The 57,671-nt window shown below is 32.9% G+C and carries 50 protein-coding genes and 7 pseudogenes (1 of these 57 running past the window's edge); 20 read left to right on the top strand and 37 right to left on the bottom strand.

What is annotated here, in order from left to right; all coding sequences use genetic code 11:
- The 3 genes and pseudogenes from MKX66_RS30365 to MKX66_RS30355 all read left to right on the top strand — a co-directional run.
- A protein-coding gene (locus MKX66_RS30365) for a UTP--glucose-1-phosphate uridylyltransferase (protein WP_016093988.1) crosses the window boundary here: on the top strand, window positions 1–789 show its 3' portion. 33 nt of this gene lie to the left of the window's left edge; only the last 789 of its 822 coding nucleotides appear in the window; the start codon falls outside the window, past its left edge; its stop codon occupies window positions 787–789.
- Between the two features lie 27 nt (window positions 790–816).
- Window positions 817–1,094 (top strand): annotated as a pseudogene (locus tag MKX66_RS30360) (DDE-type integrase/transposase/recombinase); the annotation flags it as partial.
- A 1,399-nt stretch (window positions 1,095–2,493) separates the two neighbouring features.
- Window positions 2,494–3,708: a replication initiation protein gene (locus MKX66_RS30355; protein ID WP_002144437.1), complete on the top strand. Its 1,215-nt coding sequence runs from the start codon at window positions 2,494–2,496 to the stop codon at window positions 3,706–3,708.
- 11 nt (window positions 3,709–3,719) lie between these two features.
- Here MKX66_RS30355 and MKX66_RS30350 read toward each other — a convergent pair.
- Window positions 3,720–4,001, bottom strand: a pseudogene (locus MKX66_RS30350) (IS4 family transposase); the annotation flags it as partial.
- A gap of 433 nt (window positions 4,002–4,434) precedes the next feature.
- On the opposite strand from MKX66_RS30350, the gene MKX66_RS30345 reads away from it, so the two are divergent.
- On the top strand, window positions 4,435–5,001 hold the full coding sequence (locus tag MKX66_RS30345) for a hypothetical protein (protein ID WP_341088219.1): 567 nt from the start codon (window positions 4,435–4,437) through the stop codon (window positions 4,999–5,001).
- A gap of 76 nt (window positions 5,002–5,077) precedes the next feature.
- On the opposite strand, the gene MKX66_RS30340 is transcribed toward MKX66_RS30345, so the two are convergent.
- The 3 genes and pseudogenes from MKX66_RS30340 to MKX66_RS30330 all read right to left on the bottom strand — a co-directional run.
- A complete protein-coding gene (locus MKX66_RS30340) occupies window positions 5,078–6,169 on the bottom strand; it encodes a tetratricopeptide repeat-containing glycosyltransferase family 2 protein (RefSeq protein WP_088038760.1) in 1,092 nt (363 codons plus the stop codon).
- Window positions 6,170–6,221: 52 nt separating this feature from the next.
- The gene (locus MKX66_RS30335; RefSeq protein ID WP_002144434.1) at window positions 6,222–6,395 is read right to left on the bottom strand and encodes a hypothetical protein; all 174 of its coding nucleotides are present in this window, start codon (window positions 6,393–6,395) and stop codon (window positions 6,222–6,224) included.
- Between the two features lie 390 nt (window positions 6,396–6,785).
- A pseudogene (locus tag MKX66_RS30330) lies at window positions 6,786–6,875 on the bottom strand (hypothetical protein); the annotation flags it as partial.
- A gap of 408 nt (window positions 6,876–7,283) precedes the next feature.
- On the opposite strand from MKX66_RS30330, the gene MKX66_RS30325 reads away from it, so the two are divergent.
- Together MKX66_RS30325 and MKX66_RS30320 are read left to right on the top strand one after the other, a co-directional pair.
- Complete coding sequence (locus tag MKX66_RS30325; protein ID WP_341088291.1) at window positions 7,284–7,439, top strand: hypothetical protein; 156 nt, start codon at window positions 7,284–7,286, stop codon at window positions 7,437–7,439.
- Window positions 7,412–7,552, top strand: coding sequence for a DUF3956 family protein (locus MKX66_RS30320; protein WP_085960943.1), 141 nt, complete (start codon window positions 7,412–7,414; stop codon window positions 7,550–7,552). The genes MKX66_RS30325 and MKX66_RS30320 overlap by 28 nt, the downstream gene beginning before the upstream one ends.
- Window positions 7,553–7,687: 135 nt before the next feature.
- On the opposite strand, the gene MKX66_RS30315 is transcribed toward MKX66_RS30320, so the two are convergent.
- Window positions 7,688–7,882, bottom strand: a complete 195-nt coding sequence (locus MKX66_RS30315) for a hypothetical protein (protein WP_016103990.1) — start codon at window positions 7,880–7,882, stop codon at window positions 7,688–7,690.
- Window positions 7,883–8,602: 720 nt separating this feature from the next.
- Here MKX66_RS30315 and MKX66_RS30310 point away from each other — a divergent pair.
- The 3 genes and pseudogenes from MKX66_RS30310 to MKX66_RS30300 form a co-directional block, all read left to right on the top strand.
- Window positions 8,603–8,767 (top strand): annotated as a pseudogene (locus MKX66_RS30310) (MarR family transcriptional regulator); the annotation flags it as partial.
- 58 nt (window positions 8,768–8,825) lie between these two features.
- Window positions 8,826–9,191, top strand: a complete 366-nt coding sequence (locus MKX66_RS30305; RefSeq protein ID WP_341088215.1) for a hypothetical protein — start codon at window positions 8,826–8,828, stop codon at window positions 9,189–9,191.
- Window positions 9,192–9,425: 234 nt separating this feature from the next.
- On the top strand, window positions 9,426–9,605 hold the full coding sequence (locus tag MKX66_RS30300; protein WP_235713513.1) for a hypothetical protein: 180 nt from the start codon (window positions 9,426–9,428) through the stop codon (window positions 9,603–9,605).
- A gap of 806 nt (window positions 9,606–10,411) precedes the next feature.
- On the opposite strand, the gene MKX66_RS30295 is transcribed toward MKX66_RS30300, so the two are convergent.
- Window positions 10,412–11,107 carry a CsxC family protein gene (locus MKX66_RS30295; RefSeq protein ID WP_016103993.1) on the bottom strand — a complete coding sequence of 232 codons (696 nt, stop codon included), beginning with the start codon at window positions 11,105–11,107 and terminating at the stop codon, window positions 10,412–10,414.
- Between the two features lie 324 nt (window positions 11,108–11,431).
- Between MKX66_RS30295 and MKX66_RS30290 the strand changes: the two are divergent.
- The 4 genes and pseudogenes from MKX66_RS30290 to MKX66_RS30275 all read left to right on the top strand — a co-directional run.
- Window positions 11,432–12,388 (top strand): annotated as a pseudogene (locus tag MKX66_RS30290) (DinB/UmuC family translesion DNA polymerase); the annotation flags it as partial.
- A gap of 13 nt (window positions 12,389–12,401) precedes the next feature.
- Window positions 12,402–12,485, top strand: a pseudogene (locus MKX66_RS30285) (YolD-like family protein); the annotation flags it as partial.
- 485 nt (window positions 12,486–12,970) lie between these two features.
- A complete protein-coding gene (locus MKX66_RS30280; RefSeq protein ID WP_002144228.1) occupies window positions 12,971–13,936 on the top strand; it encodes a hypothetical protein in 966 nt (321 codons plus the stop codon).
- 459 nt (window positions 13,937–14,395) lie between these two features.
- Entirely contained in the window at window positions 14,396–14,653 is a 258-nt protein-coding gene (locus MKX66_RS30275) for a YolD-like family protein (protein WP_341088280.1), read from the top strand.
- Between the two features lie 112 nt (window positions 14,654–14,765).
- Here the strand turns inward: MKX66_RS30275 and MKX66_RS30270 are convergent, their stop codons facing one another.
- On the bottom strand, window positions 14,766–15,224 hold the full coding sequence (locus tag MKX66_RS30270; protein WP_341088210.1) for a hypothetical protein: 459 nt from the start codon (window positions 15,222–15,224) through the stop codon (window positions 14,766–14,768).
- 223 nt (window positions 15,225–15,447) lie between these two features.
- Window positions 15,448–15,864, bottom strand: coding sequence for a DUF1259 domain-containing protein (locus tag MKX66_RS30265; protein ID WP_088038713.1), 417 nt, complete (start codon window positions 15,862–15,864; stop codon window positions 15,448–15,450).
- An 889-nt stretch (window positions 15,865–16,753) separates the two neighbouring features.
- Here MKX66_RS30265 and MKX66_RS30260 point away from each other — a divergent pair.
- The gene (locus MKX66_RS30260; protein ID WP_341088208.1) at window positions 16,754–19,027 is read left to right on the top strand and encodes an AAA family ATPase; all 2,274 of its coding nucleotides are present in this window, start codon (window positions 16,754–16,756) and stop codon (window positions 19,025–19,027) included.
- 306 nt (window positions 19,028–19,333) lie between these two features.
- Here MKX66_RS30260 and MKX66_RS30255 read toward each other — a convergent pair whose 3' ends face one another.
- Together MKX66_RS30255 and MKX66_RS30250 are read right to left on the bottom strand one after the other, a co-directional pair.
- The gene (locus tag MKX66_RS30255; RefSeq protein WP_341088207.1) at window positions 19,334–20,563 is read right to left on the bottom strand and encodes a hypothetical protein; all 1,230 of its coding nucleotides are present in this window, start codon (window positions 20,561–20,563) and stop codon (window positions 19,334–19,336) included.
- A gap of 203 nt (window positions 20,564–20,766) precedes the next feature.
- On the bottom strand, window positions 20,767–21,552 hold the full coding sequence (locus MKX66_RS30250; protein ID WP_328069212.1) for a restriction endonuclease: 786 nt from the start codon (window positions 21,550–21,552) through the stop codon (window positions 20,767–20,769).
- 269 nt (window positions 21,553–21,821) lie between these two features.
- Between MKX66_RS30250 and MKX66_RS30245 the strand changes: the two genes are divergently transcribed.
- Together MKX66_RS30245 and MKX66_RS30240 are read left to right on the top strand one after the other, a co-directional pair.
- Window positions 21,822–22,439: a recombinase family protein gene (locus MKX66_RS30245; RefSeq protein ID WP_341088205.1), complete on the top strand. Its 618-nt coding sequence runs from the start codon at window positions 21,822–21,824 to the stop codon at window positions 22,437–22,439.
- On the top strand, window positions 22,411–23,409 hold the full coding sequence (locus MKX66_RS30240) for a tyrosine-type recombinase/integrase (protein ID WP_341088202.1): 999 nt from the start codon (window positions 22,411–22,413) through the stop codon (window positions 23,407–23,409). The genes MKX66_RS30245 and MKX66_RS30240 overlap by 29 nt, the downstream gene beginning before the upstream one ends.
- Before the next feature lie 223 nt (window positions 23,410–23,632).
- On the opposite strand, the gene MKX66_RS30235 is transcribed toward MKX66_RS30240, so the two are convergent.
- The 5 genes from MKX66_RS30235 to MKX66_RS30215 all read right to left on the bottom strand — a co-directional run bounded on the left by MKX66_RS30235 (window position 23,633) and on the right by MKX66_RS30215 (window position 27,611).
- A complete protein-coding gene (locus MKX66_RS30235) occupies window positions 23,633–24,295 on the bottom strand; it encodes an ATP-binding cassette domain-containing protein (protein WP_341088201.1) in 663 nt (220 codons plus the stop codon).
- An 11-nt stretch (window positions 24,296–24,306) separates the two neighbouring features.
- Entirely contained in the window at window positions 24,307–25,032 is a 726-nt protein-coding gene (locus MKX66_RS30230) for a hypothetical protein (RefSeq protein ID WP_341088200.1), read from the bottom strand.
- 19 nt (window positions 25,033–25,051) lie between these two features.
- Window positions 25,052–25,591, bottom strand: coding sequence for a hypothetical protein (locus MKX66_RS30225; RefSeq protein ID WP_097822048.1), 540 nt, complete (start codon window positions 25,589–25,591; stop codon window positions 25,052–25,054).
- Window positions 25,592–26,293: 702 nt separating this feature from the next.
- Window positions 26,294–27,091 carry a hypothetical protein gene (locus tag MKX66_RS30220; protein WP_341088199.1) on the bottom strand — a complete coding sequence of 266 codons (798 nt, stop codon included), beginning with the start codon at window positions 27,089–27,091 and terminating at the stop codon, window positions 26,294–26,296.
- A 79-nt stretch (window positions 27,092–27,170) separates the two neighbouring features.
- Entirely contained in the window at window positions 27,171–27,611 is a 441-nt protein-coding gene (locus tag MKX66_RS30215; protein ID WP_341088197.1) for a hypothetical protein, read from the bottom strand.
- A gap of 2,056 nt (window positions 27,612–29,667) precedes the next feature.
- Here MKX66_RS30215 and cas9 point away from each other — a divergent pair.
- Window positions 29,668–32,874, top strand: coding sequence for a type II CRISPR RNA-guided endonuclease Cas9 (gene cas9 / locus MKX66_RS30210; protein WP_341088195.1), 3,207 nt, complete (start codon window positions 29,668–29,670; stop codon window positions 32,872–32,874).
- A gap of 426 nt (window positions 32,875–33,300) precedes the next feature.
- On the opposite strand, the gene MKX66_RS30205 is transcribed toward cas9, so the two are convergent.
- The 19 genes and pseudogenes from MKX66_RS30205 to MKX66_RS30115 form a co-directional block, all read right to left on the bottom strand.
- Window positions 33,301–33,672, bottom strand: coding sequence for a hypothetical protein (locus MKX66_RS30205; RefSeq protein ID WP_341088193.1), 372 nt, complete (start codon window positions 33,670–33,672; stop codon window positions 33,301–33,303).
- Between the two features lie 575 nt (window positions 33,673–34,247).
- A complete protein-coding gene (locus tag MKX66_RS30200) occupies window positions 34,248–34,694 on the bottom strand; it encodes a CPBP family intramembrane glutamic endopeptidase (protein ID WP_341088191.1) in 447 nt (148 codons plus the stop codon).
- Between the two features lie 29 nt (window positions 34,695–34,723).
- Window positions 34,724–36,865 carry a type IA DNA topoisomerase gene (locus MKX66_RS30195; protein WP_341088190.1) on the bottom strand — a complete coding sequence of 714 codons (2,142 nt, stop codon included), beginning with the start codon at window positions 36,863–36,865 and terminating at the stop codon, window positions 34,724–34,726.
- Between the two features lie 357 nt (window positions 36,866–37,222).
- Complete coding sequence (locus MKX66_RS30190; RefSeq protein ID WP_341088188.1) at window positions 37,223–37,813, bottom strand: type III toxin-antitoxin system ToxN/AbiQ family toxin; 591 nt, start codon at window positions 37,811–37,813, stop codon at window positions 37,223–37,225.
- Window positions 37,814–38,042: 229 nt separating this feature from the next.
- Window positions 38,043–39,068: a DUF3991 and TOPRIM domain-containing protein gene (locus MKX66_RS30185; protein ID WP_341088187.1), complete on the bottom strand. Its 1,026-nt coding sequence runs from the start codon at window positions 39,066–39,068 to the stop codon at window positions 38,043–38,045.
- 81 nt (window positions 39,069–39,149) lie between these two features.
- Window positions 39,150–39,701, bottom strand: coding sequence for a metal-dependent hydrolase (locus MKX66_RS30180; protein ID WP_341088186.1), 552 nt, complete (start codon window positions 39,699–39,701; stop codon window positions 39,150–39,152).
- A gap of 21 nt (window positions 39,702–39,722) precedes the next feature.
- Entirely contained in the window at window positions 39,723–40,709 is a 987-nt protein-coding gene (locus MKX66_RS30175; protein WP_341088184.1) for a hypothetical protein, read from the bottom strand.
- Between the two features lie 62 nt (window positions 40,710–40,771).
- The gene (locus tag MKX66_RS30170) at window positions 40,772–41,944 is read right to left on the bottom strand and encodes an ArdC family protein (RefSeq protein WP_341088182.1); all 1,173 of its coding nucleotides are present in this window, start codon (window positions 41,942–41,944) and stop codon (window positions 40,772–40,774) included.
- Complete coding sequence (locus MKX66_RS30165; RefSeq protein WP_098839618.1) at window positions 41,941–42,150, bottom strand: DUF5511 family protein; 210 nt, start codon at window positions 42,148–42,150, stop codon at window positions 41,941–41,943. The genes MKX66_RS30170 and MKX66_RS30165 overlap by 4 nt, the downstream gene beginning before the upstream one ends.
- A 22-nt stretch (window positions 42,151–42,172) precedes the next feature.
- The gene (locus MKX66_RS30160; protein WP_098839617.1) at window positions 42,173–42,607 is read right to left on the bottom strand and encodes a DUF5514 family protein; all 435 of its coding nucleotides are present in this window, start codon (window positions 42,605–42,607) and stop codon (window positions 42,173–42,175) included.
- A 19-nt stretch (window positions 42,608–42,626) separates the two neighbouring features.
- Window positions 42,627–44,183, bottom strand: coding sequence for a MobP2 family relaxase (gene mobP2 / locus MKX66_RS30155; RefSeq protein WP_341088180.1), 1,557 nt, complete (start codon window positions 44,181–44,183; stop codon window positions 42,627–42,629).
- Between the two features lie 18 nt (window positions 44,184–44,201).
- Complete coding sequence (locus tag MKX66_RS30150; RefSeq protein ID WP_098839615.1) at window positions 44,202–44,798, bottom strand: hypothetical protein; 597 nt, start codon at window positions 44,796–44,798, stop codon at window positions 44,202–44,204.
- 11 nt (window positions 44,799–44,809) lie between these two features.
- Window positions 44,810–45,097 carry a hypothetical protein gene (locus tag MKX66_RS30145; protein WP_000402459.1) on the bottom strand — a complete coding sequence of 96 codons (288 nt, stop codon included), beginning with the start codon at window positions 45,095–45,097 and terminating at the stop codon, window positions 44,810–44,812.
- A 306-nt stretch (window positions 45,098–45,403) separates the two neighbouring features.
- Entirely contained in the window at window positions 45,404–46,261 is an 858-nt protein-coding gene (locus tag MKX66_RS30140; protein ID WP_016099591.1) for a hypothetical protein, read from the bottom strand.
- Window positions 46,258–46,533, bottom strand: coding sequence for a DUF5513 family protein (locus MKX66_RS30135; RefSeq protein ID WP_016099592.1), 276 nt, complete (start codon window positions 46,531–46,533; stop codon window positions 46,258–46,260). Before MKX66_RS30135 ends, MKX66_RS30140 begins: the two co-directional genes overlap by 4 nt.
- Window positions 46,534–46,656: 123 nt before the next feature.
- Window positions 46,657–46,809 (bottom strand): annotated as a pseudogene (locus tag MKX66_RS30130) (RNA-guided endonuclease TnpB family protein); the annotation flags it as partial.
- 359 nt (window positions 46,810–47,168) lie between these two features.
- Window positions 47,169–49,022, bottom strand: a complete 1,854-nt coding sequence (locus MKX66_RS30125) for an ABC transporter permease (protein ID WP_340780500.1) — start codon at window positions 49,020–49,022, stop codon at window positions 47,169–47,171.
- Window positions 49,023–49,038: 16 nt separating this feature from the next.
- The gene (locus MKX66_RS30120) at window positions 49,039–49,800 is read right to left on the bottom strand and encodes an ABC transporter ATP-binding protein (RefSeq protein ID WP_340780501.1); all 762 of its coding nucleotides are present in this window, start codon (window positions 49,798–49,800) and stop codon (window positions 49,039–49,041) included.
- Between the two features lie 221 nt (window positions 49,801–50,021).
- Window positions 50,022–50,369, bottom strand: a complete 348-nt coding sequence (locus MKX66_RS30115) for a hypothetical protein (RefSeq protein WP_445662203.1) — start codon at window positions 50,367–50,369, stop codon at window positions 50,022–50,024.
- 289 nt (window positions 50,370–50,658) lie between these two features.
- On the opposite strand from MKX66_RS30115, the gene MKX66_RS30110 reads away from it, so the two are divergent.
- The 3 genes from MKX66_RS30110 (at window position 50,659) to MKX66_RS30100 (ending at window position 54,484) form a co-directional block, all read left to right on the top strand.
- The gene (locus tag MKX66_RS30110) at window positions 50,659–50,976 is read left to right on the top strand and encodes a DUF4870 domain-containing protein (protein ID WP_340780502.1); all 318 of its coding nucleotides are present in this window, start codon (window positions 50,659–50,661) and stop codon (window positions 50,974–50,976) included.
- 489 nt (window positions 50,977–51,465) lie between these two features.
- Entirely contained in the window at window positions 51,466–52,896 is a 1,431-nt protein-coding gene (locus MKX66_RS30105) for an IS4 family transposase (RefSeq protein WP_341085439.1), read from the top strand.
- Window positions 52,897–53,428: 532 nt separating this feature from the next.
- On the top strand, window positions 53,429–54,484 hold the full coding sequence (locus tag MKX66_RS30100; protein ID WP_341088176.1) for a hypothetical protein: 1,056 nt from the start codon (window positions 53,429–53,431) through the stop codon (window positions 54,482–54,484).
- Between the two features lie 143 nt (window positions 54,485–54,627).
- On the opposite strand, the gene MKX66_RS30095 is transcribed toward MKX66_RS30100, so the two are convergent.
- The 3 genes from MKX66_RS30095 to MKX66_RS30085 all read right to left on the bottom strand — a co-directional run.
- Window positions 54,628–55,041 carry a hypothetical protein gene (locus MKX66_RS30095; RefSeq protein ID WP_341088175.1) on the bottom strand — a complete coding sequence of 138 codons (414 nt, stop codon included), beginning with the start codon at window positions 55,039–55,041 and terminating at the stop codon, window positions 54,628–54,630.
- A gap of 126 nt (window positions 55,042–55,167) precedes the next feature.
- Complete coding sequence (locus MKX66_RS30090) at window positions 55,168–55,926, bottom strand: hypothetical protein (RefSeq protein ID WP_341088173.1); 759 nt, start codon at window positions 55,924–55,926, stop codon at window positions 55,168–55,170.
- Between the two features lie 203 nt (window positions 55,927–56,129).
- Window positions 56,130–57,671: primase C-terminal domain-containing protein (locus tag MKX66_RS30085; protein WP_341088171.1), on the bottom strand; the 1,542-nt coding region annotated here is incomplete at its 5' end.

The following is a 57,671-nucleotide window of genomic DNA, read 5'->3' as shown; positions in this document are numbered from 1 at the left end:
TACGGCACAAGGAGCCTTCCAATTACAAAGGTAATTCCAAAAGAAATGTTTCCAATAGGTAATAAACCTGCGATTCATTATATTGTGGAAGAGGCTGTAAAGTCAGGTATTGAGCAAATATTAATTGTACTTTCTAGCAGAAAGGATTTAATAGTTGATTACTTTGATTATTCATTAGAATTGGAGGCTTTTTTAGAAAAAGAAAAAAAAGCCCATCTGTTAAAAGGGCTTGCTATTCCTAATGTTCAAATCCATTATATAAGGCAGCCATATGCGAGAGGACTTGGTGAGGCGATAAAATTAGGTGAAACATTTATTGGTAATGAACCTTTTGCTGTACTCTTGCCAGATGATATTGTAGTCTCGGATAAAGAAACTGCTTTAAATCAGTTAATTAGTATTTATAAAGAGACGAAAAATAGTGTAATAGGCATTCATACGGTACCAGATGAGTGCATAGAAAAGTATGGTATTATTGAAGGGAATATTGTAAAGGGTAATTACATGAATATTACGAATATTATAGAAAAGCCAAAAGTAAATCCTCCATCTAATCTTGCAGTTATTGGTAGATATGTTTTCACACCTGATATCTTTCCTTTATTAAAAAATATTCAACCTGGTGTTGGGGGGGAATACCAATTAACAGATGCGATTCATTCTTTAATTATGACTAAAAAAGTATATGGAAAAATGATTGATGGGAAACGATTTGATATTGGGCAAGAAGATGAATATATGCAGCTTCTTAACCTCATATATGGACAAAACAAAACAGATAAGAATTAATTTGTAGAAAAGGATTCAGCCAATATACACTTGAGGTCAACAAACGATTCCTGAAGATTTGATGAAACATATGTAAAAGTTAAGGGTAATTAAATATATTTATATCGTACCTTTGAGTCAGAAGAGAATACAATCGGCTTTTATTTAAACAAGACAAGAAATCATATGGCTGCAAAGTGCTTTTTCAAAAAGCCTTGCGGTCGTTTCATGTTTCAAAGCCTCATGTTATCGTAGTAGAACAGAATTCAACCTAACCAATTGCAAAAAAAAAGATACCCATAGGCATCTCAATCAGACAAGTAAAATAACTAAATAACATTACGGAGCAGGATCATTGTTTCATTAAGAAACGGGATCTTGCCGGCACTACCATCAACCTAATATACATTCACACCCATAATCAGCAGAAAATATCATTTATTATATATATCTTTTTACAACAAAAGTGGATTTCGAGCGCTCAGTCATTCGAGAGCCCCATTCGTTAATCCGTTAGAATTAGAGCTCGCGACTTTCTTCATATGAGTCTCAATTCAGGTTATTCTCGCTATTATTCTTTAGCTGTTGAGTTCTTTCCCGAAGAAATTCATGATACTGAGTCTTTATCTTCATAAAACAGCATCTTCACACAACGAACACCGTCAACGATACACCCCATCCCGATTAAGCTACCTCTCTTCTTTACAAAATGAAGCTTTTATGTATTTTTTCACTTTCTATTGAAACAAACTTATATTATATTCGAAGACATTCCTTTCTTACGAAACTCATAAGGCCCTTTTTTAGGGCTTTTTTTATTGTATGACTTCTTAACCAGGTATATACCTTAATTTATACTTAAGTATCCCCAAAGAGTTTTGCAATTAATTGACGTTTACATGTCCATTTAAACTAAATATAACAAATTTGGTTTTATGACGTGGGAATTTTATTTGAAAAATGATAATAAGTATATGCATTCAACACTGTATGTTTTGTTTGTTTTATATATTAATTGTTTTATATGTTTTACATGTTTATATGTTTTAAGAGCATGAAATGTCTTGATATATAAGGGATTATGACTCTTAATTATAACAAATTTGGTTCTAAAGATAACAAACTTGGTTTTAACTATAACAAAAATGGTTTTAAAGATAACAAGTTTGGTTGCTTTACTCTAACAAAGATGGTTTTAAAGGTAACAAACTTGGTTTTAATCATAATAAATTTGGTTTTAAAGGTAACAAACTTGGTTTTAATCATAATAAATTTGGTTTTAAAGGTAACAAATTTGGTTGCTTAACTCTAGCAAAAATAGTTCTAAAGGTAACAAGTTTGGTTGCTTAACTCTAGCAAAAATAGTTCTAAAGGTAACAAATTTGGTTGCTTAACTCTAGCAAAAATAGTTCTAAAGGTAACAAATTTGGTTGCTTAACTCTAGCAAAAATAGTTCTAAAGATAATAATTTTAGTTTAAACTATAACAAAAATGATTCTAAAGATAACAAATTTGTTTATATACTTTACAACTCTAAATATTTTCAAAATAATTTTTACTACTTAAATGATTTTCGGAATAATTTTATATAAAACAAAGGACTTCTCAACTTTAATAGTGAAAAAATAATTTTCTGAATTGATAAAAAATTAACTATAACAAAGGGAATATATTTGTTATAGTTAATAGAACAGTAGAGGTAAGAAAGAAGGGACGTATGTAGGTATGTCTGAAAATCAAGATTTGCAGATTAAAGAAAATAATATTGTTTCAAAATCAAATACTTTAATTGAAGCAAATTCACGTTTAAATTTAGTAGAACAAAAAATATTACTTTGTTTGGCTAGTAATATTGAACCCAATGATCGGGATTTTAAAACTTACACATTCCCCATCAAACATTTTCATGATCTACTTGGTCTTAATGGATCTACTAAATATTCGGAGTTAAGTAAAATTACAAAGGAATTATTATCAAAAGTAATTGAAATTCGGACAGGTGAAGTGCTGATACAGGTATCTTGGCTTTCTTCAGCAATTTACAACAGAAATAAAGGTACAATTGATATGCGTTTCGATCCGTTATTAAAGCCATTTCTATTAGAATTAAGCAGCAAGTTTACAAGCTATAGATTAGCTAATGTTGTGAAATTGAAAAGCACATACGCTATACGTATTTATGAACTACTTAAACAATATGAAGATTTAAAGGAACGTACAATTAGTCTCGAAAATTTAAGGTATTACTTAGACGCAATGGATATATACCCCAACTATGCAAATTTTAAGCAACGTGTGTTAAAACCTTCTCAAAAAGAATTAGACCAAAAAACAGATATTTCTTTTGAATTTGAAGAAATTAAATTAGGCAGGAAAGTACAAAAAATTAAATTTATTATCCGTGGCCAAAAAAAGAATGATAACAATTTAGTTCATTTTGAAAAGAACTTAGATAAATTTCAACAGCCCAACACATTTGAACAAAAAATTAAAAGATTTGAAGAACGCTGTAAAGAAAAAGTGTTTCCTAAAGTGTTAAAAAAATGGGAATCTCATAAAGAAATTGTATTAGAAATAATTGAGGATATACGATTTCGTTCAGATATTGATTCTCCAATAGGTTATGTAGAATTTACTCTAAATTCCCGATTAAAAGAAATATCTGATAAAGAAATAATAAACCACAGTAGTCAAATCGAGAATAAGCCTCATAATAATAGGGTATTAGAGATTAATAACATTATAAATTTAGTTATCAGTGAATATTCAAAATCTACAGGTACTGTAGCTACATTTTTAGTTAAAGATACAGCAATTGAAAAACTAGTGAGAGTAGTTACATTAGAAGAAGCTGAAGCTATTTGGATAGAACATGAAGTGTTTGTCATGGATAAAATTTATGAATACATTAAAAAGAATAGAAGGAAGAAAAGATACTAGATTTAATATAGAGTTGGATCATGTTGTTTACCTGAATCTGTATGAATATGTAGGGATTGCCCACTTAATAGGATCATACTCAAGCCGAACTTCCCCCGCTGTACAGCTGCATCCACCTACACCTGGATAAACAGGCGAAAATACATCAGGAAGTTGAAATACAGTTGAATCTAGGATACGAATACGCTTGAAAATATAAGTGTATGGAGAGAGAGTAGCTTAGTTGAAGAAAACTTTTTGTTAAGAAGTTAGGCTAACACTTGTTGTAGAAATTGCATGGCTGCAGTATTAAAAATACCTGCACAGAGAGGCGCAGGTATCCAACAAGGGTGTTTCGATATGTAATTCATATTTTATCAAGATTCATTGAAAATGACAAACGAAGTAAAAGAAAATTCTGTATAATTGGTTGAGAAACAAAAAACTGACTTTCAACTCCAGTCCATATAATGTACCTAAAAATAAAAATCCTACCTTATAGTTATTATAAAAAGGGCATATTTCACATATTTCTCGTTATCAGTAGTTAATAATGAAAAAAATTTTCATTATGGGGGTACTTTAAAATTTTAGCTTGATGGCGATGGGTTGCCACCCCTATTACTAAAAAATCCTATCGATATATGACATGAGCCCATTTTGAAAAATTCCTTGTCAAAAAGAAGCATATATGATGAGGAGGACATATTTTACACTATATTCCATTGGAAAGGTGAGGAAACGTATATGAATTTACATTACAAGAAAAATTTCATTATAACAAGCACGCCTTATTTTCCACATATTAATTTATCAGGCCTTCCTGAAGTAACAAGAATATCTTCATGCTTTCCTGAAACTCCAAAACCGAAAAAACAGCCAAAATCCCCCAAATCAAAAACATTGTGCTTTAGACAATTTATAGAGCATAAAATCCAGTTAGTTCCTCCTGCAAAAAAAGGAACCATCAAAGTTGATAGACAGATATTTACTACGATTGAAAAGGTGTGTTCAGAAGTAGTCACTATTTCGGGATTTATCCGTAAGACTGTTACTTATACAGCATTAGCTTATAACAAGGTAATTCCAAACTATAGAATCCAAGGTGACGTTCCCTTTCAAGGCCTTATAGAATCAAAAGACATTAAAGAGGAGTATCAATTTAGCATCCTCGAAGAAAAAATCCTTGCTAATGTTTTGGCACGTGAAGCCAATTTTAAAAACCAAAAGGAATGCCAAATATACAAATCTCCCTTTGCTTTCAATTTTATAGAGAAAGATTTTGTAAAAGTTTCCATAAAAATGAGTACTTAGGAATCTCCCACTTCAAACAGTCCGTTAGGGCGTTAAGTGGTGAGTAGTTCAAAGATGATCAAACATCCTATGATTGCTAATCAATCATCATTAACTCCTCGATTACTTTAATATTATTAAGGGTCTCCTCATCAGTTGGTAAGAAACTAAGAACCATTTTATTATGATGATAAGTCTGTTTATAGTCTTTTAGCTGAAAGTAACAAAACGCTAATTGTTTATGCGGTAACCAACTTTTAAAGGGTTGTTGTTCAATGAAATGAACGGAATTAGCTAAAGGTGCTTCTATAGCTTGTTTATACCAATAGGCAGCTTGAGAAAACTGGTTATTCTTAAGAAAGAATTCGCCTAGGCGACAGCTGAATTCCGGTTGAGGAACATCGTATTCTAAAGACTGAAATGTGATTTCTTTTTCTTTTTTAAAATTTCCGATTAGATGATAACAACTAGCTAATTTATGCATAACAAAAAGCCTGTGTTCTAATTGGATTTCTTTGTAGTCTAAGAACTTGTTATAAAATTCAATGGCTTGTTTATATTTTTTATGTTTATGTAATTCTCTGGCATAATGAAATATATCGTGAACTGTCATTTTACCTTTATTCTTTTTCAAAAATTGTTCATATAGTTTGAGATTTCGATCTGATTCATTATTGGTATAATTTTTTTTATGGGTGACTATGATGTCGCTTTCGAGCGCATTATATTGATCATAAATACTCAGTTCTTCATGAACAACGCCGTACCATTGAAAATTTTTAATTGTTTTAACTAATCTATTGCGGCGAATGCTGGTTAAAACATTATTAAATTTATCAATTTCTGCATGATAAATCATGGAAACTGCATCAATATTTTGAGTGAGGGATTGTTTTAAAGCAAGTAGCTTTTGACGTTCTTCTGGTAAAAGTATATCATCCGCATCTAACCATAAAATGTAGTCCATTGAAGCTTGATGAAAGGAATAATTTCGAGCTGCCGAGAAATCATTCACCCATTTGAAATCTAAAATTTGTTGAGTCCACTTACTAGCTATTTGTTTCGTTTGATCTGTTGAGCCTGTATCTACAATAATAATTTCATCGGGGATACCTTTAACTGATTCTAAACATCTATTAAGTGTTTTTTCTTCATTTTTTACAATCATGCATAAACTAATTGTAATCATCTGAACACCTCTGTTATAAATATCTTTGTTCTATTTGAATTTAGGTTTTTACCTATACCGTAGTACCTAAACGAATCTCAATAGGTGGAGCTGTAAGTAGTTCACGTTGTGGTTCTCGAACTGGTTTTATAGCTCGTAGTTCAACTATCATTTCAAGAACAATACTCCGGTACGTATTCACATCATCTAATATCTCTGTCCCAGTTTTCGAGAATGGTCCGTTCACAACCTAAATGTAGCTTTTTCTCTCCCATAAAATCATCTCATTTAGTTTATTTTTATTAATGTTTTCCTTAAAAAATGCTAAATGTAATTTTTTAAATGAGATATTGGCTTAATTTTTGGTATACTCCATGACCATCAAGCTAATATTTTGAAATATCCCCTCAACGAAAATATTATACTATCAAAGGTAAATATGGAATCAGAATGCAATCAATTATTGTAAGCACGCTATCTAGCTGTATAGCTAATGTTGCGAGTCATACCTGATTAAACGATTTTTATAACAGCAAAAAAGACTCTCCTAAGGGATAGAGTCTTTTCTCATAATATTTACATAGTTTTCAAATGCGGAAGTAACCTCACTTATTAATCTTATTGTTTTATATTTTATTTAAGGATTGGTTCCTATACCAGATGGAACAGCCCCAACTGGTATAGTAGCAATCACGCTATTTATTAGCCCATCAATCACAGAAACGTTATCGCTTCCCCATGCCCATCAACTTAACATTTTAATGTATTACCTAAATGAAAATTTTCTTTCTCTACATGTAGTTATTTTGAGAAGTCAGCTCATTTTTTCTTCTTTGGGGTGTTTACTTTTTTTAAGTTGATGGGCATGTGGCGGGACCCCTAACATAACTTATGTAAACTAGGTTTTTGGGAAATACACTGTCATATCAACGTTTGTGGTACTTTCGAGAACTTCCGTTTACAATACCTTTTATACATCGTTGATTTTACGCTATTTCCACCTTAAAACCCTCGTTAATTCCTGCATAAACTTCACTTTGTTAACTATCAGTATATTTGTTCAGTTTTCATGTGGAAATCTATCCTCTTCGTTGTATATAGAAGTGTAAGGCAAATAACGAGAGGGTGAAAAATTATGAAACTAAAACTCACAACACCAAACGGATTTAAATCAGAATTTAACATTTCACTGTATTTTATTATTTCTATTGGGATATTAGTTATCCAACTCCACCAAGCACAGGGCTCATTTGACCCTTGTTTATTTTCGTTCGTTGTGTTCTATTCGTAAATGGCCAACCTTTTCTAGTTGTCTCAGTTGCTGGAATCGAAATTGCTAGATTAGAGATTTCTCTTCAAGTAGCATTGACTTTAATAGCGTTAGGGATTCCAATTTGTTCTTAATTAATCGATTTCGATTCCAAAAGAGGGCTTCGGCTCTCTTTTTTTATTTATCCTTATCTTTCCTTAGCAAATAAGACCAGAAAATTCTTGAACAAAAAAAGAGCGCTTTTCTTCAAAGCACTCTTCCAAAGGGATTTACCAATCCCGACGGTCATCAAAATCGCGGTCACGATCATGGTTACGTCTGCGACGACATTCATCACAATCGCAGTCACGGTCACGTCTACAACGACGGTCATCAAAATCTCTATGTCTGCGTCTACCGAACATTAAATCATCCCAAAATCTATCACAATCTCTGAAGTTCTCGAAACGACAATCATCTCTCATGAATATAAGTCCCCCCCTCATTTTAATAGGATTCATCATATTCTATGTTTAAAAGTAGAAAACAGCTTGTTTACTAGTCTATCTTCTCTACCTATTTTCATTAACAACAAATAAGACACTAAACCGATCACGGCAGCGCCTAAAACGGTTAATCCTATATACATGTTATAACCTCATCAGATGTCCATTTTGTTCAAATTTAAAAAAGCACCCTTGCCGTGGATGCTCTTAATGTGATAAGGGGTTTCCTATGAGTATTGAATGAGACACGAAGAACTTGTCCCATAATTCAATATATGCTCGTCCATCTCAAAAGGTGCAAATAAAAAGACACCTAAGTAAGGTGCCTTTTCGGAATACAAGGAGCAACTCAATGTACATATCAACATTTACCTGAACACTACTATTCTATGCTTGAAATTACCCAATATGCATGAATGTAAAATAAAAAAGAGCTCTATCCCTATTTATAGAGCTCTTTAAGCGAGTAATGGCATATTTATGTTGACCTGATATTGTATGCCGAGAACTTCCTTATGTGCAAACGAAAGAGAGCACTCCCCCAACTTAAGTGCTCTCTCGTAAAACTTATGGGGTAACTAGTTGGAAAACCGTTCTGTATTATTATATGGATCTTAACCCCAATTATACCTAAGACAAAGTTTAAATATGTTTATTGGAGAAAAGCATTCATTAGAGTTTCTTTTCTTTATTTTTTAAAGGACTTGTTCATCTCGTACCTGGTTTGTTAATTCAAACATATTATGTAATTCACCAAAGGATGATATTTGTAGGACTACACAACAAATCTTTACAAAAGTATTACGTGATATTCAACTTGAAGGAAATAAGAAAAGGTATAAATCACCTGTATATTTATTTTAAAAAAGTGCAATATCTATTGCACTTTTTTAAAAACTAAAAATCATGAACTTTTTTACCAATGGTTGCGATGACAACAAATAACACATTTACAAAAATGATTATGGTGTTTATGTTCACAACGATGATTATGATGCTTATGCTCACAACAATGGTTATGATGTTTATGCTCACAACGATGATTATGATGCTTATGCTCACAACAATGGTTATGATGTTTATGCTCACAACAATGGTTATGATGTTTATGCTCACAACGATGATTATGATGCTTATGCTTACAGCAATCATTACGATGCTTATGCTCACAACAATGGTTATGATGTTTATGCTTACAGCAATCATTATTCCAATTCATTTTTATACCTCCTATCGAACAAGGGTTATATTATTCTATGTTTTAATAGGAAACATGCTTGTTTACTAACCTATATTAAATTCACAAAAAAATTCTATGAATATTTATTCTTAGAGGGTTAACATAACGCAATATTATTGATAGTACAAAAGGAGTTTTTTTAATTCTTTTTTAGGGCCTATTACAGCTATTGTTGGCACATATGATACTCAGACTAATCGAGTAGAGTTAAAAAATATTATAAGTGACAGAACAGGTGTTAATTATGGGGATTTAAGTTATTTACCTGAAGAATTAAGCGGTTTGCAAGTATTATCGGATTCTAGTACAGGAACGGGAGACGGCTCTACTACTGGAACACAAGATTGTGCTGTTACTGGTGGAGAAGGTAACTATATTGATTCTGGGAGTACAAATATACAAGGTGTACCTGTAAACTGGATAGTTCATGAATGCCAGATAGAAGTGAAAGTAGCAGGATAGAGAAGTGTTATTCTTACTAGAACAAGTACTAGTGTCTCAGGAACTATCCATTTAAGTTATGTAGCCAGAGTAAATTTTATAGTATATGTTCAAAATAAAACTCTTTGGATAAATATTGAACATCAACATAAGAATTTAGTAGGAAAATGGCTAAAAACATTTGGAGTTAAAACAAAATTAGGCTCCTGGGCAACTTTGAAATTTTAAATATATATGATATTCATTTTAAGTTAACATAAAACAGATTATCGGTTGCAACGAAAACACTATATAGAAAATGAAGAATTGCTTAGAACAGAGGGAGGACAAAATATAGCTTAAACTTATTGGGATTTGAGGCATCTAAAAACTTAGGGAGTGGATTAAGTACTTTGCATAAAGATCTCCTTTTTTCGAAGAATCTAGGCATCATTTTAAATGTGGCAGTAATAATTCTATAATTTTTATCATAAGGACATAGCAGCTTCAGAACAGAAGAAGTCGTTTTGGAATCGTCTGTTTGGTAAAAAAATTAAAATCTAATGGTAAAGAGAATTTTGCTTTTTATTTGAAAAAAGATAAGAAGCGAGCTTTTCGTTTATTATTAGTGATGATATTTAATTTTTAGCACTATAAATGTTAGACAAGCATATATTGTAGTATTGGAATAGGTTTCGCTCACTTATTTCATTTTATAGTTTTCCTTTTAAGAACACCAAAACGGGCATTGGTGTTCTTTTTAAATGGGTTGGTTTTGAAAAATAAGAAGTTTTCTTACTTACAAATGTATAAAACAAAGAAGCACTCAAAATGAGTGCTTCTTTGTTTTATACTTGTACTTGTTGTACTTGTAAAACTTTTAAAGTAAGGTCTAGTACAATTTTTTCGCGAAGAGTATCAAATGGTTCGTTTAGGTCTGTTGGACAAGGGGAAAAGTCTAATTCGAAAAATTGAGCGCTGACTAATTCGCAATACGGTTGTTCATTATAAAAAACTGTATTTTCGAAGAAGTATTTGTCTAAACGTGGTAGATCACCATTTTTAGGATTAATAAAGTGAGAAGTAGTATCTGAGGAAGAAGCTACTAAAGCTTGTGATAGAAAATCAGCTGCTGTTAAATCTGCAAAACCAGAAAATGGAACATTAGCGATACGATCAAATAAAGGTGCGTTACACGTGCTAGATGCATATTCAATATTTTTGCGAATATATCCTTGTACAAATAATTTTGCTCTTGTAACTCGGCGGTAATTTGTACCTGGTACTGGAGTAAATGCTACAGGAACTAACTTACATTGTGTTAAAAATACGTTTTTTAAGATACGTTTAATTTCAACTGCTGGAGGATCTAATGAAATATCGGATTCTACAACAATTTGAATTGTTCTTTCTGCTAATACAACTGGTATTTTTACAATCGGTGCTCCTGGAGTAAGAATTGGTGCTGCAGCTGCATCACTTAATGGTGTTTGAGTTTGTCCTTCTACCTGACAAGGTACATTGATTGGACATTGTTCGCTCATATTATCTAATCTCCTTTTGAAATTACTTTAGATTTTTAAAACTGTTCAATGCCAATATATTCGTTTTTTTTTATTGATGTATAAGCTTGTATAATAGGTTTTAAAATTTTTTTATTTTTTGTAGATATTTTTTTGACTTTCTCATTAAAATTTTTAAAGTAGCAAGTTCCGGGTTGAAAAATGAGTAAGTGGGTTTTAACTACGATCTGAACAGCATGGGTCTTAACCTAACCTGTGCGTTAATTTAAGTACAGCCCTTCATAATATCCCTTATAAAATTTAACATAATCATACATTTAGGTTGAACTTGAGTCACTTCACCATTTAGCTTTGCAATACGTTCCTATCGAGGATTTCCACCAGTATTCCATTGACGAATTCTTCATGAATATTACCGATAGTATTCATTTATTTGCCCAAGATCCAAACGAATTCGCCACGAAATTTAAACGTGAAATATATGATCATACACGAATTGAATATACCATAGGAATTGCTCCTAACCCATTAATGAGTAAGGTTGCTTTGGATATTGAAGCAAAGAAGAACAAGGACGGGATTGCTTGTTGGAAGTACGAGAATATACCTACAAAACTATAGAGCATACGACCGCTAAGTAAGTTTTGGGGAATTTCATATAAAACTGAAGCCAAGTTAAATCGAAAAGGCATACATTCAATCTAGGATTTAGCGAATTATCCACTTAAATACTTAAAACAGAGCTTTGGTGTGATCGGAACAGAATTACATTTACATAGCCACGGAATTGACTTTAGTCGCATTTCAGAAAAATATGTTCCAGCTACAACTTCTGTAGGAAAAAGCCAAATTCTAATGCGTGACTATATAATAGAAGAATTTCCGATTGTTTTACTAGAGCATATTGAAGAAGTTTGTTATCGGCTTAGAAGACAAAATAAACTTGCTCAAACAGTTCACTTTTCTGTTGGTTATAGTAAGAGTTATTCAGGCGGATTTAGAAAGACACATACTTTAAGTCGCCCAACAAATTTAACGATGGATATTTATCATATCTGTACATACTTTTTACATCAACAATATACTGGCGAACCCATTCGCAGCATAAACATTTCTCTAACGAATCTAGTCCAGGAAGAGGAGGGAAAAATTTCTCTTTTCGATAACATAACGCAGCGAGAACAAGAAATGAAGTTAACGAAAGTAATGGATGAAATACGCACAAAGTTTGGGAAGAACAGTATTTTACGTGGGATTTCCTACACGCATAGCGCTACAACTAAATACAGAAACACATTGTAAGGGGACACAAAGCATGATGAACTCTTATATGCCCAAAGGAAGAGGTATGATAAAATGGCAAGCCTTTGCTAGTTTACCGGAACAGTTTCAAGGAATTTGTGATATGAACCATAAGTTTGCCGCTTCGGCAAGCTTATGGTTCTTTTTGTTTGCGGCAAACTTATGCTTCCAGGATTTGAAGAATATTTTTAATGTCGCTTTTAAATAAAGTCACGGTGTTTATAAAAAAGACGCGATGTTTTGTCCCTTTGGATCTGTTTATCTAAGGGGATGTTTTTATAGTGAAAAGAAAATCTGAACTGAAAGGCGGATTAAGGAACTGTTGAGCGGCAATAAAGTTACTCCACTAAAAGGCCATCTAATGGAATTAAGGAAAGGTTTATTCAAAGGGAAATTGAAGTTAAGTTATGGCATTTTATTCGATAATCTAGAGTAACTATCTTATGTAAGGAAGGCACAAATATGAGTCTTGGAAATATAAGTACTTGAAAGTTGTACAAAGAAGGTTTAAAGGCATTAGGATAGTTGTGAATATATAATTATGAAACAAAGTGAGTTAGAACTTGTAGAGGAGATGAGAAGATGGCAATTAGTGCAGAGAGGAAGGCCTTAAGATTGATGAGGTTGCGTAGAATCTGCGGTTATAGTGCGGCAATAGCAGTAACACCTTACCTGCTGATCAAAATTGTATGGACTTTTGGTTTCTTCCTTCCAACCGAGCAAATGGGTGACGCCAGCTGGCGCATTATAAACGCAGTAACCGCCGTTCTCGCTGCGATTGGCATCCTTCTTGCAATGGCGTTTTGCAGGCCATGGGGGGAGCGGCTACCTGCGTGGTTGGTCGCTCTACCCATTTGGGTTGGTACCGGTTTGCTCGTTCCCATTTTGTTGATTGCACCGATTCTGGGCCCTGCAGCTATGATTCGGGATCAAGAAGCAGGTGCCGCCGACTTCTGGGTATACGAGCAGATCTTCGTCATGATCTCACTTTTCGGGATTGGCATCTTCCTGCCGCTTGCATTAGCGGGGTATGCAATGGCACGTTGGCCAGAGGCGCTGAGTGGCACAACCGACTACAAGGAGTTGCCGGGCAATACTTTACAACTACAGATCATCTTAGCTAGGATTGTCGCTGCCGGTTGCATTCTGCTCGGTGTCATCAAGGTGTTTTGGGCAGTTGGTGGCTCTTTTGGCATCGACCAGGCAACTATGGAGGGACGCGATGTATGGTGGTACCTGCTGTCATTGAGTACAGGTGTGTGGTCCTTTGCTGGTGCGTGGGGCATACTGGTGGTATCATCCCGCCGTGGATCAAGGTGGTTTCTACCTCCTATGGCAGCGACATGGATTTCATCGGGAGCGTTGTTCTCCAACAACCTCTATTCCGCCTTATCTTCAGTTCGACTCGATGCGCCACCCTCCCCAGAGTACCCATTGGCATGGTTGTTGACCACACAGGCCGGCATCGTCTTAGGTGTAATAATGGGGATGATTATCCTGCTGGTGCTGCACGAACGCCGTCGAGCCCTTCGAGATGAGTCCAACTGAAGTTGATTACACAGAACCACGGACTATTAAAATTGTGCAAGAGCTCATTTCGCGTGGAGAAGAGTTAGTGTACTTTACAATCGAAGATTTTCGAGAGCAAAAATAATTAGTGGTTTATTCGATTAAAGGGCGCGATTGTGGAGCAAACACAGGTAGAAAAATGATTAAACTTTTTATAAAAAATTATTCACTAGCAACAAATAACCCAAGCATTTTGATCAAACTTTTTTCAAAATGTTTGGGTTTCTTCTGTTGAAAAATCAATTTTTGTAGCATGCTTTTGATCAAACTTTTTTACAAACCAACAGCATTCACGGCAAGCTTATGGGTTAATAATTTATCCACGGCAAAGATATGCTTCCTTTTCCCTCGAACAATCAACTAAATCTCCTCAAAAACATGTAATTTCCGGCAAGGATATGCTTCCTTTAGCGGCAACTTTATGGGTAAAGTCACAGAATTCAAAGTATCATTCAAGAACAAACAAAAATAGAGATGCCCCTATTGGACTCACAACAATTAGAAGAAATAGAGTGTAATATTCAGCAAGCAATCTTATCAAAAGAAGAAATACACTTATCTTATTTTAGAAACGGCCATATCCAACTTCATCAATGTAAAATTTTGAATATTAGTTTACTTTCATTCCCCCTGATTTTATCTCATTTCACTTGTTTTTCTCAAAAACGGATAGAAAAGTATACATTCAAAACATGACAAATAAAGAGATTAGAACATCCATGAATAAAAAAGAAAAAGCTAGATCCATGCTAGCTTTTTTACATAATTCCTATTAGCTGAAGTTATACCTACAATATTTTTCAAAAAATCATTTACAGTATTTTATGCTATTTGTCAGGATTGGCCGTCCTAATTTCTCTTTCTTTGAATTGGAAGGACGCACTTGAATTTGAACACCTTTCATTTCAGCTGTAATAATGTCAATTCTTCCTGCCCATGTAGGACTGCCCTCTTCAACAGAGGGAAACATTTTAAAACGCCAACTGATTTCATCTGGAATAAAAGCAAATCCCTCATACATGTCATAATTGCCCAAAGTACTTGGATCAGGTAAGTGAAGAGCATGGATACTTATACTTGTTCGTGGGAAACTTAGTGTCAGCTTCACCTTATACACCAATGCTACTCCTTTTGCATTCTTATCCTCTTTATTGATGGGTTCTAATATTAAACTACATGGTAAAGACGGTGAAGAATCTGCTTGAATTTGATTTGGACTTACAACAATTATCATAACCAACACTAATACCCAAATAAATTTCCGCATTTTTTCTTTCCTCCTAAATGCTTATTTGGGTTAGGTTTCCTCTCCTATTACATCCTTATTAAGTAGGACTTTTGTTGTATAACATATTCATATGAGGTTTACATAACCCCACTTATCGGTATTCAATGTATCTAGAAAAACCCCTTCAGTTTACTTGGCTAAAGGGGTTTCTTATTTACATAATTTCCGATATAGGAAGTGAATAAATATGATTTATTTAACATTAACTCTCATTATCAGCAATTGGATAACTACTTAAAACTGAAAAAGAATTTGCCAATTTTTTCGCGAAATTTAATGGTGGTTCAACAGATTGGATATGAATATACATAATCAATGGTTTCATATATAACCAATGATTATGTAAGGCACTAACAATAATCCCCTGTTGAACAATTGATTGCATAAATAAAGGAATTTCTTCTTGTAAAATAGCAATTTCTCCAAAGTTTAACGCATTACCATTTTGATCTAACGATTCAAAAGATATCCCGACCGGTATCACAGAGATGCTTGGTCGTCCTTGAACAAACACTTTGATATTACGACGCAAAGATACAGAACAAACACCCTGATTTATGTTGCTTTTCCCATTAAAAATTTTAGCAAATTGTTCACAAAGGACGTTAAGGTTGTTCATAAATCTGATGTTCCTTTCTCACTATAATAGAGTGCTATACTACTTGAAGTATTGATTTATATATCATACAGATAGGGTATATATGGTTACTTGTATCAATATATGATATAAACACACTTGGCATGCCAATATATAGGATAAAGCGAGAAACGAAGGAATAACGATGTATACGCAATTCATATGAGGTTAACATAACGTCTCATTATCGGTAGTATCCAAAAAAGCTAACTTCTTAGCTTTTTTGGATAAGAAGTTAGCTTTTCGTTTTTGGGGTATCTCGTTTTCCTTAGCTTGATGGTGATGGGGTTCAGCCAGCAAAAGAATAGAGATAGTTAACAAATATCTGTTTTATAGTTTAAATGTGAACATAACTATACTTTTATTTTGCATGTATAAATTCTTACTGAATATAGATATATCATTTTCAGTAAGAATCCCTCATTCTTCTTTATTAACCTATAATTACATTTTCAATAACTTATTACGATATTGATACTAATTAAAAACATTTTATACAAATGAACAATTAGTATTTTTAGGAGTAAAAGAACCTAATACTTAGTTCCTCTTAATTCACATAATTTTCAAATTTTAAAACCTTACATGTTAAGATTTGGTATATAATGAAAGCAACCCGTAGTTAGAGTGTTTGCTCCGATTCAAATTATGAGATAGTTTGTTTTAACTTTTTTACATTATCTAAAAAAGGACTTGTAGGGATTCCTATAAGTCCTTTTTGTGTTTTGATAGTGACTCCTTATTACAAAACCTAGGAGACAAAGAAAGGAGTATACATATTAATTTTGGAAGGCAGTGGTATAATTAAGGAAGGGAAAAATTAGAAAATAGTGATTTTATATTAATTGTGAATAGACAAGGGGAGAATACATTGATTAAAAAAATCACCTTAAAAAACATTGCTACTTATAATCAATCAGGTACTTATTTGGATGATTTGAAAAAGATAAACTTCATTTATGGTAATAATGGTACGGGTAAAACAACAATCTCAGAGTTTATTCGAAAAGAAAAAGATTTTCCTGATTGTACATTGGAATGGGATGATAAAAAGATAACTACATATGTTTATAACCGTAACTTTGTAAACGAAAATTTTAGTTTAGATAATCCAATCAAGGGAATATTTACGCTTGGTAAGGAATCAGTGGAGCTACAAGCTAAAATTAAAGATTTCAAGGATGAAATACGGAAACATGCGAGTGAAATTAATAATATAGATGATCTTTACACTAAAAAAGATATGGAAAAAAAATCATTAGTGGATGAATTTAAAGAGCAATGTTGGACGGTAAAAAATAAAATAGAAGTTGATTTTAAAGATTTAATTGAAGGTTACCGAGGGTCTCGAATAAAATTTATGAATAAATGCTTAGAAGAATCGGCAAATACACTTAGAGAGCTAAAGTCAATTGAAGAGATAAGGATAAAAAAAGAATCTCTATTTGATCGTCCGGTAGAGAAGGTAATACGTTATAGTAATGTTAGCTTTGGAAGTGAACTAGTAGGCAATGAAATTTTCGAACGAAAAATTTTAGGTAAAGAAGATGTTGATATATCAAGTTTAGTTACTAAGTTAAATATTAGTGATTGGGTACAACAAGGACACACTCTAATTAACAAAACAGATGGAGTTTGTCCGTTTTGCCAACAAACTCTACCAAATGAGTTTGAAGAAAAGTTGAATAGTTATTTTGATCAAACTTATATACAACAAATGAATAGTTTGAAGGATATTTCTGATAAATACATACACAGTGTGAAAGAGATGATAAATCAGATTAATATGTTAGTTAATAATGGTGAGGCAGTTTTTCTAAATAAGGAGAAAATACACCGAACATTGGAGTTAATAGAGGCAAAATATAAGGAGAATACACTTTTAATAGAGCAAAAAAAGAAAGAACCCAGTAGGAGTATAAAGATTACTAGCCTATTAAATTTTGTAGCAGAAATAAATCTGGAAATCTTAAATGCAAATAAGAAAATTGATAAATATAATAATGCGATTGAAAATATAAAATCCGAGAAACAAAATTTAGCAAAAGATATGTGGCGATATATTACTGAATTAAATAAAACGAATACCGCACAATTTAATCAAAAAATGGATATTGTAAATAAAACTTTGATGGGCATGAAACAGTCTAAAGAGAAAAAGGAAGCACATAAACGAAATTTTGAGAAAGATTTGTTACAATATCAAGAACAAGTCACAAGTGTGGAGTATTCTGTAAGTGAGATAAATAAAATTCTTATCTCTTTTGGATTTTCAAACTTCAAACTAGCGGCTTCTACTGAAAAAGGTTTTTACACAATCGTTCGTGAAAATGGGGAAGATGTTAAAGATACTTTGAGTGAAGGAGAAAGAACTTTTATCACTTTCTTATATTTTTACCAACTTTTAAATGGAAGTAATCATAAAGAAGATATTGTGATGGATAAAGTGGTCGTTATTGATGACCCTATTTCAAGCTTGGATAGCAATGTTTTATTTATGGTAAGTAGCTTAGTTAGACAGATAATGTTTGATATCAAAGAAGGTACATCTGATGTTAAACAACTATTTCTTTTGACTCATAACATATATTTTCATAAGGAAATTACTTTTAATAAAGGGAAAAAGCGTTTCGGAGACGGTAGCTTTTGGATTGTGAGAAAAAACAATAATATATCGTCTATTCAGAAATACAAAGAAAACCCAATTAAAACATCGTATGAATTGCTTTGGCAAGAGTTGAAAAGCAAAGAAAATCGGAGTTTGATTTCCATCCAAAATGTTATGCGAAGAATATTAGAGAACTATTTTAAGTTTTTCGGGAATATTAGCATTGATGAACTAGAAAATAAATTTCAATTCGAAGAAAAGCTGATATGTCGTTCGTTAATTTCTTGGATAAATGATGGATCACATTATATTAGTGAAGACTTGTATATAGAAAATAATGAAGATATAGTACATAGGTATTTTTATGTTTTCAAACAGATATTTAAATTAGAAGGGCATAAAGCTCATTTTGATATGATGCTAGGTGATTATCAATATGAATCCCCAATACAAGATACCAACTTTGAAGACAACCTAGCTAAAAGTCTAGATGAAATACAGTCTGGAATAGCACAGGTGGCAATTAGTGAGGAATAAAACAAAAAAACTGAATATAGAGCGACTGATTTTGATAATACAAAAATAGGGAATACGATTTACTCAACATCCTTCATTAATGAGCTATCCAATAACTGGTTTGGTAAAATATATTGCAAAAGTTTGTAATAAAGCCATAGAAATAGAGCCCTATTAATATAGGGCTCTTCTTTATTTTTTAATATATGATTCTTATTTATTTGTATTATTTCTTTATTTCAGCCTTATTAGGATTCTTTTTTTGTACCATATTCACTGTGTTTCAAGGCGAATAAATTTAATTTATACAAATATATAAAACATGTATTAATAAAATGTTGCTGCTAATCTATTAGTTACATGAATATTAAATTGTTCCGTATGCTCTTTAGCTGTTACAGTATTAAAATGGTTAAAATTCTCATACACTTCACCGATATATTCTATTAAAGAAACCATTATTAGAGCGTAATCATAATAAATACCAGAAAAAATTGTCCAATAATTCTTGTTGGTTATTTTTAAGATTCTATTTAACCTTACATATAATTGATATACTTCTTCGTTCTTAATATCAAACCATTCTTCATTCAAAATATGTCTAGTAACATAATCATGTGTATCTGCATTTACAAAAGGGACTTCTTTCAAAGATTCATATAAAGCCAATGTTAACCGGTGCAACATATTACTAAGAATATCCGCTACTCTTATTAAGGTATTTTCAGAGGAATCTTCATCGTCATATACATAGTGAAAATCTTGCCTTTTTGCTGTATTATAAATTTTCCTGTTTCCTTCTGGATCAATAGTTAAATGTACATCATTCGGTGAAATGTTTAGCTCTTCTATTAATTCACGGAGACCTATAAAAAGATATTTATAATCCCATTCATATTTTTCTCTTGGCTGGGCTTTAATATAGATATTATCTAAAATACATAATATATCTTGTAAAGTTGATGTTTCATGTATTTTTCTTTCTACATTTTCAGTCTTGCTAATAACCTTTTTCAACATTAATTTAAGGTCGGCTAAAAACTCCTTCGGACTCGTTTTTCTATTGGTAAATAGAGATTCCATAAGTTCCTCATTTCTATAATTAAATAGAAATTTAATTATAGAATAAATGAATGAATTCCTATTTACATAAGGAGGTAAATACACTTCCTCGAAGTATTGTGAAATCAGATATTCAGTCTTACTGTACATATGAATATGCAATGTAATCTCTTTATCATCTATAAATTCAAATAGTTTAGTATAAACGTTTAGTGTGTTTGGATTAAATGATCTAAAACCAAATTTAAAATTTTTCTTACTAATTGTAGTACCTTTAAATTCCTGACCTTTTTTGAGTTCGTATATCTGCTTAAATTGATTTTCAATATATAAATATCGTTCTTGATACGCTTGCTCTTTCTCCTGTTTAAATCCCCAAAAAACACCTAAAAACAAATCGTTTTGAGCCCCTTTATATATATTTAGACCCGTATCCTTGCATGTAATAGCTCTATCATGGGATGATTCATCAAAGTAAAAATTGTAAATTGTCATTTTATCCTCCAAAAAAATACTTCTTTCGCATTACATCTATAAGTCCAAGTAATAGATAGATCCATTCATTATATAGATGCTTTTAGTACACCGTTGCAATTTAAGTTCGAAGAATTAATTAATCTTAAATAAAAAAGAGAAGGATAATCTCTTCTCTTTTTTATAATTTCTCCTATACTATAAAAACTTTAGACGCTTCCACATTAAAAATCTAACTTTTTATATTCCTCAACAATTTTTTTTCGCAAATATGTTTCTTGTTGAATATGCTCTTCATCCTTCAATATCTTTCCGAACAAATGTCTTCCTTCTGCAAAGGTAGTATATAATCTTGCTAAATTCTCCAAATCATATAACAGATTATTTCCTTTAAAAAATCTGTGTGCTTTTAAATACCCTAAGCGATCAGCTGCCGACACAATATAATAAGTGTCATATACACCATCTTCAATAGCACTAATTAACCAATATAATTTATCATGAATTTCTTTCTTTTCATCTTGCTTTACAATTTCTTTTAGGAAATCCTTATCTAAACGTACCGTGTTTAAATATTCATCATATAAATCATGTTTCTTCAATAATGAAATTAATTTACTTTCATCATAAAGCTCTATTTCAACCTTATCTTCTTGTTTACTTTTCCAATCACTCCACCAATTGTGCTCTTCGAGTGAAAAGTCCATAGGGACACATAAAATCCATTTATCCATCTCATTTTTTTCTACGGCTCTTTTAAATGATTTTCGAATATTGCTTTTACGGCTATCATTTAACCTATCAAGGAAGTATTTGCATTGAACAATTGTGTATTGTCCGTTTGATTTCTTGATAAAAACGTCAACTCCACCATCACCTTGTGTAACCTCCACTTTATGTACAGCATCGCCAGCAAATTCTCTCGAAAAAATATTATAGCAGATTTCTTCAAATTTTGATCTTGCACCTTCTTTTTGATTTTCCCATAACCACTTAAGATCTCTTTCCATATGAGTACCTCCTGTGTATTAGAATAGCGAAAAACATCTATATTAATAAACTATCATACTTAAATACCCTTTTGGTAAAAATAACAAAATGAATTCATTCGCAATACACTTCAAAAGGTACACCTTTTGAAGTCCATTAAACTCTATGAATTTTAGTACTTCAGAAGGTTTAAAACGGGGTTTTTGAAGTACTAAAAATTAAAGATACCTTTTGAAGTATTTTTGTTATAATTTTAGTAGAAACAATTTCGAAGGGATGTCTATTTATTTTGAATACAAGAAAATTCGGTTATATAAGGGTCAGTAGCAAAGACCAAAATGAGGATCGTCAGCTTGAAGCAATGAAACGACTCATCACTGACGAACGAGATATTTTTGTCGATAAGCAGAGCGGAAGAGACTTTAATCGTGAACAATACCAACTTCTAAAACGCATGTTAAGAAAAGACGATATTTTATATATCCATTCCCTGGATCGATTCGGAAGAAATAAAGAAGCTATCCTTGAGGAATGGAAAGATATTACCCAAAATATACAGGCTCATATTGTCGTATTGGATATGCCACTTTTAGATACAACTCAATATAAAGATAGTTTAGGGACTCTTATTACTGATTTGGTACTTCAAATCTTATCGTGGCTTGCTGAAGAGGAACGAACAAAAATAAAAACTCGCCAACGTGAGGGTATTGACGCTGCAAAGAAAAAAGGAAAACATTTAGGAAGACCCAGAACTGAAATAACTCAAGAATTTATTGATGCCTATAATAAATGGAAATTCAGACAGATAACAGCACTAGATGCCATGAGAATGTGTAATATGACGAGTCCTACATTTTATAGAGTGGTTAAAAGATTTGAAGAAAGGAGGAATAAAAATCAATAACATTACAAGAAAAAACCAAGATACAATACAAGGATTTTCTTCTTATCTATTAAATAAAGGACGAAAGCCCTCTACAATAAAGCGATATATTTACGATGTGGAAAGCTGTATTCATTGGATGCAGCAATCAGGAAGATTCTCTGACTCTGATGAAATGAATTGGGAATCTCTATATAAGAAGGATTTCGAAGTATTTTTTAATTATTTAATCGAGGAACGTCAGTATTCTGATAAGACGGTACATCGTATTTACATTGCCCTTAATAGACTGTATGAGTATTTAGATTTACCAAGCCCGATTGGAAGTGTAATACACATAGCTCCACCTGATCGTGCATTGCGTACTGAAGATTTTATTTCTCCACAAGAAGAGCGACGCCTAAAAGAAGTATCTGCTTCATTGGAGGGACTAACAGAAAAACAACGTTCTACTCGTCCAATGATTTTAGAGCGAAATCTTTCTATTATAATCTTGCTCCTAGACTACGGACTTTCTTTGCATGAACTTATCTCTTTACGCATGAAACATGTTCGTTTCGAGAACAATACACTATCAATACCTGATGATACAAAAATCAATCGTACAATCCAGTTAAAAGAAGAAGATAAATTACACTTATATAATTATTATAAAACCATTCCTGAACCTGTACGTCCTAGATATCACAGTGATGATCCACTCTTTGTTTCTTTTCACTTTAGGTTAGGGACTTACGTTTGGAGTTATGACGAAGATGCACCAAAATTTCTGACGGAAATTTCCGTTCAAAAAATGATTCGTTTAGAGGTAGAACGTGCTAATCTTCGAAAGGGAATTTCTGCACAACATTTTCGAAACACTTTTATATTAAAGATGTTCCAGCAGCGATGTACGGATGAACATATCGTAAAGCAAGTCGGGTTTAAGACTCATGTATCGCTAAAAAGATATCGTAAGTATTATACAAACTTTAACGAGAACAAGGGTTAAAATTCTGTACTTGCTGTGTAAATTTTATATACCTATCATGAATAACTAAAATGTTACACAAATACCCAACAAAGCATTTACAAATAAATAACTTTAAATTAATCCATCAAATAACGTAATTAGTATGAAAAACGCTATCCTTTCTTATGATTCTACAGAAAGAAAGGATAGCGTTTTTCATTTTAAAGAGACTTTGTTTTGCTAGCTTAATAATACTATAGTTCTATCCCTGTAAATCAGAAAGATCTGTTGTGTAGTGCTCAACAATTTCACCAGTATCAATAGTATATAAATCATCACATAATACCTGTAATTCATTTTGATCGTGGCTAGCTATAATAATTGTTTTACCTTGCTTTTTTAAATCTAATAAGAGCTCTCTTACAATCTTAACAGCATTTTTATCTAATGCATTTGTGGGTTCATCTAACACTAGAATATCTGGATTTTCCATTACTGCTTGTGCTATTCCTAATCGTTGTTTCATTCCCAATGAATATTTTTTCACTTTTCTTTTATCGGTTGGGTCTAAGCCGACTTGTATTAAAACCTTTCTAATATCTTCCTCATTGATTTTATTTTGGATAGAAGCTAGTAATTTTAGGTTTTGTAATCCTGTATAGTTTGGAAGAAAACCAGGATATTCAATTAATACTCCAATGCTGTCTGGAAAATTATCATCAAGTTTCTTTTGGTTAACGAAAACTTCCCCTTTGGTAGGTTTTATTAAACCACAAATTGCACGTAATAGCATGGTTTTACCCGATCCATTTTTCCCTTGAAATCCATAAATTTTCCCTTTATCTAATTGTAAATTTATATTGTTTAATACAGTATGACCTTTTATTACCTTTGTTATTTTTTTTATTTCTACAATATATTCCATAAATTCACCCTCTATTCTTCCTCCTTCATAATATCCTTTTTCTTTATAATTATAAAAAAGGCAAATAACGAAGTGGCAAAAACAATAAAATTATATATGTATGAATCTAATAGACTCGTATGTGTAAATGGTGCATGTCTAGTAAGCATTGCTTGTGCTCCAGGACTAAAAGAAGAATTCACAAATACAGGAATTAAATAAAAAATCCCCAGTATTATAAAACTAAATATTGGCTTAATCAACATGCTTAGGGCCACGTGAAACATACCAAGTGATAAAGATGTTGTATACATCAAAAAGAAGATCGCCAGTATTATATTATAAGGTTGTCCTGTATCGTTATATGTAAAGTTAAATCCAGTGAAAGTTATAAAAAGAAGAAACATAGTTACATAATAAAATGTGATATTGATAATTAGCCAACATATTTTACTTATAATCCATTTGTTTTTCTTCTTAAGTCTTGTAAAAATATACATACTATAGGTTCTATAATCCTCAGACACATTATTTCCGATAATAAAGAAAATATAAAGTTGTACGAGTAAAAACATATACGGTATCTCAATACTAGAATCAGGAAGTTTTGGACCTTTAAAAAAATAATTTATGAATACATCACTAGTTGGTTTATTGCTTGTTTGGCTAAATAGAAGTGTGATTATACCAAAGATACTAAAACAAGCTAACCATTTCCAACGATTTGTATAAAAAGAAACCAGCAAATCGTATCTCAATATATTTTTCAATATAATTCTACCCTTCTTTTTTCATGACTACCCATTCTATAGGGTTAAGCATAACTTGTTTTTGTTCCTCCTTACTAAGAAGCATTGATTTTTTTATTGTCGGAAGGATACTATAGTAAACACCATATTTTACATCATCTCTAGTAAGGGCACTATATTTTAAATAAGTTTTGGATTGATTAGGTTGTATTTTGGAAATCTCTCCTTTTGTTTCAGATGCAAAGAGCTGATTCCCAATGCGCACGTCATTATTATCAAGAATATAGGAAGGATTAATTTCGTTTTTTCCATTGTTTTCAATTGTCACATAAAATTTTAGATACTTATAAACCTTTGGAGATTCCTCATTACCTTCAAAGGGTTTGTTTGACATTTCATATTTTACAGTCATAGATACATCTTCAAATTTCACAACTTCTCCAGGCTGGAATGTTGATACATTTACTTTTGCAGGTGTATTTTTATTAACATTTGTATACAAAAAATAATATGTAGTTCCTAATATAAGAAATACTATAGTTATGATACCTATCTTTTTTTTGTTCATTCTCACTTTTCACCTCTGATACTTTGGGAAATAAAAGATTTTCTTTTTATAACTCGTAATCCAATATTGTAGAATATACATGATAAGATCAGCAAAAATAGAAATGCATGTATAAAAAGTTTCAAATTTCCTTCTTCTTGAGTTTGTATACTTGTTTGCCAAATAAATAGGCGTACGGGATTATATTGATGTAATTCACTCATTAACCAAACACATACTAACAAAAATGCAACTAAAGTTTGATTTATTACTAACCTAATTATTAAAAATGATAAACAGATAGCTAACAACCCAATTGATAGTAAAAAACCTCTGATCCAGTAATCGAGAATATTCGTGTTGAAATTCAAGTTAAATAAAATACTATAAAATAAGAGAATAGATTCGTATAAAAAGCTGAATAAAATGGCGATTATTATGGTTTTCAAGACCATTGTATACCAAATTTTAGTTCGGTTTCGAATACGAACAATTATCATATCGCTTTCGTATATTTGAAGGAATGAGATGATACACAACAAGCATAATGGCGCTAGAATTAAAGCAAGTATATTTTCACTCATGCTATAGTGCAAAAAAGCTGTTATATCAGTATTATTCGCTCTTTTTATGTAATACATAGAAAATAAGGCAATTATGTTAAAAGTAAAGACGATAAAAAACAATACAGGTAAGATACCTTTCATTGTCTCTAAGAGCCGTTTAATTAAGTTCATGTTTATTACCCACTTTGAGAAATACAGTTAAAGTGATATACATCATAGAAATCCAAAAAACAATAATAAAAATTAAAGATGCATTTTTTACTCCCGATGGTCTTAAGAATCTTTCTGGCGACCAATTATTCAAACCAGCAAATTCACAAATTGCTGAGATAATAATCCAAATAAAAAATGGAACTAAGCAAACAATATATTTTTTGGAAGTAAATAACCCGGCGCTTAAACCAATAACTGCTAAGAAACCAGCATATAAAAAATTGATTAAGCAATAGAATAGTACGTAAAAAATTGGATTCGAATACAACAAATCAATCATTAACGAACCGTTAATTACTTGAAATGTACCATAATGAGCCGGCCAATTTGGAAACAGACAAGTTAAAATGATGTAATGAACAAGTAGAGGAAACACAAATAAGATTCCACCAGTTAAAAATGTGGCTATAAATTTAGCCAGTAAATATTTCTTTTTCTTTGCTCTTACATACAGAAAACAAGTGTAGTTTAAATGGTTATCGGCTGCGTACGACCAGCTGAATGGTAATACCACTAATAGTGGCATAAAAAAGAATATTGTTCTCAAAATCCCTGTTTCATTTACATTAAGCCATAAATACATAGGAGTTATGGAATCGATTGTCATATATTCTTCTTGTGCTGTAGGTATTACTTCAAAGAGAATATTGTAAATCATATACAACATAAATAGACCAAGTGAAATTAAAAAAGGCATACCTTTAAAAGCTCTTGATAGTTCAAATTTTAATATAGAATCCATACATATCACCTCTAGAAAAAAAGTGGTGCACCATTACACCACTTTTTTTATTTGTAAATAATATTTTCATTTACATATCTTATCTACTATCAGGACTCCAAACTCCTTCTACTCTACAAGATGTAAAATTTCCACCCAGAGTTGCCCTTATTGTTACATCACGTTGACGGTACAGTTCATAAGCATTATTAGGTATCTTATAGACACCATATGCATCACTAGTATATCTTTTAGCCTTAGATACAATTTCCCCATTATGTCCCATCTCAATCCAAGCGCTATATGATTCACCGCCATTATTAGTCCACTGAATTTTTTTGTATACACTTGAGTCGTTATATTTTGTTCTATACCCAGTATAATCACTATGTTTGCCATTACCATCCCAACCTGCATCAAATGCAAAATTCCAGTGTGTATCCTTAGTATCTGCATGCGTAATCGCACCAGATCCAACAGCGACAATAGCACCTGCTAAGAGTGTTGTACCTAAAACCTTTTTAATCTTATTTTTCAACATAATTTTTTCTCCTTTTAAATATACAAAAAATCATTAAATTTACATTTGATATTTATCGTATATGTAATAATAAGTGCATTTTGAATATCCTTCTAGAGAGGCCTCTCATTCTTTAAGTCTATTCTCTATATATTGGGCAACTTGCCAAAATTTATATTATACTACAAACATTTCAAAAGCAAACTTTTTTTTCCTTTTTTTACTTTTTCTTTATTTTATAATTAATTTTTATCGACTTTATATACAGAATTAAGTAGTAAGGAACATTTTAAAAATAAGAAAGAAAGAAAAAAACAACTGTATTTTAACAGGTACATACTTTGAATTAAAAACTTTATCCATTCCTCTATTACTAATATTATATTATTCCAAATCTAGAATAATAAATGACGTTTAAACTCAAGTAAAAAAGCTTGAAGGCATGAACTATGCCTTCAAGCTTTTTTATATTATCTATATTAGGGAAGAAGAATAAAAGCTAAACTCTATACCCACGTAATGTAAAATTATATTTCTTTCCTTTTAAATTTTAACAAAATAATTCTGTATCGATTATGCAATTATGCATAATCGGTATTTTTTCCAACCCCATCAAAGAGACCTGCATAACTTTCATCTTTAATTTTAATAATTAGTATGAATGATACTGTCCTAAAGAGTTTATATGGGGATGGAAATGTTAAAAGAAAAAATTCAAGTGGTAGGCATAACGAATAGTGCTGTTTTTCAAATTCAAATGATTGAGATAAAACCAAATTAAAAGTAACATAAAGACATCTCTCTACTTCCATGTTTAGTAGTTCTATAAGCAAAAATATATAGTGTTTTTTCAAAAACGAGAGAACTACGGGGATAAAATGATAGTAATCATTTCTTTTCCCAAAAGAAAAACCCTGTCTAGTGTTATCAAGACAAGGTTCTTTAGACAACTATCATAGCTTAGCGATGGTTCTTTGGGAACTATGGCGTAGTTTTCATAGCTTATAACAGCTCTTTAATCAAAGCACAGCGATGTTTCTTAGAGAACTATAGCTGCCGCTGAATCATTTCTTTAAGATCGTTAAACATAGCATTGCGATTTTCCTTAAGGAATTATAGCTGCGGCTTCCAAATTGCCATTGAAATACAATCATAGCGTAGTAGTATTTACTTTGGAACTATAGCCTTGATACAAGGGTAACTATTTGTACAGGTTTCATTTCATAGCGACCTTCCTTATGGAGCTATAACTTGCAATGTTTTAATGCCTTTGACATCATTAATCATAGCATTACGATGGTTCTTAGGGAACTATAGCCAAATCATTATCATACCGCGCCATGTCAAAATCATAGCATTGCGTTGTTTCTTAAAGAACTATAGCCTTGCGTTTTTCATTCACCATATTCTTTTCATCATAGCATTGCGATATTCCTTATGGAACTATAGCCATGACCTCACCACATTAACCATGCAAGACATCATAGCATTGCGATTTTTCTTTTGGAACTATAACAAATAAAATGAAAATGCCTATTGTTTAAGAAACATATCATAGCAACATCCCTTATGGAACTATAGCTAGAAAGTATTAACTTAATGACGTAACTCAATCATAGCATTGCGTTGTTTCTTAGGGAACTATAGCCATTGCATTCGATTCATCATTTTCAAATTGACCATATCATAGCAATATTTCTTATGGAACTATAGCTAGTATTGTGAACAACTCAACGCAACGAAAATCATAGCATAGCAATATTCTCTACGGAATAATAGCATTAATATTAACAAGTTAAGAAATCTTCCTCTTAATTAATTCATATCACTATTATTCCCAATCTCCTTATTTTTTATAATTATACGTTTATCTAGGTATAAAGTTTGTTTTTAGGGTTAATAATGCAACTATAAGGATCATATCATAGCGATGTTTCTTACGTTACTATAGTAAGGGCAATGGCCCGTGGCGTTTGGGGATCGCCTTATCCTGTATGGATATTCTCCCCATGAGAAAAGCACCTAAGCATAAGGCTAAGGTGCTTTTATTTTGAGAAACGTGAAGGAGGTTGTGTAATTGCGATATGTATTAGGATTGGATATTGGAATCGCATCTTGTGGTTGGGCTGTAATCAATCAAGAAAAAGAGAGAATTGAAGATTTAGGGGTTCGTATTTTTGATAAAGCTGAAAATCCCAAAGACGGAAAATCGTTGGCTGCACCTAGGCGTGACGCTCGCTCTACTAGGAGAACCCTACGCCGTAAAAAACATAGAATGCAACGAATAAAGATACTTTTAGTAAAACAAGGCTTACTATCCAAGACTGAACTTAACCATTTATATGAAAGTGCTACTGAAGTCGATGTTTGGAACTTACGTTTAGATGCTCTAGAACGCAAATTGAATCCAAAAGAGTTTACCAGAGTTCTTATTCATCTTGCAAAAAGAAGAGGGTTTAAATCTAATAGAAAAGAAACCACTCTCTCAGAAAATGGACAAATCTTAGAGAGCATTTCAGAAAATCAACAGATCATGGAGCAACAAAATTATAGAACTGTTGGAGAAATGATTCTAAAGGATAAAAAGTTTGAAAACCATAAAAGAAATAAGGATGGTACTTATATCGGAACTGTTACTCGTCAACAACTTCAAGATGAAATACAAATGATATTCCATACACAACGTTTGTACAAAAACGATTATGCAACAGAGGAATTTGAAAGTAGCTACTTAGAAATCTGGGCATCTCAACGTCCCTATGCTTCTAAAGATCAAATTGAAAAAATGATTGGTTACTGTACCTTAGAGCCTAAAGAAAAAAGAACGCCTACAGCTTCTTGGTCATTCCAATATTTTGTAGCGCTACAAACCATAAACAACCTCCGACTGATTAGTAAAGACAAGATAGAGGAACTTTCTTTTGAAGAAAAGAAACAAATTATGAATCTAGCACTTGAAAAACCTATTGTTAAATACATTGATATCCGAAAATTACTATCCATTCCTAACGAATTTCAGTTTAATAGTCTATCATATTCAGCTGATACAGTAGATACTACGTTAGAGAATAAAAGATGTATAGAACTCAAGGAATATCACTCTATTAACAAGGTATATAAACAAGTTTATGGAAAGAACACCCCAAATTTATTACCTATAGATTACGATACAATTGCATATGGACTAACTATCTTTAAAGATGATAAAGATATCCTAGAATATTTACAAAATAAGTATGTAAATGCAAAAGGAAAACCTATAAAGAATTTAGCTAAAAAAACCTACGATGACACATTTATTCAGGCATTATTAAATCTAAATTTCACAAAAATGGGACATTTATCATTTAAAGCTTTAAAAAATATTATTCCTTTTTTAGAAGAAGGTCTATCATACGATAAAGCGTGTGAGAAGGCAGGATATAACTTTAAGGGCACATCCTACACAGAAAGAACAAAGTATCTGCCTGTTATCCCTCAAAATACAAATCCTGTTGTACATCGTGCTCTTTCACAAACAAGAAAAGTTATAAATGCCATTATAAAAAAATATGGTTCTCCAAACGCAATCCATATCGAAACTGCAAGAGAACTATCAAAAACATTCCAAGAAAGAAAAGAAATAGATAGTAGGTACCAAGATAACTCTAAAAAGAATGAACACGCCATTCATAAGTTAAAAGAATTGGGAAACATTAACCCCTCAGGAATAAATATTGTGAAATTTAAACTTTGGAGTGAGCAAGATGGTAGATGTATGTATTCTGGAAAATACATTGAACCACATCGATTATTTGAAGAAGGTTATACGGAAGTAGATCACATACTCCCTTATAGCCGTAGCTTAGATGACAGCTATAACAACAAAACATTAACACTAGGAACAGAAAATCAGCGTAAAGCAAACAAAACCCCTTATGAATACATGGGGAATACTTCAATTTGGGATGAATTTGAAACAAGAGTACAGTCAAATAAAAAAATTAACTTTAAGAAACAACAAAAATTACTTTTACAAAACTTTTCATATGCAAGAGAACAAGAATTTATTGAACGCAATCTCAATGATACCCGTTATGCCACCATATATCTAACATCCCTTATTCAACAACACCTCATATTCTCTGAAAGCTCTAGTAAAAAAAAGGTTCGTACAGTTAGTGGAATTATAACATCTCATTTGCGTAGTAGATGGGGATTTAACAAAGATCGGAAAGAGGGACATATTCATCATGCTTTAGATGCGGTAATCGTTGCTGTCACATCCGATGACATGATTCAAAGAGTAACAAAGTATTATAAGTTAAAAGAGCTAAATAGAAATCTACAAGCCAAACGGTTGCCGTTTCCTGAACCTTGGGAAGGATTTCGTTTAGAATTAGAAGCAAGAATTTCTCCAAATACCCAGCAATATTTAAAGGGAATTCATTTTAAAAATTACGCCGATGTCAATTTATCCGACATTAAACCTATCTTCGTTTCAAGGATGCCCAAGCGCTCTATTACTGGTGAATTACATCAAGAAACGATTCGAAAATTCCTTGGTTATAATGAAAAGGGAAAAGTATTAACCGCAATAAAAACAAAATTAGAAGATATTCCTTTTGATGCCAATGGTGATTTTCCCATGTATGGAAAAGAAACTGATTTATATACGTATAATGCCATAAAAGAACGTTATTTAAGTCATGAAAAAGATAAACGTAAATCATTCCAAGAACCCTTATACAAACCTACAAAATCAGGAGAAATTGGACCACTTATAAAATCTATTAAAATAATGGATACAAGAACCATTGTTAATCCTGTTAATCAAGGAAAAGGCGTCGTATATAATAGTAAAATTGCTCGTACTGATGTATTCAAAAAAGAGGATAAGTACTATTTAATTCCCATTTATACAATTGATCTTTTGAAAAATATCTTACCTCAAAAAGCAATTACAGCTGGAAAAGGATATGAGGATTGGACAACCATTGATTCTAGTTTTACTTTTTTATTTAGTCTTTTTCCCAATGATCTAATTCAAATTGTCCCCTCAAAAAATAAAACAATTAAAGCTAGAACAACTGTATCGAAAAACGAGGTATTACTCCCCTCACTCATAGGATATTTTAAAGGTGTTCATAGTGGAACTGCGGGGATTACTGTTGAAACACACGATGGTAGTGTTATAGCAAATGTAGGCTCAAAGCAATTACTATTGTTTGAGAAATACCAAGTAGATGTACTTGGACATTATACAAAAATAAAGGAAGAAAAACGCATGGGGATGGCGATATAGAATGGTAGCAAAAGAATTCAACTTACTTTATTTTAAAAAGAAAAAAATCACATTCTAAACAATTGAACTCCCTCCTTTATCAAATAAAAAAGCCTTGTCTAAACCTCTAGTGACAAGGTTTTTTTCGACATCTACCATATCATAGCGTTGGTTCTTTTGGAACTATAGCATTTTAGTCCGAGTCGGCAATTACCAGCGAACCATATCATAGCAATGTTTCTTTTGGAACTATAGCACCGCATAACTATTAAACAGATTTCTAATGACCATATCATAGCATTGGTTCTTTTGGAACTATAGCTTCCAAGACTTAAACCAAGCATCAATTCCGACCATATCATAGTGATTTTTCTTTTGGAACTATAGCACCGCATAACTATTAAACAGATTTCTAATGACCATATCATAGCATTGGTTCTTTTGGAACTATAGCTTCCAAGACTTAAACCAAGCATCAATTCCGACCATATCATAGTGATTTTTCTTTTGGAACTTTAGCAGCTGTCTACGTGATTTAAATACATCTACAACCATATCATAGCGGTTTTTCTTTTGGAACTTTAGCAGCTGTCTACGTGATTTAAATACATCTACAACCATATCATAGCGGTTTTTCTTTTGGAACTTTAGCAGCTGTCTACGTGATTTAAATACATCTACAACCATATCATAGCGGTTTTTCTTTTGGAACTTTAGCAGCTGTCTACGTGATTTAAATACATCTACAACCATATCATAGCGGTTTTTCTTTTGGAACTTTAGCCAACGTTGATGAGGTACTACATTTCCAATGACCATATCATAGCGTTGGTTCTTTTGGAACTATAGCTTCCCAAGCAGATATTGCACTTTCTGTTACAACCATAGCATAGCGATTTTTCTTTTGGAACTATAGCTGCATTTCACGTATAGCACCCATAAGTTGCCACCATATCATAGCAATGCTTCTTTTGGAACTATAGCTGATACATTGTACCCATTATTTACAACTCAACCATATCATAGCGTTGGTTCTTTCGGGACTATAGGCGTTTAAGGGTTGAAACAAAACATTCCTAAAAACACATTACCTCCAAAATGAAATTGAATTATTTTATATATAGTTTTAACCAATAAAATATGTTCCAAACATAGCTACTCTTACATATCATTATTTTTATCATTTCCTTTACTAATCCATTACAAATGCCTCGTATAGCGCTATGTCTATTTAATACATGCAAATGAATGACCGGTCACAATTCCCATGTTCTCATATACATAACGAAACGTCTCAAATCAAGACTAATATAGTGTTGCACAATCGTTGTTCTCCAAAAAAAATTACACAATTACACATGTGTAATTGTGTAATTGTGTAATTGTGTACATTTTTAATACAGGCTTGTAGCCAAGAATACAAAAGAATTAAATGTAACATGTGCTGCTATTGGCACTTTCATATCCTTGGTTTTTTCATAACTCCATGCATATAAGCAACCATTCACAAAGTAAGGGAAGATGAACCAATCAAAATGCACGGCTGCAAAGATGCCATTAGCTATAATAATCGCTGTTGTACGATTAATTCGCTCAAATAATATTCCTATTCCTAACGGTAGAATCTTTCTAAAAATCCATTCTTCGATTACAGGAGCAATTAATAGAGGGACAATTAAATAGAAGATATTCAATTCCACTTTTGCATTTACGTGTTCTGCATTGCCCGTATCAATTCCAAAATAGCCTTTTATATAGGAAAAAAAGAGACTGGACATAATAGCTAGTCCAGTCGTCATTAACACCCATTTTCCCTTTTCTACTAATCTTTTTACATTCAACTTTCTTCTCCCCTTACTATGATTCTCGTTTATTTTTTAGCAAATTCAAATGTGATCTTTCCGCTAGAATCTAGTTTCAAATACGCATCAAATTCTTTTCCTGATTTCCCTTTCATTCCTTTAATCAATCCTGTTTTCTTACCCGTTAATAATTTTTTAACGTTTGCTTCGCTGATTTTCTTTGTTAAAAATTCGCTTGGAAGAGAGAACTTGCAACCTTCCTTGTAACCTGTACAGCCATAAAAAGTCTTACGATTTGCTATCTCTTTTCCACATTTCGGGCATTTTCCCACGGAATCCTTTGTCTTCATTTCTTGTACCTTGCTATCTATCTGAAGCTCATCAATCGACTTCGTAGCATTCACGATCAGCTGCTTAGTGAATTCTCCTGTCTTCGCAACAAATACCTCTTTAGATCCTTGTTTCTTCCCAATTTTACGCAAATACCCTTCCCACTGCGCTGTCATTTCGGGCTTCGCTAATAATGTGCCGCCCACGGCTTCGCAAAGAATTTCACCTTTCGGTGTAACTGTCACTTTATTCTTTTTCACTTCTATATATTCTTGTTTTTTGAGCGTTTCAATAATGCCAGCTCGTGTTGCTTCCGTACCAAGTCCCTCTACTTCTTTTAGGATACTTTTACTTTCTTCATCCTCTACTGAAGCACCGCACGTTTTCATTAATGTAATGAGTTGCCCTTCTGTATAGGAATTTGGTGGTGTTGTGATACCCTCTTTCGTTTGTATCTTCCCTTGTACAAGTTCACCTTTTTGCACAACAGGAAGGAGAGAATCCCTGTCTTCGCTCTCTTCTTCGCTAGGCTGATCCGCTTTGTATAGCTCTTTCCATCCTAACGCTTTTTCCGCTTTTCCTTTTGTCGTAAACTCCAATCCATTCATATCTGTTGTAATAATCGTTTCCTCATATTCGTAAGGCGCATGGAACATACCCAATACACTCTTTAATACTTCCATGTACAAGTTGCGCTGCTTGTCCGTTAATTGGTCTACCTTTTGTTTCGAAGGAACATTTTTAGTCGCTATAACGGCATAGTGCTCTTGTACTTTTTGATTATCAACGTAGCGTTTATTCGGCTCTAATGATTTTGGTTGGAATGGTACTCCTACAATAGATTGATATCCCTCTAGATTTCGTACCAAATAAGCAAATTCATTTTCTGTAATGAAATTACAGTCTGTTCGTGGATAGGTCACAAGTTTTGCTTCGTATAACTCTTGGACAATTTTCAACGTATCAGCAGGTGAATACTTGTACTTTTTATTCGCTAAAGCCTGTAGGGAAGAAAGAGAGAACAACTTTGGCGCTTCTTGTTTCTTCGGTTTTACTTCAACAGATTTTACTGCACCTTGCTGATTCGCTCCTTCAGTAAGCTGATGTTTCTTCAGTAGCAATACCATTTCATTTTTTGTTTGGAATCGCTCTTTGTATCTTCCTTTATACGTTCCGTTCATTCCCTTAAATTGCCCTTCCAGTTCAAAGAAAGGAGATGGTTTAAAGTGTTTGATGTCCTGCTGCCGTTGATTAATAAGACATAAAACAGGAGTCTGAACACGCCCTACACTGTAAACACCTTGTACGCCTTTTTGACGTAATAACAGCGTATATAACCGGCTTGCATTCATACCAATTGCCCAGTCACTAATTTGACGAGCCTGTGCTTCAGCAAACATACTCTCAAACTCCGCACCTTCCTTCAGATTCTGAAATCCCTTTTTAATTTCATCCACTTCTAAGCTGTTGATCCAAAGGCGTTTCATTTTTTTAGAAGAACAGCCTGCTTCTTGAATGATTAAACGTGCGATTGCTTCACCCTCTCTATCAATATCCGTTGCGATTGTAATACAGTCTGCTTCTTTCATTAGTTTTTTTACAACGTTGAACTGCTTTCTTTTATCAGCTGATACTTTATATCCGTAGCGCTCCGGTAAGATTGGTAGCTGTGAAATCTCCCACTTTTCCCACTCTACTTTATAATCTTGTGGTGCTTTCAATTCTACTAAATGCCCGTACCCCCATGTAATATTCGCTCCATTCGGCATTAAGGAACAAGGCGCAATAGAAAAGTATCCATCCTTCTTCTCTGCTTTCGGGAATGCTTCCGTGTATGCTTTCGCTTGTGATGGCTTCTCCGCAATAATTAATGTAGTCATGTGTATTACTTCCTCTCATTTATAATTTTTTAGTGGAAAACAAATAACATAGCGCTATGATTCCTACGATCTAACAAAAAAAGAGCAACATATCGCTATGTCGCTCTTCAAACAATCTCTATTCACCAAACAAAAAAAGCAGGAAGAATAATCCTCCTGCTTTTACAATTCTAATTTAATCATCGTTCTTTTATTTTATATCATTACGAAGGTGAACGAGTAAGAACTCCGCTGAATATGTCTCTATTTCTTTTCATTTATATCATTACGGAGGTGAAACAGAAAAAGAAATCCGTTGAATTTCTATATATTGATTATATATTGTTTTTGTTTAATTATCATCTTTTATTTTGTTTTTCATCTCTCACGCCCCATTTGACGCATATATGCTATTCTTCTAGCTTTATCTCTTTCTTTAGCTTGATCTCTTTCTTTATATTCTTGGCACTTTTCTTCTAATTTAGGGAAATCACAACAAACTCCTTTTAAGAATTTTTGCTTATGCGAAGGCTTTCCTTCTACAGTTGCATCTTTATATACTTTTTCCACTTTATTAGAAACTCGATCCATATTTTTTTTCAAAAATAAATACTGTTTTAACATCAAATTACCATACTTAGGATCTGCCCCCGTTTTTTCTGCTATATCAATTTCTTTACACTCTTTTTCTGGGACTGGAATCATGTTATTGACCAATAAAACTCCAATTCGCTTCTCAGCATTATCATTATCGAATAACTTTACACTGACCTGACTATTAAAATTTTTATCGTTACGTGATGTTAAAGGTACAAAATAATCATGACCATTGATTTTTTCCAATACACCTACATACGGTCTGCTATGCTGTTCATCTTTATTAAAAGGTACTTTACTATCCACTCCTCTTAGATAATCTATATATTCAGTTGAAATGGTGTAAAATTTAGGATTATCTTTACTAGTCAAATTTCTTCTCCCCCTAGAAACAAAAAAAGTAGGAAGAAAACTCTCCCTACTTTTAAAATTCTTTTTTAGCGCCTACTACGGTAAGGCTACACCAATTTTTTGGTACTCACTACGGTAGAGTTACACCAATTTTTTCGCACCTACTAAAGTAAGGTTACTCTAATTTTGTACCTTTATTATATGCGGTTTACTAATAAAAATCAACATTTTCAACATCATTTCACTTTTTTTATCTTTCTCTGCCCATCTGTTGTAAGTAAGCAGTTCGCCTTCCTTGCTCTCGCTGATTGGCTACTCGCTTACATTCATCGTTCCAATCCCATTTTTTCTCTTCATACGGCGCTTGCGGATATTCAGGTTTAAATGCAACTATGCTTCCATCATTCTTTTCATATCGAAAATGTATCAATCGTTCCGCAAAAGCTTTACCTGCCTTATCATTATCTACACATAGTGAAAGACTATCAGGAACATCACCAATACGCTCTTGACTCTTCATATAGTAATTAAATACCACTTGTGGTTTCAGCCCTTCCATACTAACTAAATGCGTATCTTTGAGGTCGTGTTTTTGTAGCGATACGTAGCTTAGTAAATCAATTGATGATTCAAAGAACTTTAGGTTTCGAGGTTCGCCCTGCAATACGTTAAAACCGTAGTTAGCCGTAGAGTTTTTTTGTATACTTTTCCACGCCCCACGTTTGTATTTATCCGATTTTACAACTCCTTGCTCTGATCCACCCATTACCGCTCCCGTTTCACGGTCTTTCCACAGGAACAATACATTGTTGTACTTATCTTGTTTAATGAGTCCTTTTTTATGCAATGCATCTACAACTTGCGGATCAATCTTTCTTTCCTCAGTCAGATACTCCCTTGCTCTATCCAATTGTGGTACTTCTTTTTTTGCAAAATGGTCACAGTCATAAGGCTCACTCACAAATATAACCTCTGAAGCTTTTTCATAGTCCTGTTCTCCGTCCAGTAATTGCTGCATCGCCCCAGGGAACGAAGCATCTTCTACCTCCTGTACAAACTTAATAATATTCCCGTTAACCCCTCTACTGTTCCAGTAGAACTGATTTTTCTTCCTATCGATGATTAAGCTATCGTGTTCCGCTAAGCGGTAATAACGTTCACTGTCAGACTTTACGGGTATATCGTTTTGCATACAATAATCCACAATATCAAGAGATGCTGCCTTTTCAATTTCTTCTTCCGTATATCTTTTGGTATTCTTCTTTTGTTGTTCCATGAAAATCCCTCCATTAAAAAAAGACCATGCATTTTTTTACATGGTCTTTTTCGATTTATTTATATTTGTATTCGTTCTGCTTTAACTAAATAACGCTTTAAAGGATTCTAAAATGCCCGAAGATCCAAATTGGAAACTTGCCATTCCATAAGAATACAGCTCATAAACAACTACAATCGTACTAATCATCAAAATCATTTTTTCCGCTATACCGTTATAGCTGTAGTAAAAAACATGGAATCCACTTTGAAAATTTCTATTGGATAATGGCAGCAGCCACTTAATCCCTTTTTTAGAGAAACTGTCTTCCACTAAATGTAGAAAGTACCCTGCAAAGATGCACATGCCATTTGTAAAGGACAACGGTGTCATCCCGACTGCAAATAAAATAGGAATCAACACAAGCACTAAACCAAATAGTGAATGAGTGATTCCCCTATGACCAAATACCATATTCATCAAGTCTGATACTCCACGAGTTCTCCTACCAATCCATGAATGCTGTTCATCTATATCCGGCAACAACGCCCCAAAACTAACCGCTATAACATTTCCAACCGTGAGGTTGCCCGTTGATGCCAAGACAGGCAGGGCAACCGCTAGGCTTGTTGTAAGATGCGTTTTATACTTCATTGGTTATCCCACTTTCTTATATTAATAATCACGACCAAGCATGTGTTTCATCATATAATGTTTTCTTGCCTGCTCCCTTGTTTGTAATATTTGCTGTTGTTCTTCCTCATGGACTGTATCTTTCCCAACATATCGCTTTCCAACTTCAGGGATGGTTTTCGATTCTTGCACCTCTATAGCGTCATGCTCTTTCTTCACCGACCCGACTATTTTAGCGGATTCCATTTGAAACACTTCTTCTGTTTTGCCTTTTCGATCATTTACAATCTCTTCTACTGGATTGAAACGAAGTTCTCCATCTTCAATCTTCTTTTCTTCCATATATCGAAGAGGAGCAAGTCGTTTTTCTTCAACATCTTCGTAGCCGATTGCTGTATAATGAGCATCCTTGTCCTCTATCTCTTCAGGACTCACCTCTTCTGCCACCACATAGCCATATCCCTCAAAGTGATAAGCCGCTTCATCCTGCTGCAATGGCTTCCCTGTCGATTCGCAATAAATAACCATATCTTCATTTACTGGATAAAGACCTTGATACTCCACATCACCATTCATGATTTCGTTGTGTGATTTAGTAATCGAATGACTAATATGATTAACAGCTTCAAATACAGAGTGGTTAAAATTAAAATCAATATCACTGTCTGATACATATTCAGATAGGCACTCCACTTTCATATTTTGTTGTCTATCTGTTGTTACTTTTGCAATCGGCATCTCATAAAGTTCTTCTTGAATAAGTTCAGCTTCATAATACGGTTCAAGGTAATCTGCAATTTGATTGAAATTCTCCATTTCTTTTTCCGTTCCGCATCTATTTACAACAGATAATAATTCCCCTAAACTCAAACGCATATCAGGATGAATTTCTTCAATTACTCGATTGTCTTCAGATAGTTGAATTTCGTAATTCTCCCAGTGCTTGCCTAAATCAATACCTAATTTCTCTTCAATTTCTAGAGCTGTTTTTTGTTGAATGGCTGTTACTACTTCGTGGTTATCCATCATTTTTTATCTCTCCTTATTAATTAAAATTCAAAATAAAAAAGAACACCTATTAAGATGTCCTCTTACCTCTCCATTTGTTGCATATATGCCATACGTGCAATCCTTCTTGTTTCTCGCTGTTTTATAGCGGCTGCATCTACATCTTTTTCCGTTTTATTAGATAAAAAATGGTCAACCTTATTCTGTTGTTCTTCAGAATTAGATTGACCTTTTATATCACCATTATCTTGTTCCCTATTCTTTTCGCTCTCTCTTTGCAATTCAGATATCTTCTTGTCGATTGTATTTATAAAGCTACTTGCTGTTTCATGAACACGCATAATGGATTTATCTTTCTCTTCTATATCCTGTCCGTTTTTTGTCCATTGAGCGATATAAGGTACTGTTGCTTCTCTTGTATCCATACCATAATGTTTGCACACAATATAAGATGTTAGCTCCGCTTCAAACTCTTCTGTAGGGGCATGTTCTAGTGAAGCAACCTTTTTATTGTGTAACTTCGCATGAGCTAATTCATGAATTGCAACAGATAATTCATTCGTCTCAGTGTTCCTTGTATTCATCACAATTTGAGCAAAAGATGAACCTGCTACTTCAACATATGCGCCATGTATAGTCCCTAATTCTTTAATCAATGCGCCTTGTCCCATATCTTTAATTTTAATATTTTCTTTCTCAGCTAATGCATGAATACCAATCTTTAATAACTCTTTATTCTCTTCATTTACTTCAAAATCAAACTGACGATTCGGGAATATTTTAGGCAAATCCTCAGGTGTAGCATTTGTTTGCGAAATATCAAACGCTGTAGCTTTCAAGTAATAACTTGTTTGCTTTTCTACTTTTAATTCTCCACTTTTCACCTGTTTCTTTTGTTCCTCTGTTAAATTTTTTAGCGGAATTGCTAATTTTGTCTTTGAATCTCTCACATATTCCTTTATATAAGAATGAAAAACCTTCATTGCTTTTTCACCCTTATTCACATGGAATCCAGCATCTTTAAACGCTTTAAAATTCGCACATGCATACGCACTTTCAAATTGCGACCTAATCAACTGCATGTTTCTAGGAGAATAGTTACTAAACTTCGCCATGAATCCAGCCAACTCAATCATGTCTTCAGTGGATTCATAGTACTTCGTAATATCCGTAAGAACCTTGTCCATAATTTCTTTTGTTTCTTCTTTAATTTGCTCTTTTGTCTTAGGTGTATATTTCTTTTTGGTGTAAGTCATTCGCAAATTACTCCTCGCTCTTCATCATATTTCACAAATGGTAAACTATCATGTTCCGCTGCTCCATGCATAAACTCGACATAAGCTGCCGCTTCTTCTTCAGAAACTTTTACGATAACTTGCTTATTAAATAAATATTTACTTAGATGCACCTCATTCTTTACTTGGTCAACACGATCAATCATATAAAAATTATTTTGAGACATATTACACACTACCTTTCTATTATTACAGGGCTAATTTGAAGTATATTTTTTCGTAAGTTTGTTTTCCTTTGCCCCAATTTATATTCCAATCCTCTAACGAACCTGAGTATACCTCTTTAAATTTTAGAATCGGATTATCCATTGAACCCACTATCACAATTCCAAATCCTTTATCATATGTAGAATCATCCTCATGTTTTTTCCACAACTCAAATTCTGAAATTCTATATTTTTCAGCAAAACCAATAACCGTTTCCAGTATCCAGTTTTCATTTTCATTTTCTCCTTCAGTTATCTGCTTCTCAAAATCCACCTCAAAGCACTCACCATAATCATCATTTCTAATTAGAAAATGATTTTCTCCTTTCTTTATATTCTCTTCTATAATGGTTCTATTTTCTTCGTTACGGCTAAACCTTGTACTTGAAACGATGGAATAATACATTTTTTTCTCCACTTTAAATCCTCCCTTTAAATTAATAATCCATTTCTTGTTGTCGTGCAATTCGTTCCTGCACTCGCTCATATTCTTGTTCTGCTCGCCATTTGGTTAAATCATCGTTCAACGCTACTTCTATATTTCGTACATCCTTCTTTCGAATTAAAGGCGGTTTGTATGGAGAATATACGGGGTAATCTCTTCTTATTTCTGACCGCCCCCTTTCATATTTATTTTTAATTTGCTCATTCTTTTGCTGAAATTGATACAGCGGATTGTCCTCATAAGGGTTCTTTTTCTTTAATTCTTTTAGTAAGGAATTACCCATACGCTTCTGCATATCTTTCATTTGATTCTTTGCGTAATCCTTATCTTCCCTTTCCGATTCCCCATATAAACCTTTTTGAAAGCTAGATTCTTTATCTACAGCTTCCTGATATTCATTAAAAATTGGATTGTCTTTCATCAACAACCCTGTCAGTTCATCAATTTTATTTCTTGTTTCATTCGGCATTCTTTTGCTGCCATATGTCCAATCTTTTTTGTTACTAGGTAACCCGTTGTATATCTCTTGTAATAAAGTAACTTCCCTACTTGGTTGCTTTTCTTTTGATTGTAGGTACTCCTTTTTGACTTCTTGCACTAGGTTATTTCTTAGATTAGATATTCGACTCAACTCACTTGTACGATCTACGAGAGAGTTTGAAAAAGTTGTTTTCATATGATCTAGTGTACTTTGTTTTCGTTTTCCTTTTGGTTCATAAAAAGTTTCCCCATCCACCTTAACTTCGACTAACTTTCTTCGATTCTCTTTTTCCACCGTTCCAAAATGAATGTGAATATGTTCTGTATTTCGATGAATAGATGCAAACCAAAAACCATTATTCTCTTCAATTTGTTCATCCTTGAATAACTGTTCCATCATCTTATGACTTGCATTTCGTATCCGATTTTCATCTAATATATCCGTTACAGGGTCATATAATTTTTGTTCGATTAAAAAATCTGTATCGAATGAAATAACATCTTGATAATAAACCGATCCTTTATTTTGTGCTTTTCCCACCAGTTCTTTTATTTCATTTAAATCATTAGAGGTAATTACATTTTTATTTTTTGAGAAGACACCCGACAAAATCCCTTCTGCTTCTACCCCCTCCTTTTTGCCCTCCTTCATTTCTTCAGGAGACAAATCTTCTATATGTTTATTAAGCAATGACATTTCTTCTTCTTCCGTTTTGGTCATTTTCTTTTTGCTTTCTAACGCATATTTTCTTCCCATATAGCTAACATACTTTTCGAAATCATTTGTAGTATTAAAACTGTTTGGAGAAGTTAAGAGCACCTTTGCTTCTGCTTCTTTTTCAGATACACTCACTTTCTTTTGATTAGAATTAGTACTTCCTCTCTCCATATCAAAAGAGTCAATTGCGTTTTGCAATCGACTCAGTTCGGTTAGTTCTGTATTTGTTAAGGTATGTCCATCTTTCAAAAGTGCTTTTTGTCTCATGCAATAATCTACATACGTTGTAAAACTCTTTTGGTTTGGAATGGTATATTGAGATGTTAATATGATACTTGGTGATTTTCCCATACATCATTCTCCTTCAAGTTATGTTAATTCTTTTCGTCTATGTTCGGGGATTTGTTCCCACTCAATTTCCTCATACATGGTCTGTCCTAATCTAGAAATTGCCTTATGTGGTTTACCTTTTTTCATGACAATTTGTACATCATCCGTAATCATCGGTAATGTTTTCTTTGCAAAAGACGGTGTTTTAACTTCTCGCTGTAAGTGTTCCTGCTCTTGCATGTTTACTTCTATCGGTTCACGTTTAACAGTTCGAGAGAACTTACCTTCCGACTTCTTTGTAACAGCAGATGCAATTTCACTTTTAACTTCTCGCTGCAATTCTTCTAAACTTAAATCGCTCCCTGATCGTGAGATAAGTTCCATGTTTAACTTAATTAATACATCCATTTGTTGTTTCATTGTATTAACAGATTGCGTTAAACCTTTCACTTCTTTTTTCAAAAGTGATACATGATCCTTACCTTTTCCTTCTCTCATTTTTTCATCTAATAATACAATGGCATGTCGCAATACATCTGCTTCCTTTGGATACTCTGGGTACTGCTTAAGAAAGTCTTGTACGATATCAACATGTATTTGATTCCCTCTAAATTGAAATAACTTCACATAAGTCATTTATTACACCTCTACTCTTCTTTTAACTTTATCATTGCAGCCACAAGTTCATTTGTAACATCTATATACTCTTGCAGCTTATCACTCTGTCTATCTAATGTTATAGAAACATTTGTAACTGCTTCATCAAATTTATCTTCTTTATTCCTGCTATATTCTTGGTCAAAATGTTGTTCGAACATCATATTAATGTACTCCCAACGATAGTAAGCTCTCCCTAACTTCTTTCCAATTTCCTTACACCTTTTATCAATTTCAGCTACATAACGTGGATTAGCCTTCCGAACATGAATTTCCATATACCCACCTACTTTATTTTTCTTTATCAACTAACTATGCATAATTTCTAACCAAACAGATCGTTTATATCCCTTCTAATTAGATATAAACTCAACTAAAAGCAAGGAAGAAAAAAAGAGCATAAGGAAACCTAATCCCACTTTGAGGTCAAAGTGGTGAGATAGGCTGTGCCTATCAGGTTTCTAAAGCTTCCTAACTGGGACGCATTTTTTCAGATTGTATGTCTTTTGTATGCGTTTTTTAGCACTTCGTATGCGTTTTGTATGTGCCTGTATGCGCTTTGTATGCGTCTAAAATGCACCTTTTTATATCGTTTTTTTCTTCTCACTCAACAATTGAATTTTCTTTTCTTTCATTTTGATGTCTTCTTTTAACACATCAATTTCCTTTTGATGGTTGTTAATAGTAGACTCATTTGAATTGATTGTGTTTTTTGTTTTCACTTTTTCGCCCTCTGTTTGGTACTCCATTTCTTTTGTTAACTTTTCATTTTTGATTTTTAATTGCTTCATAGCTGAAGCTTTATCATCAATTTTCTTCTCCATTTCTTTCATTTCTTTTCTCAATCCCTGTTGCGAAAATGCAAGATACTCTTTTTCATAGAAATCTTTCGATTCCTTTTTCAATTCTTTGTTAATCAATTTTTCATTTTCTAAAACGTACGTTTTCAAGCTCCGTTCCTTTAGATCATCCACGTCCGTTTGCAATTCAGGATGAATATATTCAGGCTTCACAACCGAAGATACAACACCAAATTCTTCAGGAACATTTTCACTAATTACCACAATGTAATTATCACTTGCCCGATAAACCTTCGTTTTTACGTTATTATCTTTTTGTTTAATGTATTTATTCTCTACTTTGTATTTCATATTACTTAGAATTTGAGAGTCATTATCTGCCCTTAACTCATAATCAATTCGTAGCGTTTGATTGTCTGGATTGTATTCCTTTTTCGCAACTGAAATCTTTACCGTTGAGGACAAACTCTGATACTCGCCTATTTTCATTTCTTCAAATTTGTATGTCGCTCCACTAAAAACAGGAGAAATACAAAGTACAAAAAACACTGTAAAAAAGCTTCCTAAAGTAAATAAATACGCCTTCCTTTTTGTATTTGCAGGCTTTCTACCTTCCTTATTCATTCCAAAATTAAAATTCATTTTGTTGTTTCTCCTTTCACATTTACTACGCACACTTGAGCGTGAATGTTTTCAAGTTTATAATTTGTATACTTTTCTTTCCCATTAACACTAGACTGATATTCACGTACAATGAGCCATTCCACTTTTTCCCCAAAGTTATAATCAAACCATGTTATCGGGATTTCAATAAACTGATCTTTTCGAATACCCTTCTTTTTTCGTAGACTTAAAATTAAATACCTACCTTCTTTTACATAATCATGATTGGGTTTTAGTTCACTCAAAAGCATGATGTTACTCCTTCCTGTTAGATTTATTTGTTAAACGAAAAGCCCCATACTAGTTAGTAAGGGGCTTTTCGTTTACATCATTTTCTATTCATCGTTTCACTGGATACGGATTATACTCTACAACTTTAATTTCTTCTCCTTGCTTTTCTTCGCTTCAACCATTTCAGATACCAGTGTGTTAATGAGTTTAATATAATCGGAACTACTTTGTTCCAATAGCCTAATTTGTCCTTTTGTCGGAAGCAATTTAACTTTGACCGTGATGGTTTGTGTCACAAATTTCACCCTCTCGTTTTTTGACTTTCAACATAATGTTGTATTGTTTCACTTGATACATTCTCAGCAGTAGGGGTAGCGCCACATGCCCATCAAGCTAATATTTTAGAGTACCCCCAAAACGAAAAAAATGAACTTAATTCTCATAAATAAATAATAGAGAGAAAAATCCGTTTTAGTTTATTTCAAAACCTTAGGTCGATGGATGTGTGGTGCTATTCTCTATAATAAGAAGTATAATTTCATTAGAATTTTACCATTCTTTTTATTCCTCACTTAATATTTTCACCAGAACTGAAAAAGCTGTCCCAATAAGGATGTTATTCAACAAACCTTTAGGACAGCTTCATTTTGAAATCTTAATCTTTTTTTGGAAGAACAATTCCTTTATATAATTGAACTGTAATGAAGTAGTAAATCACGTAAATAACTACAAAAATAACGATTGGAAGCCATACACGGTAGTACGGATTAATTAAGAAATACGAAAACATATTCATACCAACTAATACGTGGACAATACCAACCATTGCTGGAAATAAGAATACTAAGAATAACTCTTTATAGATTGACATCGTTAATAATTCACGGCGAACACCGATTTTACGAAGCATTTGATAACGTGTAATATCGTTGGATGCCCCAGATAGAACTTTAAACATTAAACAACTTGCCATCATCGCTAGGAAAGCAATGCCTAAGAAGAACCCCATAAATACAGTTCCACTTGAGATACCGTAAATTACAGAATACCCAGAGTACTTACTGAATAAATTCAACTCATCTTTTACATTGTTATATTTAGCTAGTTGTAACTCGTCAAGTTTTTTCCATTCTTTTGTATGTGTTACAAAATCATCAGATTCCCCAATTAATACCATACCTTCTTCACCTTGTAGGCTATCATACATTTTTTGATTTACAATTTTAATGGTATGATCAGGGTGAACATACTCAGGTTCAATTGTACGGAATCCCTCATTCCACATTTGTGGCATCTCTTTTACATCAGGCCCTTGTTCTACATTTGTTCCTGAAATCGCTCCTATTGGAAGCTCTTCAGAAATACGTTTGAATTTACCTGCACTTTCTTGTCCTTCGCCGTCTCGTACAAGCGGGCGATTTTTATCTAAGTCTTCTTTTAAATAGTAAACAAATTTATCATCTGTTTTGTAACGATATTCATTTTTCTCTTTAAATATAATACCATCTAAAATTTTCTTCTCTTCTTTGTTTGGATTATGAATCACTACATCATAATGATTAAAACTGTTTACTGAAAGCATAACGTTATTTTTAAACGCCATACCGCCAGCGATCGCTCCAGCCCCCAGAGCTACTAACATTGTGACTGTTGCTAGTACTTTAGTTAGGCTATTAATACGGAAGTTTAACTGTGCAAAAGTAAAGGCATTCAGTCCTTTTTCACTACGTTTTTTATTACCCTTTAATTTTTTAATAATGAGCGGTAGGAATGTTCCAAATAACATGTAAGTTCCTGATGTTACTGTGATTAAAGCGATAATAATTCCATTTTGCTTTAACTTATCCATGTAAATCATAGAAGCATAGCCAATTGCTAACAAAATAATTGCTAGGACTGCAATAACAACTGTTTTCGCTCCTCCTACAGATGTACGTTCTGTCTTAGAACCTGCATGAACAAGTTGCAGGACGGAAATACGTGATAGTTTAAAACTATTCATAATCGCGGAAAAAACAAATAATACAAAAAAGAAAAGACAAGTAACATTTACTGATGGAATATAAAGTGCTTGATAACCACTGGCAGTAAAATCAAGCTGTTTCATCAGTAACTGACCAACACCTTGTGAAAGGCCTATACCCATCGTAATCCCGATTACAAGAGATGCGATCCCTAATACAACTGTTTCAATAAACATAAGCATTGTCACCTTATGTTTTTTTGCGCCTAACATCATATACATACCGAACTCTTTTTGACGGAGCGATAATAAGAAAGAATTCGCATATAAAATATAGAAGAAGGTAATAATCGCAAGTAAGACTGAACCTGCATAAAAGACGAAAACAATAGGGCCAAGTGTAGAACTTTCTTTAAGAAAAGATTCATTCAGTGCTAGCGTTTGGAACATATAAAAAATAGAAATCGACATGATAAGGCCAACAAGTAAGACAATATAATCTTTAAGCTTACTTGTTAGACCTGACATAGATAGTTTGAATAACATGGTTTCACCTCCGTTTTTATGCTGTTTGTGTACCTAAGTCTGCCAGTACATTTAAAATTTCTTTATAGAATATTTCACGATCAGTTGTACGATGAAGTTCCTTATATAGCTCTCCGTCTTGAATGAATAAAATACGTTGACAGTAACTCGCACTAAATGGATCATGTGTAACCATCATAATAGAAACATCTTGTTCTTCATTTAAGCTTGTCATTGCATCTAATAGACTTGTTGCATTTTTAGAATCAAGCGCTCCTGTTGGCTCGTCTCCTAAAATAATCGCTGGCTCATGTACAAGCGCACGCGCTGCTGCTGAACGCTGTTTTTGTCCACCAGATACTTCAGATGGATATTTTTGAAGGATTGCTGAAATCCCTAACATCTCCGCTACCTTTTCTACTTTTGGTCCAATTTTACGTGATGGAACACCTTGAAGTGAAAGTGGTAGAGCAATGTTTTCATAAATTGATAGGTTTTCTAACAAGTTAAAGTCTTGGAAGATGAATCCTAATTTTTGAGAACGGAAATCAGAAAGTTCTCCTTGCTTCATTTTTGTAATATCCGTACCTGCAATTTCAACTGTACCGCCAGTTGCGTTATCTAATGTTGAAATTACATTTAATAACGTTGTTTTTCCTGAACCCGATGGTCCCATAATTCCAACAAATTCACCCTCTCGAATTGAAAATGAAACACCTTTTAATGCATGCGATTGGTTCTCCCCCTTTTTACCGTATACTTTTTGAACATTTTTAACATCTACAACTGGTTTGTTCATAATCTTATCCTCCTACGCTTTGTTTGTTCCTTCGTCATTTTGCTCTACTTCGACATAATCCGCTATCAATTAACATTACATTCACCTTACATTTTTGTAATATACTAAAAATCATCCGAAATAATTTGAATTCCATCCCTTTCTGTAGTCAACATTGAGGGTTAAGAATTTTTTATTATTTGGGTCGAACTAGTTTTTGCATGAATAGTAGTGTATCCACACTATCTAATGGACATCATTGTATGTATCATTTCTTCATTATTTGCAGAAAAAGGTACAGCACGCTGTGTCTTTTTCATCGATATTATTTTTGATTTCCACTTAATTTTTTTCAATATATTTTCTGGAATATCTTCTTTCTTAATAACCGTCACATCATGCATTCTTGTATCGCTGCCTTTTTTCACTGCTTTGATATATGTCCCAATTGGAAAATTTTGACCAGAACTAAAGCCTAAGTCAATTTTGTTTAAATCTTTATCATATCCAATTAAATCATAACCATAATGTTCTACATTTTCAGGTGCATTAGAATCTCGTTGTGCATCTTCTTTGACTACACCATACACGTCTGTTTTACTTGCAAAAGGACTATAACGATCCCATTGTCCACAACCAGCTAATCCAATACTAAATAAAACAGTTAAAATTAATAAACAAAAACTTTTTTACTCCTTCTTTGTCTGTTTTTCAGTGCTATGTTAATATAACATCTATACAAAGAATCTACTCTTACAACAAGTGCAGTCTAACCTTACATTTTTGTAAGATTGTCGAAAGGTTTATCGATAGTGACAAAATGGATTTCCCTGTATTTTATTAGTGAAATAACAAATATTATGTCATGAGGTGATACATATGAATGGAAATAGATTATTAGCTGCTTTTTCATACTGGAGTGTTCTATTTGCACCTATTTTGTTCCCAATTATTGTTTGGATTATTGGAGAACCTGAAACAAAAAAGCACGCTAAACGTGCTTTGTGGACACATATTATTCCTAGTATTGCTACTTTTATAGCACTTATTGTGTTAGGAATTATGGGAACCGGTTCCCAAGAGCCAGATGTAACACTGGGTATTGGGGCAATTATCGCAGTATGTATTTGTAGTATTATTAGTTTATACTTCTTTATTTGGAATATTGTAAAAGGTATTAAAGTGATTAAATCATAAAAAAAGAACGGTAAAACAATCAGGGATAACGAGTCAAGGAATCGGTTCCAAAACAACTTTTTATTACTTGCTCACTGTAATGATTCAGAAATATATTGCTAGTATTGTGATGAATGGTAAACGTCATAGCGTTGTGACAGTAGCGATATTAGGGTTTTCTATAATCTTAACAACTATTTTCTTTATATTAGTTTAAATTCTTACAAAAAATCATCCTTCAACAAGGATGATTTTTCTTATTTGTCAAATACGACCAATAATAATTTCTTTATTCTCACTACTTAAAACTTACATTTCCGGAGTTATCTTTCTATTTTTCAATAGGATAGTATTTCACAAGAATTAGGTTAACCATGTTTTATAAACAAGACACTATATCTAATAGAGGTAGCACCACATCGCTATCAAGCTAACAAAACAAGATTCCCCTAAAATAAAAAAATACGCTATTCTTTCTGTAGAATCATAGGAAAGGATGGCGTGTTTGATATGAACTTATCGATTTTTGATGAATTAGAATTGTTTTCTAGTGAGTTGCAACGATATATGTCACCTGATGCTTTAGAGCAATTAGCTAGAAATGTAGGATTTGTGAAACGAAAAAGTAAATACCGTGCACAAGATTTAGTGGCTCTATGTATTTGGTTAAGCGAAAACATAGCAAACACTTCATTGACACAATTATGTAGTCGATTAGAAGCTAACACAGGCATTTCTATGAGTCCAGAAGGACTCAATCAACGCTTTAATTCTCAAGCTGTCCAGTTTTTACAACAACTCTTAGCACATTTACTTCATCAACAATTTTGTTCTTCGAGCAAGATTCCAACCTTGTATACAAACTACTTTCGACGTATTCGTGTATTGGATTCTACGCATTTTCAGATTCCGGATAAATTCACTTCTACATATCAAGGTTCAGGTGGTAGTGGTCAAAATGCTGGCGTGAAAATTCAACTAGAATATGATTTGCTAAGTGGTCAGTTTCTACATGTTCATGTAGGATCAGGAAAGCACAACGATAAAACTTATGGTTCTACTTGTTTAACATCCCTTCAACCGAACGATGTATGTATACGTGATTTAGGATACTTCGACTTAAAAGACTTACATACGATAGAAGAGTGTAATGCTTATTTTATTTCAAGATTAAAGCTCAATACACGTATATATCAGAGGAATAAAGAGCCTGAATATTTTCAAAATGGAACCATAAAAAAGCACTCTGAGTACGTCCAATTAGATATGGAGCAATTCATTGACCAATTACAGTCAGGCGAAACATATGAAATTCCTGAGATTTATATTGGAATGTATCAAAAACTTCCTGCAAGACTAATTGTGTACAAATTAACTGAAACGCAAATGAAACGTAGACAAAAGGATTTAGCATCTAAAGAACATAAGAAGCAAATTACCTATACAGAACGCAGTAAGCGGCTTAGTGCAATTAACTTTTATATTACGAATATCCCTTCGGAATATCTACTAAAGGAACAAGTATATGATTTTTACTCCTTACGATGGCAAATTGAATTGATCTTTAAAACATGGAAATCATTTTTTCGTATTCATCACTGTAATTCTGTAAAATTAGAACGTTTAGAGTGTCATTTATACGGACGATTAATAAGCATCCTTCTTTGTTCCTCCACCATGTTTCAAATGCGCCAATTACTTCTCATCAAGAAGAAACGAGAATTAAGCGAATATAAAGCGATTTATATCATAAAAGATTATTTTTCACTCATCTATCAATCTTTACAAAAAGACGCCCACGAATTAACAAAGATATTGTTTCGTCTGTTCAATCTCTTACAGAAAAACGGACGAAAATCCCATAGGTATGAGAAGAAAACAATCTTTGATATCTTAGGCGTCGTATACAACTTTTCTATGTCTCACAATCATGTAGCGTAATCTAAAAAATTGAAACCCGATAGGGTTTATTTGGTATGCAAATCTTTAAAGAAATTACACTGGATTTTTAGAAAAAAGAAAAAATCTCACGTGAAATTAAACTTATATAATCTTAGCTTGATGGGTATGGGGTAGCGCCAACATTTTGCGGATTTCGTACGCTAAAGGATAATCGACTTTTTTAGTTGAACGAAATTTGTAATTTTAAAAGGGCTTAATACACAAAATTATAATTAAATGCCTTAAAATGCGCCTGAATTTATTGTGTTTTTTGTATATACATAGGAAATATAGTTTTATTTAATAACATACTCTGTTTCTTCTAATTCATCTATGCCTTTTTCTTCAGTTCTTCAAAATGAACATTTATAAAAGTACCCGCCATTAATAAAGCTATACCTACAGTCACAATACAATTCAATATTTTATACATAATTATTACTCAGTTTACACTGATTTCATTTGGTAAAATCATTATACTGCTTAGTCTCATGGTAAAATATAGATATAAATTAGAAAGGAGCTTTTCTATATGAATGAAAAATTGCGAAAACACATAGAACTTGTACAAAATACCAATCAATTAGCACAAACAGCAGCTGAATTATCACAGAATGCAAATAAATTAGCGCAAACTTTGGGGAATGTGTCAAAAATTCCTATTTTAGTCACAAACCCTTTCGAAAATCATGCGCTTTTCCCCCCCCTTAAAATCCCTATGCTCTCAGAGACTATGGAAACTCTTAAAACTCCTATAATCTCCGAAGCTATAGAATCTATGAAACAGTTAACTGAAACAAATCAAAAATTAGTAGATAGCGTTCAAATTGGTGCTCAATTTAGTCAGATTTTCGCAAATACTATGTCTGAACAAATAGCATTCCAACAAACTATAGAATCAATGACTAAAAGTATATTCAATGATTTTGATTGGAGTTCTATTCGAGATAGCTTACGTAGTCAACTCGAAGAATATGAAATTAAACTAAAAAAGTTTGATAAAGAACTATGGGCAATAGATGCCGAGTTACTAGATACTTTTGAGGACAAATCAAGGGAGTTTAACTCCAATGCTATCGAAAAATATGTTGAAGATTCTCTCGATTCATATATTAAATTCTTTATGACAGACGATCTTTATTCTGATTATAAACTAATAATTGAACAAGCATATAAAGCTTATAGAAATGGCGATTATGCATTGACTGTCTTTCCTTTATTCGCTGTAATTGACAATTTAATATCCAATACTTTTTCTGCCTATCAAATAGATATCCAATTAAAACCGTCTTTAAGAAAAAATAAAGATAAAATCTTTTATAAAGTAAAAGATTACGTGGAAACAAACGAAGATGAACTTGCCTTCTCTCTAATGTTTTTCCGTAGAGTTTTTAATGTGTATAAAAAAATATTTCAACCTTCTTGGAACAATCATCCAAATCAAATTAATCGTAATTGGATTATGCATGGTTCTTTTACATATGATGAAATAACTAAATTAGACACGTTAAAGCTCTTTCAACTTATTAAAGCTATTGAAATTGTTAAAAGCATATCATTTGAACAAGATAAACAAGAGGTTTCATGAATAAGATTGTAGTTTTGCGGTACTGGTGCTATAAGTGTGAGTAATGAAAAAAGAGCAAACTGTATTTTTTACACGGTTTGCTCTTTTTTCATTTTTCTTAGCGTACAGAATCCGCGAAATGTTGTGGCGCCCCCTTCTATGTCTTATGGCACAAGTACATACGATGTATCTTTAAATTTGTTATGTAATTTTCTAGAATCATCTAAAAAATCACCAATTGGCTGAATGCTAGGAGTACCATTAGGGACATATTTTCCATAGAATTCCTCCAAATTTTGTTTTGCATTGCTAATGGCAGCACATTCATCAACAGAAAAATGCGACGACCAATCCTCCGGAAGTGGTAAAGTACTAGGAAGTTTTTTTAAAGCTGCCTTCAAATCATTTTCATTAGGTAAATTTATAAGTTGATTAAAAGTCCGTAATACATTAGCTGTAACTTCCCCTCTAACAATTATTTTTTTTTGTTCTTCCTTTTGCTTGTTTTGATCATCTAAATCTTTTTGATAATTTAAAGCTGCCTCAGCTAGCTTAGCAGAATCCTTAGCAGCTGCCAAATTAAACAACTAAAAATTCCCGTTACTAACACACCTAGCGCACTAACGCCCAGGCTAAATAAACTTATTGTAGTGTCTTCCATTGAATAACTCCCCCCTCAATTACTTGAAAATTTAATTTTACAATCATTCTCCACTTCTTAATTGCTTTCTTAACTTCCTATTCCCCACATACAAATAGCCTTTTGTCTCATAAGGCCCATGCTTAAAATATGTATAACTACCTTTAAAAATCGTTATTTGACGCTTCTCAGTCTGCAACAGTACCCAATATTTACTTTCATCCAACACAACGCCTGATACATTCTTACCGCTAGGAAAATAAACTGTAATTGTATCCCCCACAGAAAATACATACTCAGTAGGCTTTTGATAATTAGCTAATTTCATTTCCTCGGTATAGAAGTCATTCGTTAAAAGTAATGGATCATGCTTCACATGTGTAACATAAGATAAAGCACCCTTCATGATTGTATAGTAATTCTCTTTTTCAGTTTTCACATAAAGATAATAAGCATCCTCAGACAGTAGAGTTCCTTTTATCCCCTTACCATCTTTAAATACACAACCTATCATTTCACCAATCTCAAATACAAATGACGTTTTCTTATCTCCCTCGCCAAACTTAGGTGATCTTTCTTCAACAGTTGGAAACTCTTCATGCCTTATATATTTTACTTCAGAAAAGTTAACTGTTACTTGATACGTAGCATCGTTCCCCTCCACATCAAGAACACAATAATATTCTTCAATTGTTGTTACTTTTCCCTTTAACAATTCATCGTAATTAAGTAGCTTTATATCTACAGTAGCCCCCCTCATAAATACATAAGAGTGTCTGTAACGCCCTCTACTATCACGATCTATAGGATAATTTTTACTCAAATGAAGCACCACCAATATTCTAATTTTCTAGTAAACCACTATAAATTTCACATACCATAATGAGTATAAAACCCTATTAGTGTAAGACTAAAGCTCCAAGAATAAGAGAAACATAAACTATGTAATTCTGTAACGCTATAGCTAGCTGACCAAACCATGTATCGTAGATATAATTATGTATTGGCAGAGTGGACAATTAAAAATTAACCAGCTGGTAGCCCTTCTAATATGCCGTATAGTGTTTCTTCTTCCGCCATAGCGTTACTTGTTTTTGCTTGTCCAAGAACATTACCCATTTCAGGGAACAACTCTTGTAAGTAGCTTAAATAACTCTCTCTTCTTTTTCCATTTTCTTTTAAAGCGAATGTAATTAGCATGCCGATTGTAGAGAATCCTGTTTTTGCTGTTTTTCCTTTTCCCTCAACCGTTTTATGGATTTTTGTACTCTTCTTTAGAACCGTGTTTAATGTGCTGCGGGGAATGTTAAGGGCTTCGCACAGTTCTGATTGTGTAAAGTATAGCACAGGTTTATTCTTTGAATTCATGGATAAGAAAGTAATAATGTCAGCTTCCCATTCATGCCAATGACTACGCACACGATCCTTACGTTGTTTCTTATGTTTCTTCCACAATACTGAAGGTGCACGAAGAGCTGAAGTTTGTCCACCCACACCGTATGTTTGTAATAAACGCTCTATGTAATCTTTATGTGCTGCCTGATACTTTCCAGAGTACGCAGACATAACAATTCCTCTAACTTCACTATGTTCCAATGGTTGCTCTAGGTTACTATTGAACTGATCCATTAAGTCCATTGTGTCTTTAATAGCATACTGACTTTGGAAACACGCTAAAGAAAGGGTGAAAATCGCATTGTTTCGCCCTGCTTTCGTTTGTTTTGGAGATACATTTGTACAACTAATCACTTGTTTGAACCATAATTCATCCATTTGCTTCGGCTGCTCTACAGGAGCGTTTTTAGCAAAAGGACTCTCTATCACATTATGAAACTGTTCATTTCCCTTGTTGTCGTCTTGGCGCTTGCTCCACTCTTGTAATTCCTTGAATGTATACACATTTTCCTCAAAGAACATCACAACATTTTGTCCTGAAGGCATTCTGAAGAACCCAAAGTGATTGCATGTTAAATCCACGTTTGGCAAACTCTCAGCAAACATTTCACGTAGGTTTTGAGAGATACGTTTCGCTGATTTAATAGCTATGAAATTCTTGTTATTTGATACGTACACAGCTCGATCTAACACATAATACACTTGATAACCCTTCGTTGTTTCAAGAATCATAGTCGGTACGCCAAAACCTGCATTAAGTGCCACATCATTGATTGCAGTCATAGGGAATGACTTTGAATCAATATCAATAACAAAGCAGTTGATTTGTTGTAGGTTCTTTTCAGTATGCCCCACAATTGTACGAAGACCATTTTCACCATATGTACCGAAATTATATACATTAGGTGTCCAGTGTGAAGCCTGTCCAACATGATCCAGTACAGCTTCTTCAGAAGATAATACTACACCCCTAGTTCCAAACTTGGCGCTTAAATCTTCTTTCTTACGAGTAATAAAAATTGATCCTTTTTTATTCTTCTTACCATTAAGCACTTTGCTTTCAAATTTCTCTTGATTTGCAATAGATACTAATCCAGCTTTAGAGTTTTTAGATTTATATTTTCGTAATCCTTTATGTAGTATTAATTTAATAGCGCTTTGTACTGTATTCAT

Origin of the sequence: Bacillus sp. FSL R9-9530 (assembly GCF_038008145.1) — a bacterium.
Taxonomy (GTDB): Bacteria; Bacillota; Bacilli; order Bacillales; family Bacillaceae_G; genus Bacillus_A; species Bacillus_A mycoides.
Note: the sequence above shows the minus strand (reverse complement) of the source record. Positions and strands in the feature narration are given on the sequence as shown.

Coding starts and splice junctions, on each gene's coding strand:
- MKX66_RS30355 (WP_002144437.1), top strand. CDS start 2,494: ATGTCTGAAAATCAAGATTTGCAGATTAAAGAAAATAATATTGTTTCA.
- MKX66_RS30345 (WP_341088219.1), top strand. CDS start 4,435: ATGAATTTACATTACAAGAAAAATTTCATTATAACAAGCACGCCTTAT.
- MKX66_RS30340 (WP_088038760.1), bottom strand. CDS start 6,169: ATGATTACAATTAGTTTATGCATGATTGTAAAAAATGAAGAAAAAACA.
- MKX66_RS30325 (WP_341088291.1), top strand. CDS start 7,284: ATGAAACTAAAACTCACAACACCAAACGGATTTAAATCAGAATTTAAC.
- MKX66_RS30315 (WP_016103990.1), bottom strand. CDS start 7,882: ATGAGAGATGATTGTCGTTTCGAGAACTTCAGAGATTGTGATAGATTT.
- MKX66_RS30305 (WP_341088215.1), top strand. CDS start 8,826: ATGGTTGCGATGACAACAAATAACACATTTACAAAAATGATTATGGTG.
- MKX66_RS30295 (WP_016103993.1), bottom strand. CDS start 11,107: ATGAGCGAACAATGTCCAATCAATGTACCTTGTCAGGTAGAAGGACAA.
- MKX66_RS30280 (WP_002144228.1), top strand. CDS start 12,971: ATGGCAATTAGTGCAGAGAGGAAGGCCTTAAGATTGATGAGGTTGCGT.
- MKX66_RS30270 (WP_341088210.1), bottom strand. CDS start 15,224: ATGCGGAAATTTATTTGGGTATTAGTGTTGGTTATGATAATTGTTGTA.
- MKX66_RS30265 (WP_088038713.1), bottom strand. CDS start 15,864: ATGAACAACCTTAACGTCCTTTGTGAACAATTTGCTAAAATTTTTAAT.
- MKX66_RS30255 (WP_341088207.1), bottom strand. CDS start 20,563: ATGACAATTTACAATTTTTACTTTGATGAATCATCCCATGATAGAGCT.
- MKX66_RS30250 (WP_328069212.1), bottom strand. CDS start 21,552: ATGGAAAGAGATCTTAAGTGGTTATGGGAAAATCAAAAAGAAGGTGCA.
- MKX66_RS30235 (WP_341088201.1), bottom strand. CDS start 24,295: ATGGAATATATTGTAGAAATAAAAAAAATAACAAAGGTAATAAAAGGT.
- MKX66_RS30225 (WP_097822048.1), bottom strand. CDS start 25,591: ATGAACAAAAAAAAGATAGGTATCATAACTATAGTATTTCTTATATTA.
- MKX66_RS30220 (WP_341088199.1), bottom strand. CDS start 27,091: ATGGATTCTATATTAAAATTTGAACTATCAAGAGCTTTTAAAGGTATG.
- MKX66_RS30215 (WP_341088197.1), bottom strand. CDS start 27,611: ATGTTGAAAAATAAGATTAAAAAGGTTTTAGGTACAACACTCTTAGCA.
- MKX66_RS30205 (WP_341088193.1), bottom strand. CDS start 33,672: ATGGTCATTGGAAATGTAGTACCTCATCAACGTTGGCTAAAGTTCCAA.
- MKX66_RS30195 (WP_341088190.1), bottom strand. CDS start 36,865: ATGACTACATTAATTATTGCGGAGAAGCCATCACAAGCGAAAGCATAC.
- MKX66_RS30185 (WP_341088187.1), bottom strand. CDS start 39,068: ATGGAACAACAAAAGAAGAATACCAAAAGATATACGGAAGAAGAAATT.
- MKX66_RS30180 (WP_341088186.1), bottom strand. CDS start 39,701: ATGAAGTATAAAACGCATCTTACAACAAGCCTAGCGGTTGCCCTGCCT.
- MKX66_RS30175 (WP_341088184.1), bottom strand. CDS start 40,709: ATGATGGATAACCACGAAGTAGTAACAGCCATTCAACAAAAAACAGCT.
- MKX66_RS30170 (WP_341088182.1), bottom strand. CDS start 41,944: ATGACTTACACCAAAAAGAAATATACACCTAAGACAAAAGAGCAAATT.
- MKX66_RS30165 (WP_098839618.1), bottom strand. CDS start 42,150: ATGTCTCAAAATAATTTTTATATGATTGATCGTGTTGACCAAGTAAAG.
- mobP2 (WP_341088180.1), bottom strand. CDS start 44,183: ATGGGAAAATCACCAAGTATCATATTAACATCTCAATATACCATTCCA.
- MKX66_RS30150 (WP_098839615.1), bottom strand. CDS start 44,798: ATGACTTATGTGAAGTTATTTCAATTTAGAGGGAATCAAATACATGTT.
- MKX66_RS30145 (WP_000402459.1), bottom strand. CDS start 45,097: ATGGAAATTCATGTTCGGAAGGCTAATCCACGTTATGTAGCTGAAATT.
- MKX66_RS30140 (WP_016099591.1), bottom strand. CDS start 46,261: ATGAATTTTAATTTTGGAATGAATAAGGAAGGTAGAAAGCCTGCAAAT.
- MKX66_RS30135 (WP_016099592.1), bottom strand. CDS start 46,533: ATGCTTTTGAGTGAACTAAAACCCAATCATGATTATGTAAAAGAAGGT.
- MKX66_RS30125 (WP_340780500.1), bottom strand. CDS start 49,022: ATGTTATTCAAACTATCTATGTCAGGTCTAACAAGTAAGCTTAAAGAT.
- MKX66_RS30120 (WP_340780501.1), bottom strand. CDS start 49,800: ATGAACAAACCAGTTGTAGATGTTAAAAATGTTCAAAAAGTATACGGT.
- MKX66_RS30110 (WP_340780502.1), top strand. CDS start 50,659: ATGAATGGAAATAGATTATTAGCTGCTTTTTCATACTGGAGTGTTCTA.
- MKX66_RS30105 (WP_341085439.1), top strand. CDS start 51,466: ATGAACTTATCGATTTTTGATGAATTAGAATTGTTTTCTAGTGAGTTG.
- MKX66_RS30100 (WP_341088176.1), top strand. CDS start 53,429: ATGAATGAAAAATTGCGAAAACACATAGAACTTGTACAAAATACCAAT.